At 31.6% G+C, this 57671-nt stretch carries 55 protein-coding genes and 2 tRNA genes (2 of these 57 running past the window's edge); 16 read left to right on the forward strand and 41 right to left on the reverse strand.

Annotation, left to right across the window (positions count from 1 at the left end; genetic code table 11):
- The 4 genes from C8N26_RS04715 to C8N26_RS04730 all read right to left on the reverse strand — a co-directional run.
- Positions 1 to 686, reverse strand: partial view of an NAD(P)/FAD-dependent oxidoreductase gene (locus tag C8N26_RS04715; RefSeq protein ID WP_120186272.1) — the 5' portion only. 562 nt of this gene lie to the left of the window's left edge; 686 of the gene's 1248 nt are visible here — the first part of the coding sequence; its start codon is at positions 684 to 686; its stop codon lies off the left edge, out of view.
- Between the two features lie 50 nt (positions 687 to 736).
- On the reverse strand, positions 737 to 1744 hold the full coding sequence (locus C8N26_RS04720) for a 4-hydroxyproline epimerase (protein WP_120186273.1): 1008 nt from the start codon (positions 1742 to 1744) through the stop codon (positions 737 to 739).
- Between the two features lie 156 nt (positions 1745 to 1900).
- Entirely contained in the window at positions 1901 to 3487 is a 1587-nt protein-coding gene (locus C8N26_RS04725; protein ID WP_120186274.1) for an aldehyde dehydrogenase (NADP(+)), read from the reverse strand.
- 23 nt (positions 3488 to 3510) lie between these two features.
- On the reverse strand, positions 3511 to 4434 hold the full coding sequence (locus tag C8N26_RS04730; RefSeq protein WP_120186275.1) for a dihydrodipicolinate synthase family protein: 924 nt from the start codon (positions 4432 to 4434) through the stop codon (positions 3511 to 3513).
- 156 nt (positions 4435 to 4590) lie between these two features.
- Between C8N26_RS04730 and C8N26_RS04735 the strand changes: the two genes are divergently transcribed.
- Both C8N26_RS04735 and C8N26_RS04740 read left to right on the forward strand, forming a co-directional pair.
- Entirely contained in the window at positions 4591 to 5442 is an 852-nt protein-coding gene (locus C8N26_RS04735) for an AraC family transcriptional regulator (RefSeq protein WP_120186276.1), read from the forward strand.
- Between the two features lie 94 nt (positions 5443 to 5536).
- The gene (locus tag C8N26_RS04740) at positions 5537 to 6517 is read left to right on the forward strand and encodes a PorP/SprF family type IX secretion system membrane protein (protein ID WP_120186277.1); all 981 of its coding nucleotides are present in this window, start codon (positions 5537 to 5539) and stop codon (positions 6515 to 6517) included.
- Here the strand turns inward: C8N26_RS04740 and murI are convergent.
- The 9 genes from murI to C8N26_RS04780 all read right to left on the reverse strand — a co-directional run bounded on the left by murI (position 6514) and on the right by C8N26_RS04780 (position 14441).
- Positions 6514 to 7305, reverse strand: coding sequence for a glutamate racemase (gene murI / locus C8N26_RS04745; protein WP_120186278.1), 792 nt, complete (start codon positions 7303 to 7305; stop codon positions 6514 to 6516). The genes C8N26_RS04740 and murI overlap by 4 nt on opposite strands.
- 67 nt (positions 7306 to 7372) lie before the next feature.
- Positions 7373 to 7882: an OmpH family outer membrane protein gene (locus tag C8N26_RS04750; protein ID WP_028892365.1), complete on the reverse strand. Its 510-nt coding sequence runs from the start codon at positions 7880 to 7882 to the stop codon at positions 7373 to 7375.
- A gap of 37 nt (positions 7883 to 7919) precedes the next feature.
- Complete coding sequence (locus C8N26_RS04755; protein WP_394342639.1) at positions 7920 to 8687, reverse strand: OmpH family outer membrane protein; 768 nt, start codon at positions 8685 to 8687, stop codon at positions 7920 to 7922.
- Positions 8638 to 8769 carry a hypothetical protein gene (locus C8N26_RS13710; protein WP_394342636.1) on the reverse strand — a complete coding sequence of 44 codons (132 nt, stop codon included), beginning with the start codon at positions 8767 to 8769 and terminating at the stop codon, positions 8638 to 8640. Before C8N26_RS13710 ends, C8N26_RS04755 begins: the two co-directional genes overlap by 50 nt.
- Positions 8770 to 8784: 15 nt before the next feature.
- Complete coding sequence (gene bamA, locus C8N26_RS04760; RefSeq protein WP_120186280.1) at positions 8785 to 11328, reverse strand: outer membrane protein assembly factor BamA; 2544 nt, start codon at positions 11326 to 11328, stop codon at positions 8785 to 8787.
- A complete protein-coding gene (locus tag C8N26_RS04765) occupies positions 11321 to 12073 on the reverse strand; it encodes an isoprenyl transferase (RefSeq protein WP_120186281.1) in 753 nt (250 codons plus the stop codon). Before C8N26_RS04765 ends, bamA begins: the two co-directional genes overlap by 8 nt.
- Positions 12074 to 12077: 4 nt before the next feature.
- A complete protein-coding gene (gene porG, locus C8N26_RS04770; protein WP_120186282.1) occupies positions 12078 to 12758 on the reverse strand; it encodes a type IX secretion system protein PorG in 681 nt (226 codons plus the stop codon).
- A gap of 104 nt (positions 12759 to 12862) precedes the next feature.
- Positions 12863 to 13759: an NAD kinase gene (locus C8N26_RS04775; protein WP_120186283.1), complete on the reverse strand. Its 897-nt coding sequence runs from the start codon at positions 13757 to 13759 to the stop codon at positions 12863 to 12865.
- Between the two features lie 22 nt (positions 13760 to 13781).
- Positions 13782 to 14441 carry a CBS domain-containing protein gene (locus tag C8N26_RS04780; RefSeq protein WP_120186284.1) on the reverse strand — a complete coding sequence of 220 codons (660 nt, stop codon included), beginning with the start codon at positions 14439 to 14441 and terminating at the stop codon, positions 13782 to 13784.
- A gap of 59 nt (positions 14442 to 14500) precedes the next feature.
- Between C8N26_RS04780 and C8N26_RS04785 the strand changes: the two genes are divergently transcribed.
- Together C8N26_RS04785 and C8N26_RS04790 are read left to right on the forward strand one after the other, a co-directional pair.
- Complete coding sequence (locus C8N26_RS04785) at positions 14501 to 15214, forward strand: pyridoxine 5'-phosphate synthase (RefSeq protein WP_028892372.1); 714 nt, start codon at positions 14501 to 14503, stop codon at positions 15212 to 15214.
- A 2-nt stretch (positions 15215 to 15216) separates the two neighbouring features.
- Complete coding sequence (locus tag C8N26_RS04790) at positions 15217 to 15987, forward strand: alpha/beta fold hydrolase (protein ID WP_120186285.1); 771 nt, start codon at positions 15217 to 15219, stop codon at positions 15985 to 15987.
- On the opposite strand, the gene C8N26_RS04795 is transcribed toward C8N26_RS04790, so the two are convergent.
- The 3 genes from C8N26_RS04795 to C8N26_RS04805 all read right to left on the reverse strand — a co-directional run bounded on the left by C8N26_RS04795 (position 15988) and on the right by C8N26_RS04805 (position 17721).
- Positions 15988 to 16431, reverse strand: a complete 444-nt coding sequence (locus C8N26_RS04795; protein WP_120186286.1) for a TlpA family protein disulfide reductase — start codon at positions 16429 to 16431, stop codon at positions 15988 to 15990.
- A gap of 82 nt (positions 16432 to 16513) precedes the next feature.
- Complete coding sequence (locus tag C8N26_RS04800; protein WP_120186287.1) at positions 16514 to 17092, reverse strand: NAD(P)H-dependent oxidoreductase; 579 nt, start codon at positions 17090 to 17092, stop codon at positions 16514 to 16516.
- Positions 17093 to 17154: 62 nt separating this feature from the next.
- The gene (locus tag C8N26_RS04805) at positions 17155 to 17721 is read right to left on the reverse strand and encodes a Crp/Fnr family transcriptional regulator (protein ID WP_120186288.1); all 567 of its coding nucleotides are present in this window, start codon (positions 17719 to 17721) and stop codon (positions 17155 to 17157) included.
- Between the two features lie 195 nt (positions 17722 to 17916).
- Between C8N26_RS04805 and C8N26_RS04810 the strand changes: the two genes are divergently transcribed.
- From C8N26_RS04810 to clpX, 4 genes are all read left to right on the forward strand, one after another.
- Entirely contained in the window at positions 17917 to 18264 is a 348-nt protein-coding gene (locus C8N26_RS04810) for a phage holin family protein (protein ID WP_028892378.1), read from the forward strand.
- A 131-nt stretch (positions 18265 to 18395) separates the two neighbouring features.
- Complete coding sequence (gene tig, locus C8N26_RS04815) at positions 18396 to 19718, forward strand: trigger factor (RefSeq protein WP_120186289.1); 1323 nt, start codon at positions 18396 to 18398, stop codon at positions 19716 to 19718.
- Between the two features lie 126 nt (positions 19719 to 19844).
- Entirely contained in the window at positions 19845 to 20504 is a 660-nt protein-coding gene (gene clpP, locus C8N26_RS04820) for an ATP-dependent Clp endopeptidase proteolytic subunit ClpP (protein ID WP_028892380.1), read from the forward strand.
- Positions 20505 to 20547: 43 nt separating this feature from the next.
- A complete protein-coding gene (gene clpX, locus C8N26_RS04825; protein WP_028892381.1) occupies positions 20548 to 21786 on the forward strand; it encodes an ATP-dependent Clp protease ATP-binding subunit ClpX in 1239 nt (412 codons plus the stop codon).
- 70 nt (positions 21787 to 21856) lie between these two features.
- Here the strand turns inward: clpX and C8N26_RS04830 are convergent, their stop codons facing one another.
- On the reverse strand, positions 21857 to 22759 hold the full coding sequence (locus tag C8N26_RS04830) for a leucine-rich repeat domain-containing protein (RefSeq protein ID WP_120186290.1): 903 nt from the start codon (positions 22757 to 22759) through the stop codon (positions 21857 to 21859).
- 108 nt (positions 22760 to 22867) lie between these two features.
- Between C8N26_RS04830 and dnaG the strand changes: the two genes are divergently transcribed.
- Positions 22868 to 24877: a DNA primase gene (gene dnaG, locus C8N26_RS04835; RefSeq protein ID WP_120186291.1), complete on the forward strand. Its 2010-nt coding sequence runs from the start codon at positions 22868 to 22870 to the stop codon at positions 24875 to 24877.
- A gap of 213 nt (positions 24878 to 25090) precedes the next feature.
- Here dnaG and nadE read toward each other — a convergent pair whose 3' ends face one another.
- Positions 25091 to 25879 carry an NAD(+) synthase gene (gene nadE / locus C8N26_RS04840; protein ID WP_120186292.1) on the reverse strand — a complete coding sequence of 263 codons (789 nt, stop codon included), beginning with the start codon at positions 25877 to 25879 and terminating at the stop codon, positions 25091 to 25093.
- A gap of 92 nt (positions 25880 to 25971) precedes the next feature.
- Between nadE and gldB the strand changes: the two genes are divergently transcribed.
- Both gldB and gldC read left to right on the forward strand, forming a co-directional pair.
- Positions 25972 to 26934, forward strand: a complete 963-nt coding sequence (gene gldB, locus C8N26_RS04845) for a gliding motility lipoprotein GldB (RefSeq protein ID WP_120186293.1) — start codon at positions 25972 to 25974, stop codon at positions 26932 to 26934.
- Positions 26934 to 27272: a gliding motility protein GldC gene (gene gldC / locus C8N26_RS04850; protein ID WP_120186294.1), complete on the forward strand. Its 339-nt coding sequence runs from the start codon at positions 26934 to 26936 to the stop codon at positions 27270 to 27272. Before gldB ends, gldC begins: the two co-directional genes overlap by 1 nt.
- Positions 27273 to 27299: 27 nt before the next feature.
- Here the strand turns inward: gldC and folK are convergent, their stop codons facing one another.
- The 6 genes from folK to tamL all read right to left on the reverse strand — a co-directional run bounded on the left by folK (position 27300) and on the right by tamL (position 36078).
- On the reverse strand, positions 27300 to 28430 hold the full coding sequence (gene folK, locus C8N26_RS04855; protein ID WP_120186295.1) for a 2-amino-4-hydroxy-6-hydroxymethyldihydropteridine diphosphokinase: 1131 nt from the start codon (positions 28428 to 28430) through the stop codon (positions 27300 to 27302).
- A gap of 292 nt (positions 28431 to 28722) precedes the next feature.
- The gene (locus C8N26_RS04860; protein WP_028892388.1) at positions 28723 to 30963 is read right to left on the reverse strand and encodes a polyribonucleotide nucleotidyltransferase; all 2241 of its coding nucleotides are present in this window, start codon (positions 30961 to 30963) and stop codon (positions 28723 to 28725) included.
- Between the two features lie 187 nt (positions 30964 to 31150).
- Positions 31151 to 31420 (reverse strand): 30S ribosomal protein S15, encoded by a 270-nt coding sequence (gene rpsO, locus C8N26_RS04865; RefSeq protein ID WP_028892389.1) that lies wholly within the window; start codon positions 31418 to 31420, stop codon positions 31151 to 31153.
- 142 nt (positions 31421 to 31562) lie between these two features.
- A complete protein-coding gene (gene accD, locus C8N26_RS04870) occupies positions 31563 to 32420 on the reverse strand; it encodes an acetyl-CoA carboxylase, carboxyltransferase subunit beta (protein WP_120186296.1) in 858 nt (285 codons plus the stop codon).
- Positions 32421 to 32471: 51 nt separating this feature from the next.
- The gene (fbaA, locus tag C8N26_RS04875; protein WP_120186297.1) at positions 32472 to 33530 is read right to left on the reverse strand and encodes a class II fructose-bisphosphate aldolase; all 1059 of its coding nucleotides are present in this window, start codon (positions 33528 to 33530) and stop codon (positions 32472 to 32474) included.
- Positions 33531 to 33624: 94 nt separating this feature from the next.
- Positions 33625 to 36078: a translocation and assembly module lipoprotein TamL gene (gene tamL / locus C8N26_RS04880; RefSeq protein ID WP_120186298.1), complete on the reverse strand. Its 2454-nt coding sequence runs from the start codon at positions 36076 to 36078 to the stop codon at positions 33625 to 33627.
- Positions 36079 to 36149: 71 nt separating this feature from the next.
- Here tamL and C8N26_RS04885 point away from each other — a divergent pair, with 71 nt between their 5' ends.
- Positions 36150 to 36884: a TrmH family RNA methyltransferase gene (locus tag C8N26_RS04885; protein WP_120186299.1), complete on the forward strand. Its 735-nt coding sequence runs from the start codon at positions 36150 to 36152 to the stop codon at positions 36882 to 36884.
- Here the strand turns inward: C8N26_RS04885 and C8N26_RS04890 are convergent.
- A complete protein-coding gene (locus tag C8N26_RS04890; protein WP_028892394.1) occupies positions 36876 to 37490 on the reverse strand; it encodes a deoxynucleoside kinase in 615 nt (204 codons plus the stop codon). The genes C8N26_RS04885 and C8N26_RS04890 overlap by 9 nt on opposite strands.
- A gap of 167 nt (positions 37491 to 37657) precedes the next feature.
- Positions 37658 to 40528: a reprolysin-like metallopeptidase gene (locus tag C8N26_RS04895; protein WP_170141626.1), complete on the reverse strand. Its 2871-nt coding sequence runs from the start codon at positions 40526 to 40528 to the stop codon at positions 37658 to 37660.
- A gap of 155 nt (positions 40529 to 40683) precedes the next feature.
- Here C8N26_RS04895 and lipB point away from each other — a divergent pair, with 155 nt between their 5' ends.
- Positions 40684 to 41388 carry a lipoyl(octanoyl) transferase LipB gene (gene lipB, locus C8N26_RS04900; protein ID WP_120186301.1) on the forward strand — a complete coding sequence of 235 codons (705 nt, stop codon included), beginning with the start codon at positions 40684 to 40686 and terminating at the stop codon, positions 41386 to 41388.
- 52 nt (positions 41389 to 41440) lie between these two features.
- Here lipB and C8N26_RS04905 read toward each other — a convergent pair whose 3' ends face one another.
- The 14 genes from C8N26_RS04905 to trxA form a co-directional block, all read right to left on the reverse strand.
- Positions 41441 to 42082, reverse strand: coding sequence for a YceI family protein (locus tag C8N26_RS04905; protein ID WP_028892403.1), 642 nt, complete (start codon positions 42080 to 42082; stop codon positions 41441 to 41443).
- A 66-nt stretch (positions 42083 to 42148) separates the two neighbouring features.
- Positions 42149 to 42865 carry a tRNA threonylcarbamoyladenosine dehydratase gene (locus C8N26_RS04910; protein ID WP_120186302.1) on the reverse strand — a complete coding sequence of 239 codons (717 nt, stop codon included), beginning with the start codon at positions 42863 to 42865 and terminating at the stop codon, positions 42149 to 42151.
- On the reverse strand, positions 42862 to 43506 hold the full coding sequence (locus C8N26_RS04915; protein ID WP_120186303.1) for a TatD family hydrolase: 645 nt from the start codon (positions 43504 to 43506) through the stop codon (positions 42862 to 42864). Before C8N26_RS04915 ends, C8N26_RS04910 begins: the two co-directional genes overlap by 4 nt.
- Positions 43507 to 43959 (reverse strand): D-aminoacyl-tRNA deacylase, encoded by a 453-nt coding sequence (gene dtd, locus C8N26_RS04920; protein WP_120186304.1) that lies wholly within the window; start codon positions 43957 to 43959, stop codon positions 43507 to 43509.
- Between the two features lie 41 nt (positions 43960 to 44000).
- Complete coding sequence (gene rsgA / locus C8N26_RS04925; protein WP_120186305.1) at positions 44001 to 44942, reverse strand: ribosome small subunit-dependent GTPase A; 942 nt, start codon at positions 44940 to 44942, stop codon at positions 44001 to 44003.
- Between the two features lie 41 nt (positions 44943 to 44983).
- Positions 44984 to 45736, reverse strand: a complete 753-nt coding sequence (locus tag C8N26_RS04930; protein ID WP_120186306.1) for a DUF5995 family protein — start codon at positions 45734 to 45736, stop codon at positions 44984 to 44986.
- Positions 45737 to 45814: 78 nt separating this feature from the next.
- Positions 45815 to 46897: a bifunctional 3-deoxy-7-phosphoheptulonate synthase/chorismate mutase type II gene (locus tag C8N26_RS04935; protein WP_120186307.1), complete on the reverse strand. Its 1083-nt coding sequence runs from the start codon at positions 46895 to 46897 to the stop codon at positions 45815 to 45817.
- Between the two features lie 8 nt (positions 46898 to 46905).
- The gene (locus C8N26_RS04940) at positions 46906 to 47772 is read right to left on the reverse strand and encodes a prephenate dehydrogenase (protein ID WP_211327786.1); all 867 of its coding nucleotides are present in this window, start codon (positions 47770 to 47772) and stop codon (positions 46906 to 46908) included.
- On the reverse strand, positions 47772 to 48914 hold the full coding sequence (locus tag C8N26_RS04945; RefSeq protein WP_120186309.1) for a pyridoxal phosphate-dependent aminotransferase: 1143 nt from the start codon (positions 48912 to 48914) through the stop codon (positions 47772 to 47774). The genes C8N26_RS04940 and C8N26_RS04945 overlap by 1 nt, the downstream gene beginning before the upstream one ends.
- Positions 48911 to 49735: a prephenate dehydratase gene (locus C8N26_RS04950; protein WP_120186310.1), complete on the reverse strand. Its 825-nt coding sequence runs from the start codon at positions 49733 to 49735 to the stop codon at positions 48911 to 48913. The genes C8N26_RS04945 and C8N26_RS04950 overlap by 4 nt, the downstream gene beginning before the upstream one ends.
- 261 nt (positions 49736 to 49996) lie before the next feature.
- Positions 49997 to 50070: transfer RNA gene (locus tag C8N26_RS04955), tRNA-Asp, on the reverse strand.
- A gap of 42 nt (positions 50071 to 50112) precedes the next feature.
- Positions 50113 to 50186, reverse strand: a tRNA-Asp gene (locus tag C8N26_RS04960).
- Between the two features lie 55 nt (positions 50187 to 50241).
- Entirely contained in the window at positions 50242 to 51162 is a 921-nt protein-coding gene (locus C8N26_RS04965; protein WP_120186311.1) for a DUF58 domain-containing protein, read from the reverse strand.
- Between the two features lie 78 nt (positions 51163 to 51240).
- The gene (trxA, locus tag C8N26_RS04970; RefSeq protein WP_028892415.1) at positions 51241 to 51558 is read right to left on the reverse strand and encodes a thioredoxin; all 318 of its coding nucleotides are present in this window, start codon (positions 51556 to 51558) and stop codon (positions 51241 to 51243) included.
- Positions 51559 to 51878: 320 nt separating this feature from the next.
- Here trxA and metK point away from each other — a divergent pair, with 320 nt between their 5' ends.
- Positions 51879 to 53132 (forward strand): methionine adenosyltransferase, encoded by a 1254-nt coding sequence (gene metK, locus C8N26_RS04975; protein WP_120186312.1) that lies wholly within the window; start codon positions 51879 to 51881, stop codon positions 53130 to 53132.
- An 86-nt stretch (positions 53133 to 53218) separates the two neighbouring features.
- Here the strand turns inward: metK and C8N26_RS04980 are convergent, their stop codons facing one another.
- Entirely contained in the window at positions 53219 to 55615 is a 2397-nt protein-coding gene (locus tag C8N26_RS04980; RefSeq protein WP_120186313.1) for a TonB-dependent receptor domain-containing protein, read from the reverse strand.
- Between the two features lie 222 nt (positions 55616 to 55837).
- Between C8N26_RS04980 and C8N26_RS04985 the strand changes: the two genes are divergently transcribed.
- Together C8N26_RS04985 and C8N26_RS04990 are read left to right on the forward strand one after the other, a co-directional pair.
- A complete protein-coding gene (locus tag C8N26_RS04985; RefSeq protein ID WP_147418482.1) occupies positions 55838 to 57217 on the forward strand; it encodes a sensor histidine kinase in 1380 nt (459 codons plus the stop codon).
- A 2-nt stretch (positions 57218 to 57219) separates the two neighbouring features.
- Positions 57220 to 57671, forward strand: the 5' portion of a protein-coding gene (locus C8N26_RS04990) for a response regulator transcription factor (RefSeq protein WP_120186315.1). The gene runs 235 nt beyond the window's last position; 452 of the gene's 687 nt are visible here — the first part of the coding sequence; it begins with the start codon at positions 57220 to 57222; the stop codon falls past the right edge of the window.

Consider the following 57671-nt stretch of genomic DNA (forward strand, 5'->3'; position numbering starts at 1 on the left):
TTAGAAACATGAAAATCTAGAACTTCTTCATTAGACAAAAAGGTAACATTATTTTGTTCTAAGTACAACTTAAGTTGTTTCATATATTCATTTGGAGTCATGTGAGCATCAGAATGATAATATACAGCTCCTTTAATATTCAATTGAATATTAGGTTCGAGTTTTTGAGTTTCTTCTTTAGTTAAATGTTCAACTTTCAACCCTTCTTTTATACCAAGCTTTCCAACATTCCATTCTTCTTCTCCCATTTTATCAGTTTTATAATACATCATCAATCCTTTATGCTGATAATGAAAGTCAAAATCTTTAGAAGCCTTTATTTCTTCGTATAACTCTCTACTGAATAAATTAATGTCTTTAATAACAGGAATAGAAGCAGCTACTTTTGTATGTGTTGCAGATTTTTTAAAAAACCAAGCCCATTGTAAGAAGTCATAATCTAAACGAGGTTTAATAGATAATGGACTAGTAGAACTAAGCATCCATTTTAACCCTTTGGAAATCATTCCTGGAGCTGCCAAAGAAACTATATGACTAGGAGTAATAATCCCAGCATTAGCAAATGAAGCTCCTGATGAAAAATCTGATTTTTCAATAACAGTTACTTTGTGTCCTTCTTTTTGAAGGTAATATGCGGAACTTAAACCTATAATTCCACCACCAATGATTATAATTTCTTTACTCATAAAAGATCTCTCGACTACGCTCGAGATGATAATTCGTTGCTTATAAAATATTAAATAACTTGAAAACCATGAGCATAAGGATCATCTTCATCATCGATAATGATGGTGTTGTACCCATATACTTTTGCCCATCCTTGAATACTAGGAACAATGGCTAACTTACCATCTAAAGTAGTTTCTTTTTCAACTCGACCAATAAATTTACTTCCTATAAAACTTTCGTGAATAAATTCCTCGCGAACTTCTAACTTTCCTTTAGCATATAACTGTGCTAAACGTGCTGAGGTTCCTGTACCACATGGACTTCTGTCAATTGCTTTATCACCATAAAAAACAGCATTTCTTCCTGATGAATTTGGGTCAATAGGGCTACCTGTCCACAACATATGAGTTACATCTCTAATAGTATCATTTTCTGGATGAATAAATTGATCAGGATATTTTTCATTGATTCGTTCTCTAACAACTTGTGAGTATTGAATAATTTTAGAAGCAGTAAAATTGTGAACTCCTGAAAAGTTTTTTTGAGGGTCTACAATTGCGTAATAGTTTCCGCCATAAGCAACATCAAAATTAATTTCTCCTAATTCAGGACAATCTATAGTGAGTCCTTGAGCTGCTAAATAGCTTTTTACATTGGTTAGTCGAACTCGATCGACTTTTTTGCCTGTTTGTTGGTATTCAATTTCAACTAAACCAGCGGGAGCTTCCATTTTAATTTTTCCAGAAACTTTAGGAGTAACTAATCCTTCCTCAATAGCAATAGTTATTGTACCAATAGTCCCATGTCCACACATTGGTAAACATCCAGAAGTTTCAATAAATAAAATAGCAAAATCGTTTTCTGGATTATGAGGAGGAAACAAAATTGAACCACTCATCATATCATGACCACGAGGCTCAAACATTAAACCTTTTCGAATCCAATCATATTCTTTTAGGAAGTGTTGACGTTTTTCGCTCATGTTGTTTCCTATTAAATTAGGACCTCCACCAGCAACTACCCTAACAGGGTTTCCACAAGTATGTGCGTCAATGCAAAAAAAAGTTTTTTTCATCTTAAAATTGAATCGCCAGCTTGTATTCTGTAGTAGAAAAAACCCTTCAAATTTTTCTATTTGGAAAGACGAAGCTGGCTTTATTTCAATTTCTTTAGATGCTCCAAAAGTAAGGTTTTACACTCAGAGATTTTCTAAAGAAAATATTAAATTTTGTTATATTATTTCTCCTTTTGTTAGTGTACCGTCAACAGAACGTAAAATATGTAAAGGGTTTTCATTTTTTAGTTCTTGAGGTAATATATGGTTGGGCCAATCTTGATAACTAAAAGGACGTACCCAACGTTTAATTGAATTAACTCCAACAGCTGTAAACCTACTATCTGTAGATGCAGGGTAAGGGCCTCCATGTACCATTGATGGACAAACTTCTACTCCTGTAGGAACACCATTAAAAATAATTCTTCCAACCCTGTTTTGTAAGGCAGCAATTACAGTAGGGTAGTTTACTACTTCATTATCATCTGAAATTACAGTTCCAGTAAGTTGTCCTTCTAAATTTGAAATAATTTCTTCTAATTGTTCTTCATTCTCACATTGCACAACCATAGAGTATGGTCCAAATACCTCCTGATGTAAGTTTGGATTATTTAAAAATGTTTTTCCTTCAACAGTTGTAACTACTTGTGCAGCATAGTTAGGTTGAGTACTTTCTTCATATGTAGTTACTAATGTTAAACCTTCCTGATTAAGAGCTTTAGTTTTATTATTCTCATATGCTCCAATAATATTAGGATGTAACATACAACTAGGGTTGATTTCTACAATCTTTTGAGCTAATGAGTTAATAAAGTTTGTTAAATTTTCTCCTTTTAACCCTAGAATTAAACCTGGGTTGGTACAAAATTGTCCAGTACCTAAAGTGATAGAATTAGCATAGGTATTAGCTAAACTATCAGTTCTATTTTGTAATGCTTTTGGAAGCATAATTACTGGGTTAATACTACCCATTTCTGCAAATACAGGAATTGGTTCTTCACGTTTTGCAGCTAAATCTAACAAAGCTCTACCACCTTTAATACTTCCTGTAAAACCAACAGCTTTTACTTTTGGGTGAGTAACTAATTGTTGTCCCACTTCTATACCACTCGAATTTAAGTTAGAAAATACACCGTTTGGCATTTCTGTTTTTTCTGCTGCTTTAATTATGGCAGAAGCTATAAGTTCACCAGTACCAGCATGCATAGGATGTGATTTCACTATAACAGGACAGCCAGCTGCTAAAGCAGCTGCTGTATCTCCACCTGCTGTAGAATAAGCAAGAGGGAAATTACTAGCACCAAAAACTACTACAGGACCTAACGGAATATTCATTTTACGTAAATCTGATTTAGGGTTTGGTTCTCTATTAGGTATAGCAGTATCAATAGTAGCTTCTACCCATGAACCATCTTTAACCAAATCAGCAAATGAACGTAATTGAAATACAGTTCTTCCTCGCTCTCCTTTTGCGCGTCCTTCTGGTAAACCAGATTCAGAACAATAAGTTTGTATTAATTCATTGTCTAAGGCTAAAATTTCATCAGCAATAGCATTCAAAAACTCAGCTTTTCTTTTACCAGAAATAGTTCTATACTTTTTAAACGCTTTTGAGGCTAAATTGACAGCTTCATTAATTTCTTCTTGAGTTGCTTCAGAAAAGACGTGTTTATTTTCCTGATTTAATTCAGGGTTGAAAGTTTTATAAGTTTTGTTTCCTAAGGCTGATAATTGATTTCCTATATAGTTTTTTCCTGTAATCATATTTTAATGAGGTAGAGAGTTAATTAGTAAGTAGCTAAAGCTTTATAATCAGGTAGTGTTGGTCTGTTTTTTAATCCAGCTTCTATTACATTTAAAACATGTTCACGTTCCTCACCTATTAAAGGTAATCGTGGAGCTCGTACATTTTCAGTTCCAATACCTGTAGCTACTTCTGCTAACTTAATATTTTGTACTAATTTAGGATTTATATCTAATTCTAACAATGGTAAAAACCAACGATATATTTCTAATGCTTCTTGTATGCGGCCTGCTTTTTGCAATTCATAAATAGCCACAGTTTCTTTTGGGAAAGCACAAACCAAACCAGCAATCCAACCATCAGCACCCATCAATAAGCTTTCTAAAGCCAAAGTATCAACACCCGTCATTATTTTTAAACGATCTCCAAAACGGTTTTTAATTCTTGTAACGTTTGATATATCTCTGGTTGATTCTTTAACAGCTTCTATATTATCGCATTTCAAAAGCTCATCGAACATATCTAATGTAACTTCAATCTTATAATCTACAGGATTATTGTATACCATAATTGGTAGTGATGAATTGTTAGCTACTGCTTTAAAATATTCAACAGTTTCTCTATCTCCTGCTTTATAGCGCATAGGAGGAAGCATCATCAAACCTTTAGCACCATCTTCTTCCGCTTTTTGAGCAGCTTCAATAGCTCCTTTGGTAGTTTGTTCAGCAATATTTATTAAAACAGGAACTTGATTGTTAACTAAGTTAACGGTTGTTCTAGTTAGCGTTCTTTTTTCATCATCAGATAATGTACTGGCTTCCCCTAGAGTGCCTCCTAAAACAATTCCATGCACGCCTGCTTCCAATTGTGCTTTAATGTTTACTTCAAACATATTTAAGTCTAAAGTATCATCATTTGTAAACTTTGTAGTAACCGCTGGCATTACACCTTTCCAATTTATACTCATTGTAATATTGTTTTTTCATTACAAAGTTATGTGTAAGATAAAGAGAGTTTTGACTTGAAATTACCATATAGTAATACTATATTAGCTTATATAATGTATTTGTTTTATTATATTAATAGTATTTGCATATTTTTGAATAAGAATAGCAATTTATCAATGAAAGTTTTACCCTTTAAAATACCAAAAACTCAAAACATTGGACTAATTTATCAAGAAGATAGAGAGAAGTATTTTTATGATAAGTTCCATCAACATGAAGAAATTCAGTTATGTGTTATTGTAAAAGGAGAAGGAACGTTAATTGTAGGTGATACAATTAACAAATATTCATCGGGAGATGTTCTAGTTATAGGAAGTAACTTGCCACATGTTTTTAAAAGTGATGCTTCTGTTATAAAAGAATCTTTCATGATTTCATTATTCTTTACAAAGAGTTCTTTTGGGAAAGACTTTTTTTTATTGGATGACTTTAAAGAGTTAATCACTTTTTTTGAAAAATCAATATCAGGATTTAAACTTGTTGAAAATAGAAGTGAAGTGATGAAGATATTTTTAGGTTTACAAAAATCTACGAATCTTAATCGATTTATAGGGCTGCTTGAAGTTTTAAAAATAGTAGTAAACTCAAAAACAACTGAGCTGGCAAGTTTTGTATATCCAAGGAGATACACAGATAATGAAGGAAAGAGAATGCGTAATGTTATGGACTTTACAATGAATAATTTTGATAAAAATATTGATTTGTACGAGATTGCAGAAAAGGCTAATATGACCCCCAATGCTTTTTGTAGATATTTTAAACAACGAACAAATAAGACGTATTTTACTTTTTTGAATGAGTTACGTATAGAGAATGCTTGTAAGTTTTTAAATTCAGAAAACTCATTATCAATAAGTGAAATTGCCTATCAATGTGGTTTTAATAATTTATCTAATTTCAACAGAAAATTTAAAGAGATAAAAAAGATTAGTCCATCCAAGTATAGAAAAGATTCGGGTTTTAAGTAGTTAGATTGTTGTATTATAGCAAGAAAGCAAAATATTATCGAACTTTAAGTAACTGTTGATTATATTTGAGGGCTATTTATCTACTTTAAACTTAATGGGGAAAAGAATTACTTATTTATTATTTTTAGTATTGTCAATTACAGCTGAATTGTCTGCACAAGAAACATTACCTATTTATGCTGATTACTTATCTGATAATGTGTATTTATTACATCCAGCAGCTGCTGGTATAGGTGATTGTGGGAAAATACGATTAACAGCACGACAACAATGGTTAGGGGTAGATGATGCTCCTGCTTTGCAAACAGCGAGTTTTCACACAAAATTAGGTGAGTACTCAAATACTGGATTAGGAGTGATTCTCTTTAACGATAAAAATGGGTATCATTCACAAAAAGGAATTCAAGGTACTTATGCATATCACATTGATATGGGGAATGAAAACCTTTTTAATCAGTTATCTTTTGGATTGTCTTTCTCTGTAGTTCAGAATGAGAGAGACCAAAGAACCTTTGTAAATGATCCAGCTGTAAGTCAGGTTATAGAAAGTGATTTTTATTTTAATGCTGACTTTGGTATGGCATATCATAAAAATGGAATATCATCTTATTTTACAGTAAAAAACCTTTTTTTATCAGCAAAAAACAACTTAAATCCTGATTTTGAATCGTATAATCTTAGAAATTATATTCTAGGAGGAGGTTATTTCTTTGGAGATAAAGAAAAGCTACAATTCGAACCATCATTAATGTTTCAATATAAAGAACAAACTGAAGAAAAAATAGCTGACATAAACTTTAAAGTATATAAGACTTTAAATGAAACTCAGTTATGGGCTGCCTTATCTTATAGAAGAAGTTTTGATGGAAATGTTTTTGGAGACTCTCAATATATAACACCTATAGTAGGAGTTAATTACAAGAAATGGATGTTTGCGTACACTTATACACAACAAACAGGTGATGTGGTATTTTCAAATGGAGGCTTTCATCAATTATCTTTAGGAGTAAATTTATTCTGCATAAAGAGAAGAGCTGCAGCTTGTCCAAATATTAACGGAAGTTTTACCTACTAAAAATCTAAAAAATCAATTTTACAATTTTTATAATCTTTAAGAATGTTTTCTAAAACAGACTTATCCTTGTTTATATAGAATACATTTGATGATTTATTAGCGCTATCATTAACAAGGTTTCGTTGTGATAGTACATTTTTAACCTGTTTAGCAACAGCTTCACCTGAATCTATAATTTGAACATTATCAACAGTTATTTTTCGTATTTGAGGAAGTAAATATGGATAATGTGTGCAACCTAAAACAATATAGTCACATTTTTTTTCTAACATAGGATGTATGTATTTCTTAAGTAAATAAGTCATTTCTTCCGAATACATCTTGCCATTTTCAATTAATTCTACTAAACCTTCACCAACTTGTTCAACAATAGTAATTTCATCACTCAAATTAGACGTAGTTTTTTCAAATAAAGCACTGTTTAGTGTTCCTTTTGTGGCCAATATGCCAACAGTACCAGTTTTAGTTTTTAAAGAAGCAGGTTTTATAGCGGGTTCTATACCTATGAATGGAATATCATAATTAGCTCTCAATTGCTGAATAGCATTGGTTGTAGCAGTATTACAAGCAACTACAATAATTTTGGCACCTTTATCTATTAAGAATTCAGTGTTCTTTATAGATAAATCAACTATCTCTTGTGTTGATTTTTGGCCATAAGGAGCATTTTTACTATCAGATAGGTAAATAGTATCTTCATTGGGTAAAAGTTGGTGAATCTCTTTCCAAATAGAAGTTCCTCCTATACCAGAGTCAAAAATACCTATAGGGTGTTGTTTGCTTTTCATAAGTATAACAAAAATAAAAATCCTGCTGTTTTCAGCAGGATTTTTATATAAAATATTTTGTTATTTATTAGAAACCTAATTTAGCTTTTACTGCATCATAGATATCTTCTCCTTTTTCGTAAACGATTAACCCTTTACCAGGAGCAGCATCAAAAACATAGATAATTCCTTTTTCAGCAGCTACAGCCTTAATAGCATCTTCAGCTTTTTGTAAGATAGGAATAGTTTTCTCTTGATATTTCTTTTGCATTTCTTGACCTGCAGTTTGCTCAGCTTGACTAATTTTTAATCTGTCTTGTTGAACTTCAACAGCTCTTTTTTGGTTTACTTCTTGAGTTTGACTCTTACCTTCAGCTTCGTATTTTTTCATCTTAGCCTCTAGTTTTTTGTACATAGATTCAATGTCGTCACGGTAAGTTTTATTTAGCTTCTCTAACTCTGCTTTCATAGCTTTTGTTGCAGGCATTTCAGCTAATAATTTATCTGTGTTAATATGTGCAGTTTTTTGCGCATTTGCCACACCACCTAATCCAACAGTAAAAATTGCAACTAATAATAACGTTTTTAAATGTTTCATCTTTGTTTTAATTTAATTAATGTTCTTTATTCTTGATTTATTTGTTTTCTTCAGCTTCTTGTTCTTTTTTCTTTTTTGCTTCTTCTTGAGCTTTTAATAAGGCAGCCCTTTTTTCTTGTAATAATTTTCTTTTGTCTGCTCTTTCTTTTAAACGTTGTTGTCTTTTTTCTTCAATTAGTTTAATCTTAGCAAGTCTATCCTCTTCTTTCTTTTTACGAAGATCCTCTCTTTGTTGTATTTTTTCTTTTTGTTCATCACTTAAATTGTCATTTTTAAGTAATTCTTTTTTAGCTTCAATTTTATCTTTTTTAGCTTGTCTTTTCTGATCAATACTAATCATTTGTACAACAAGGTCGCTAATATCGTGTTTTTTGTTGGAATACAGCATAACCAATTCACTTGATTTGTCGAAAACAAAATCATATTGTTTTCGTGAAGCTATTGTTTGTACTGCATTGTATACTTGATCTTGTACAGGTTTAACTAATTGTTTTCTTAAGTTGTACATATCTCCATTAGGACCAAAGTATAAAGACTCTAGCCTTCTTAGAGATTCCTGTTTAATAGTTATATCTTCTTCACGTTCTTCAATTAATTCTTTTGTTAGAATTGCTTTTTCGTTAGAAAGATCTGTTTTTAAAACCTCAATAGCACGAGCTTCTTTGTCTAACTTTGTTTTCCATTTTTCAACTTTAGCATCTAATGCGTTTTGTGCATCTAAATATTCTGGAATATTTTGAAGAATATATTCCATGTCAATGTATGCAATACGTTGATTTTTTTGGGCAACAGTTATACTTGTAATAAGTAAAAGAACGAGTGATAAAATATTTTTTTTCATCTTGTATAATGTGTTTAGAAAAAACCGTGCCAAAACCCAGACACATTATAAATCTGTGGTTTTAGAACTGTCTTCCAATTATAAAATGCGTTTGCCAACCTGATTTTTCAGTTAAACCTGGTAACGGATCGAACCCATGTGCGAAATCGATACCTAATAAACCAAATGCAGGCATAAATATACGAACACCAACTCCTGCTGAACGTTTTAACTTAAACGGATTAAAAGTGCTAAAATTGTCATAAGAGTTACCTGCTTCTAAAAATCCTAAAGTATAAATAGATGCTGAAGGTTTATCTGTAATAGAATAACGTAACTCTAATTGAAATTTATTGTAAATTGAACCTCCGTCTAAAGAAGATATTCGGTTATTTTCATATCCTCTTAAACCAATTGTTTCACGACCATCTAATTGACCTTGAGCAATACCATCTCCACCAACAAAATACCTTTCAACAGGAGTTAATCCTAATTCGTTGTTATACTTTCCTAAGTATCCCATTTCAAAATTAGACATTAAAACTAATTTATTAGCTAGGGATGTATACCATTTTCCTTTAGCAGAAATCTTGTAGTATTCTAACCATTTATATTTATCTGCTAAATATGCTTGTCTTTGGTCTAATGTAGGGTTTTCTGGTTCTGTATAGTCTTTTCCATTAACTAAAGAGTAAGGAAAAGTAGCTTTAGCACGTAAAGTGAATTCTGAACCATAGGTAGGGAAAATTAAACTTGGACCAGCGGAGTTACGACTTAAGGCAACACTATAGGCTAAGTTGTTTAAATCTCCTTGACTAAGTATATCATTTGACGATCCTACACGATAACCGTACTTGTTAAGTCCGATTCTTTGATAACTAATGTTTTGAGAAAGGGTAAAGTAGTCATCAGGCCACTTTAGGCGCTTACCTAAACCTATAGAGGCTCCAATAATACTTAAACTTTCATCTTTAATTACATCATAAGTACTGTAATCGAAACGGTATTGGTTTGATAAGTATACAGAGAATGATAACGATTGAGGTGTTTTACCTCCTAACCAAGGCTCAGTAAAAGAGAAACTATAAGTGTTGTATGTTCTACTTGCTTGTAAACGTAAAGATAAACTTTGTCCATCTCCCATAGGTAATGGTTTGTAAGCTTCTTTATTAAATATGTTTCTAAAAGAGAAGTTGTTAAAAGAAAGACCTAAAGTACCAATGAAAGATCCTCCACCATATCCTCCTTGAAGCTCAATTTGACTTCCTCCTTTTTCAACTACTGAAAATTCGATATCAGCAGTTTTATTTTGATAATCAGGTTTTACATCAGGACTTACGTTAGTATCGAAGAACCCTAACTGTCCTATTTCTCGAATAGAACGAATAATGTTTTCACGACTAAATAAATCTCCTGGTTTTACACGTAGTTCTCTAAAGATTACATGATCATTTGTTTTTTCGTTACCTGCAATAGTTACTCTTTTAATTGTTGCAGGATCATCCTCTCTAATACGAACCTCAACAGTAATTGAGTCATTTTTTACTTTAGTTTCAATGGCGTTAATTTGAGAAAATAAATACCCATTATTGTGATATAAAGTTTGAATATCTTGAGAGTTAGGAGTTCCATCACCAGAAATACGTTCTTTTAATACTTTCCCGTTGTAAATATCTCCTTTTTCAATTCGTAATAAATTACTTAATTGCTCGTCAGTGTATTTTTTATTCCCAATAAAAAGAATTTCATCAAATCGGTATTGACGACCTTCTTCTAAATCAATTTCAATATTAATTGTATTATCATCATTCCACACAACTTTATCTGATAAGATACGAGCGTCTCTATATCCATTTTCACTATATTTTTCAAGAATGCTTTCTAAGTCAGTTTTATAGTCGTCTAGTATATATTTTGAAGCTTTCCAGAAACGTCCTAAAAGTTTACGTTTCGTGTTTTTCATCGCTTTGCGTAAAGTAGCATCGGACATGGCCTTATTTCCAGTAAAGTTGATGTTTTTAATTTTTACTCGGTCACCCTTGTCAATAAAAACAGCCATACTTACAGTATTTACATCAGAAGTATCTCTTTTAGTATCTAAAGAAACTTTTGTTTTAAGGAAACCTTTATCAGTGTATTTTTTCTTTATAAAATTTCGTGTGGTAACGATAAGGTTGTCAGTAACCATAGTTCCTTTTTTAAGATCTGTTTCCTTTTTTAGTTCTTTAGCTTTGGAATTGCTAATCCCAGAAAAGGTAACATCAGTTAATTGAGGTAATTCAGTTACGTCGAATTGTAGGTAAACAGTTTCGCCATCACGTTTAGATAGATATACATCTACTTCACTAAATTGTTTACTTTCATATAGCTTTTTAATGGCACTAGTAAGTTTATCTCCAGGTAGTTTAATAGCTTGCCCTTCTGTAAGTCCAGTATAAACTTTTACGGTTTGCTCACTAAATTTTTGTAAACCTGTTACAGTTATCCCTCCTAAAAAATACTCTTTTCCTTTTTCGTAGGAAACAATATTTGTAGCAGTGCTATCTTTAGGAGTTATGTCTTGTGCTTGAGTACTCACCGCAAAAAGGGTGATAAAAAATACTAGTAAATACGAATATTTATTCATTGGTTTCAATCTGTTCACTGGTTTTTCCAAATCTTCTTTCTCTATTTTGATAATCAATTATTGCATCATAAAGATGTTCTTTTCTGTAGTCAGGCCATAATACATCTGTAAAATACAATTCAGCATAAGCCATTTGCCAAAGTAAATAATTGCTTATTCTTTGTTCCCCACTCGTACGTATCATTAAATCAACGTCGGGCAAATTAAACGTATATAAATGATTATTTATAATTTTATCGTTAATTTTTTCAATTTCTATCTCGTTATTAACAACTTTTTTGGTTATGTTTTTGATAGCGTTAACAATTTCTTCCCTTGAACCATAGCTTAAAGCAAAGGTTAATGTAATTTTGGTGTTGTCTTTTGTAGCGTCGATAACATTAGCTAATACTTTTTGAGCATTTTTAGGCAAGCTAGTTAAATTACCAATGGCATTTATCTTTACGTTTTTGCGTTGAAATTCAGGAAGTTCTTTTTTTAAGGTAGTAACCAAGAGGCTCATTAAAGCATCTACTTCTAGTTTTGGTCGATTCCAGTTTTCAGTTGAAAAAGCATAAAGAGTTAAGTATCCTACTCCTAATTCTGAGGCAGTATCTGCAGTTTCTCTAATAGCTGTTAATGCATTTCGATGACCAAAAACACGTTGCATTCCTTTACTTTTTGCCCATCTACCATTGCCATCCATAATAATAGCAATGTGATTAGGTACATTTTGTAAATCAATGCGATGTAGTTTTTCTTTCATATAATTAGTCTGCTATTCCGCCAAAACAAGGTGGTCTTCCGAAGGTGTAAACAATAGAAATTCCTGAAAAAGTATACCAGTCATTTCCATTTCCACCAAAGTCTAGTGAGTTTATTTTATCTGTTGTGTAATCTAAATCATCTTCAAATGTAAAACGTATACCAGTTTCAAAAGCAATAGCAAAATTGTCTGCTAATCTTCCTTTTAAACCAATACCCACAGGTAAAGTATATGAGAATTTATTTTTTAATGAAATAGTATTGTTTGAGATTTGAGAGTCTGGGCTTTTATAGTTAAAAGCTGCGATTTCAGCTAAAATATAAGGGGTGAAAGTGGTTCTGTAATCACTAATGTTATAATCGAAAAAGTTAAATTCTACACCAGCAGCAAATTCATGTACGTTATTTGAAAAGCTGTATCCTCTGTTTTGACGAGAAGGATTACTAGCGTCTGCATCATCACCAGAAACAGGAATATATGTATATGTACCTCTTAAAGCAATTCTAGGATTTAAATTGTACTTATAAATAATACCCCCCGCGAATTTATTTGGGTATATATAGTTTGTGCTTCCTATATCTCCCACATAATTAGAGCCACCGGCAAATATTCCGATTTCATGAATTTGTGATTGTAAAGGTGCAACTAAACAAACAAATAATATTGATAAAATAAGTCCTCTCATTGTAAAATAGCGTGCAAATATAGGGAATTGAATTTGCTTTAAAAAGTTAATAATCCGTCTTTTTGATTAACTTTTTTTTTGTGAATTTATTGTAATTGTATAAGTTATAAAGCTTCATTTCTTGTGTCTTCTCCCCATAAAAGTTTACCGCGTAAGGTTTTTAAATGGGATTGGTTTTTAGGTAAAATGCTTTTTATGGTAAATGAGGCTTTTTTAATTTTGATCTTGGTTTCTTGTGAAACCGTTGCAATACGTGAGTCTAAAGAGATTAAAAAATCTTTTTCACGGGCGCTTACTTCAAGGTGTATTTCAGTGTCATCAGGGATAACCATCGGACGAGCATTCAAGTTATGTGGTGCAATAGGAGTAATAACAAAGCTTTTTGAGTTTGGTAAAATTACAGGGCCATCGCAACTTAATGAATATCCTGTTGAACCCGTTGGTGTTGCTATGATTAATCCATCTGCCCAATAATTGGTTAAATATTCTTGATTTAAAAAAGTTTTAATTCCTATCATCGAAGTAGTGTTTCTTCTTGCAATAGTTACTTCATTTAAAGCAAAGTTGAGTTCAGAAAAATCTTCGGTATTAGGAAATGTTTCTATTTGTAATAAAGAACGTTCTTGAAGAGTGTATTCTTTTTTAAGTACTAAGTTAATAGCTTCTTCAATTTGATCTTTTTGAATGGTTGCTAAGAAACCTAAACGCCCAGTATTAATCCCCATTATAGGAATATTTAAGTCACGTATATAGGTAACGGCTCTTAAAATAGTACCATCTCCTCCAATAGTGAACATTACATCAAAAGTATTTGATAAATCATTAAAATGTGTATAGGTAGGGTACTTTTTGTTTAGTGAATCATTTTCAACAAATAAATCGTAAAACTGTTGCTCAAAAAAGGCAACGATGTTGTGTTTCTCTAAAACATCTAAAAGAATTTTAACTTCTTTTTCTGCTAGTGTAGTATAAGCTTGTCCGTAAATAGCTACTTTTTTCACTTGTAAAATATTTTTTTAGAAATTACATATCTAGATATTTTCTTAAATAGGCAGCTCTATCTTTAAGCTCTTCTAGATAAAAATCGTCTTCATGTTGTGTGATAACGTTGTAGTCGTATCGGCGAAACGTTTGAATAATTTCATTAATTTCTTCAGAAACAATTCTAAGGGTAACTTCTATATTGTCTATGTTTTCAGATGAAATATAAGCCCCTAAGAGTTTTCCGTTATTGGTTTCTACAATTTGAGTTATTTGACTCATAGAATAGTCACTCTTAGGTTTGTCTATTATTAAAGTTTGACTTTCATTATGTATAAAAGGGCTGTTGGCAAAAGCATCTAAAATATCACTTAGTTCATAATACCCAACATAGTTCAAGTTTTTATCTAAAACAGGGATTAAATTAGAGTCGTTATCCGCAAACAAAGCGATTAAATCAAGTAACGTAGCTTTTTCATTCGTGTAAAAGTGATCAAACATGTAAGTGTACTCGTTAAGTGTACGGTTTTTATTTTCAATAGTTTGAATATCACTTTCAGGTAAACAACCAATTAACTTACCATCTTCCACAACTGGAATATGTGTTATAGGTAAGTCTTTACATACTTGTTGAGCACTTTTTACAGAGCTGTTTAATGTAAGTGCTTTAATCTCTTTTAGTATAAAATCATTGATTTTCATTACTACGAATATAGTTTAAAATGTTGGAATGCGTTACCTTTGTGGTCTAATTTTACAACATGACAAAATTAAGTGTTAATATTAATAAAATAGCTACACTTCGTAATTCTAGAGGAGGAAATGTGCCAGATTTATTGAAAGTAGCAACCGATATTCAGGAGTTCGGAGCTGAAGGAATTACCATACACCCAAGACCCGATGAGCGTCATATTCGTTATCAAGATGCATACGATTTAAAACCGTTGGTTACTACTGAATATAATATCGAAGGAAACCCTATTGATAAGTTTATGCAAATGGTGTTAGAGATAAAGCCAACGCAAGTAACTTTGGTTCCTGATGGTGTAGATCAGCTTACATCAAATGCTGGCTGGGATACGATAGTGCATCAATCTTATTTACAAGAAGTAATTGCTGAGTTTAAAAATGCTGGAATTCGCACATCTATTTTTATTGATACAGATTTAAAATTGATTGAAGCTGCAGCGAAAACAGGAGCCGATAGAGTTGAGTTATACACTGAGGAATTTGCTGTTCAATATGAAAAAGGCAATACAAATGGTGTAAAACCATATACAGAAGCAGCTATTTTAGCACACGAATTAGGTTTAGGGGTTAATGCAGGACATGATTTAAGTTTAGATAATATCCAATTTTTTAAACAAAACATTCCTCATTTGGCAGAAGTATCAATTGGGCATGCGTTAATTTCTGAAAGTTTGTATTTAGGTTTACAAAATGTTGTAAATATGTATTTACATCGTTTACAATAAGTATGGAGGTATTACATTCTAAAATAATTGGAGAAGGAAAACCGTTGTTGATTTTACACGGATACTTTGGTATGGGAGATAATTGGAAATCACATGCCAATAAATTTGCAGAAGACGGTTATGAAGTACATTTGATAGATCAACGAAATCACGGACGTAGTTTTCAAACCGAAGCTTTTGATTATGAGTTGATGGTAGGTGATTTATACAATTACATTCAGTATCATAATCTAGAAAAAGTAGATTTGTTAGGGCATTCCATGGGAGGAAAAACAGTAATGTTATTTGCTACAGAATATCCAGAATTGGTTAACAAGTTAATTGTTGCCGATATTTCTCCGAGAATGTATCCACCACATCATCATGATATTTTAGCTGCATTAAATTCAATAGATTTCAATATTCAAAACTCTCGAACATTAGTCGATGAAAAATTAGCTGAATTGATTTCAGAAGTAGGAATTCGTCAATTTTTGTTGAAAAATGTTTATAGAAAAACAAAAGACAAACTAGCTTTTCGTTTCAATTTAAAATCATTAACAGAAAACAATAATGAGGTTGGTGTTGCGTTACCTTCATTCACAATTTTTGAAGGTGAAACACTGTTTTTAAGAGGAGCAAACTCAGGATATATTTCGAAAGAAGATGAACCTTTAATACATGCACACTTTCCAAATTCAGAAATTAAAACGATAGCAAATGCAGGGCATTGGTTGCATGCAGAAAACCCAACAGATTTTTATAAAGAAGCAATTCAGTTTCTTGTTAAATAATTATTGTTCAGTTAAGTTTTCTAAAGCATAATACAATCTGTTTTGCGCATTGTCTTGTGAACCAAAAATAGAACGATAAACTTCACCTTTTGAGGTTAGTAATATCCATTGTGGAGTTCCTTCCGAATTAAAAAAATCGTACATTTTATGATCTTTATCAATGTAAATAGGGAAAGGAAGCTCCTTGATGGTGAAAATACTTAGGATATCTTCTTTAGAAACATCGTTACTCGTAAAGTTACTATGAATACCTATGATTTCAATGTTTTTGTAGTCTTGCTTAAACTGATAAGCAAGTGGTATGGCTCTACCAGTGCACCCTAAGCAAGCATTGTTATAAAACAAAAGAAGAATGGGTTTGTTAGGGTATTTCTCTAATAAATCTACTTCGTTGTTTTCAAAATCAGTAACTTTTATAGAAGTGATAATGTTGCTAGTATCCATGAGGTAAAGTTTTAGCAAAAATATTTAAAAAAGAGATAAGTTTAGAGAAGACTACAAGCTAAAAAAATAGCTTGTAGTTTAGTTATTGTAAGTTTTTACCTAAAGTATATGTTTTTTCTAGCCATTTATTTCGCTGCTCAGGAGTTGAGCTCTTAATTACTGATAAAAAAGTGGTTTTTACAGGTGTAATGCCGCAAAACTCCAAGGTTCCTTTTTTAAATTGTCTAATAGCAGGTCTTTTCATAAAAAGATAATCATACCAACCAGGGGTGTCTGAAGTTATAATGAGTCGAGAGGTTTTGCCTTTTAAAAGTTTTTCAGGAAAAGGTTTTCCTTTAACGGGTTGAAAAGTAATTCCAGGTAAAAAAGTTCTGTCAATAAAACCTTTCATCATTGCAGGATAGCCTGCCCACCAAACAGGAAAGACCCAAACAATATGATCTGCTTTTTTAATTTTAGATAAAGCTTCTTGCAAATCAGGTTCAAGTTCAGTTCTTTTTCGGTAACCGAATTTAAGATTCGGATTAAAGTTTAAGTCAGTAATAGTAATTTCTTCAATAGTAGCATCGGTTTCCAAAGCACCTTTTTTGTAGGAAGCTGCTAGTGCGTGGTTAAAACTTTCTTTGTCTGGGTGTCCGTTTATTAATAAAATATGCTTCATAATATGTTTGTGATTATAAAGCAAAGTACGGTTGGTTTTACAAGCTTAAAAAGGACAATTGTCTAATAAAAAACCGATTTTCTAATTCGGCTCAAATGTCGTTGAGTGATTCCTAAGTAAGAAGCAAGGTATTGTAGTGGTATGGTTTGTAAATAGCTAGGGTGTGTTTCTAATAGTTTTTTATAACGATTTTCAGCACTTTCATTTTGTAACACAAAAATTCTGTTTTCAAGATTTATATATTCTTGCTCAGCAAATGTTTTAAAAAGACGTAACCAATTAGTGCTTGAATTTTCTAAGGCTGCAAATTGTTCTTTGGTAATGCTGTATAGTTCTGCATCGGTTAATGCTTGAATATTCTCGTTAGTTTTTGTTTGAGAGATAAAAGATGAATATGCAGTAACAAATGAGTTTTCTGATAACAAACAATAGGTAGCTTCTTTTTCGTCAGACGAATGATAAAACGACCTGAAAATACCTGAAGCTATAAAAGCTACTTCTTTGCAAGTGTTTCCTTCTTGTATAAAAAAATCACCTTTGTTAAGTTTTTTATACCTGACTAACTTTACAAAATTGTCTATTTCTTCTTCAGTAAGAATGTTATATGAGGCTAAGTGTTTTTTGAGCATTTAAAAGATTGGTTATGAATAAAGCGAAATTAAATAAATCTCTCAAAAACTAAAATAAAGTTTTTAAACCTGCCAAAACTGCAGGTTTTTGCTTTTGGTATGGTTGTGGTAAAGTGTAGGAAGTGTTACGAATTAATAGTTTCAGTTAAAAATGAGTAAATTTATAATTCATAACCAATTAAATTAAAAAGAAAAATGAAAACATTTTTAAAAGTATTGTTAACAGCATTGGTGGTAATTGTATTGGCAAATATTTTACCAGGAGTAACCGTAGCAAGCTATACAACTGCAGTAATTGTAGCGGTAGTAATTGCGTTGTTAAATTTATTTGTGCGTCCGTTGCTAGTGTTTTTCACACTGCCAGCAACCATCGTTACACTAGGATTATTCTTGTTTGTAATTAATGCAGTAATTATATTATTGGCAGATAAACTAGTGTCAGGATTTGCAGTTAGCGGATTTTTTACAGCGCTTTTGTTCAGTGTATTACTGTCAATTTTTAGATCGTTAATGTTTTCGCTATTAAAAGAAGGAGACGAATAAGTAACCTAACACAGTAAAAACTAGAAAATAAGGGTGGTGAAAAAGTAGATATTTTTATATTTAAAAGTATTGGTTATCAATAAATAAAGTAGTAATTTTGCACCCGATTTTTTAAGAAACAGATTTTTAAGATGAATATAACAAAAGAAAACGTAGATGCATTAAATGCAGTTGTAAAAGTTGATATTGTTGCAGAAGATTATCAAGATAAAGTAACAAAAGTATTAAACGATTACCGTAAAACAGCTAACATTCCTGGATTCAGAAAAGGTAATGTACCAATGGGAATGGTAAAGAAGCAATACGGAAAATCAGTAATGATTGATGAGGTAAACAAGCTTTTACAAGAGTCGTTAAACAAATTCTTAGTTGAAGAGAAGTTAGATATCTTAGGTAACCCATTACCAAGAGTTCAAGAAGATTTCAATTGGGATGCTGATAAATTCTCTTTTGAATTCGAATTAGGATTAGCTCCTGAGTTCGACGTAAACTTACAACCAAAAGACAAAGTAACTCAATATAACATCATTGCTACAGACGAGTTAATCGAGAAAGAAGTTGAAAACATTCAAACTCGTTACGGTAAAATGTCTGCTAAAGACGAAGCTACAGAAGAAACTAACGTTACTGGTACTTTCGTAAACGAAGAGAAAGAAATCAACAAAAAATCTACAATTTCTGTAAAAGATATTAAAGGAAAAACAAACTTAAAAAAGTTTGTAGGTGCTAAAGTTGGAGACGTTTTAGAATTAAAAACTAAAAACTTATTTGAAGACGAGCACAAGTTACAAGGAGCTTTAGGTGTATCTCATGATGAGGTTCACGATTTAGACATTCCTGTAACATTTACTATTGAAGAAATTACTGAAATAGAGCCAGCAGAATTAGATCAAGAGTTATTTGACAAGTTATTTGCTGACGGAAGTGTAAAAACTGTAACTGAATTAAAAGACAAAATTAAAGAAGACGCAGAAAAGCAATTCCAACAACAAGCAGATCAACAATTGTTAAATGCAATTACAGAGAACTTAGTAGAGAATACTAAATTTGATTTACCAGTTGAATTCTTACAAAAGTGGTTACAAACTGCTGGAGAAAAAGAATTAACTGCTGAAGAAGCTGTTGAAGAATACAACAAGTCAGAAAAAGGATTACGTTACCAATTAATCGAAGGAAAGATTATGAAAGATAACGATATCAAATTAGACTATGCTGAATTAGTAGACTACGCTAAAGGGTTTATTAGAGCTCAAATGGCGCAGTTTGGTAACATGAATCCAGAAGAAAAGGAATTAGAGGATATCGCAGGAAGAATCTTACAAAATCAAGACGAAGCTCGTCGTTTACAAGAGCAATTAATTTCTCAGAAATTATTAGCTTTTTATAAAGAAAACATGAGTTTTGATACTAAAGAAGTTTCTTTTGAAGATTTCATTAAAGAAGTATACAAATAACAGTTTATAACTGATGTAATAAGAAAAACCTGAATCTACATTCAGGTTTTTTTAGCCATAAACTGTAACAAAATACTAACGAAATTGTTCTTATATTTACATCATTATAACCTAAAAACATTTTAAATGGATTACGGAAAAGAGTTCGAAAAATACGCAACTAAGCACCACGGAATAAATAGTAACTACTACGGGAAAATAACAAGTAGCTTAACTCCATACATTATGGAAGAGCGTCAGATGAACATCACGCAAATGGATGTTTTCTCTCGTTTAATGATGGATAGAATTATCTTCTTAGGTACAGGAATTAACGATCAAGTAGCTAATGTAATTCAAGCACAATTGTTATTCTTAGAAAGTGTAGATGCTAATAAAGATATTTCAATTTATATTAATTCACCAGGTGGTGGAGTGTATGCAGGTTTAGGTATTTACGATACAATGCAATTTATTAAGCCAGATGTAGCAACTATTTGTACAGGTATGGCCGCTTCTATGGGAGCAGTATTAATGTGTGCAGGAGAAAAAGGAAAGCGTTCAGCATTACCGCATTCTCGTATCATGATTCACCAACCATTAGGAGGTGCGCAAGGACAAGCATCTGATATTGAAATTACAGCTCGTGAAATTTTAAAATTAAAAGATGAGTTGTATGAAATTATCGCAAAACACTCAGGTCAAACTGTAGAAAAAGTAAACCAAGATTCTGATAGAGATTATTGGATGAAAGCTGATGAAGCGAAAGCTTACGGTATGGTTGACGAAATTTTAACTAGAAAATAAATTAACAACTAATAGCTTTGGCTATTAGCAATAAGCTGATAAGATGTCGAAAGAAGAAAATTTACAATGTTCCTTTTGTGGTCGTAAAAAACCTGAAACCGATTTATTAATTGCAGGTTTAGATGCTCATATATGTGATAAATGTATAGAGCAGGCTCACGGAATTGTAGAGGAGGAAATAGCAGAACTTAAAACAAGTGATTTATCAAAAGACTTAACTTTAAAAAAGCCTAAAGAAATTAAAGCTTTTTTAGATGAGTATATTATTGGTCAAGATGAAACCAAAAAAGCAATGTCTGTAGCAGTATACAATCACTACAAAAGATTATTGCAAACTAGAGGAGATGAAGACGAAGTAGAAATTGAAAAGTCTAATATTGTTTTAGTTGGTGAAACGGGTACAGGTAAAACATTAGTAGCACGTACTATTGCAAAAATGTTAAACGTGCCATTTTCTATTGTAGATGCTACTGTTTTAACACAAGCAGGTTATGTAGGGGAAGATGTTGAGAGTATTTTGAGTCGTTTGTTACAAGCAGCTGATTATGATGTTGAAAAAGCAGAAAGAGGTATTGTGTTTATTGATGAAATAGACAAGATTGCTCGTAAGGGCGATAATCCGTCTATTACACGTGATGTTTCTGGTGAAGGAGTGCAACAAGCATTATTGAAGTTGTTAGAAGGAGCGGTGGTAAATGTAGCTCCTAAAGGAGGAAGAAAACATCCAGAACAAAAGTTTATTGAAGTAAATACCAAAGATATTTTATTTATTGCAGGAGGAGCTTTTTCTGGAATTGATAGAATTATAAGCAAGCGTTTAAACATGCAAGCTGTAGGATATAGTGCTTCAGTTGAAGAAGATAAAATAGATCAAGATAACTTATTGCAATACATTACTCCTTTAGATTTAAAATCTTTTGGTTTAATACCTGAAATCATTGGTCGTTTACCTGTATTAAGTTACATGAATCCGTTAGATGCTCAAACATTAAGAGCTATTTTAACTGAGCCTAAAAATTCAATAGTAAAGCAATACACTAAATTGTTTGCTATGGATGAGGTTGAGTTTGCAATGACCGAAGAAGCATTACAGTTTATTGTTAATAAGGCAGTAGAGTATAAGTTAGGGGCACGTGGTTTACGTTCTTTATGTGAAGCAATTTTAACTGATGCAATGTTCGAGATACCAAGTTCTGATGAAAAAGAATTTAGTGTAACTAAAGAATATGCTGAAGCAAAATTAACTAAATCAGCATTAAAAAAATTAAAAGCAGCTTCATAAGCAAAAAACATACTAATAAAAAAAGCCATCAAATTCTTGATGGCTTTTTTTATGCTTTTTAATAAAGTAACTATTCTGTTTTGTGAAGTTTACTATGTTGTTCTATCCACTCGGTAATTTCTTCACCTTTAATGTCGTATTTATACATTAAATCTTCTTTAACCTTTTTAAGGTGAGCTTTGTCTAATACATTTTTTTCATATTCAGAAACAACCAACTGTATAAAGCTTTCTGCATATTTTTTTACAGGTTTTTCAGCTGTTTTAGGTTTTTCTATAACTTTTTTAGTAGTTTTTTTCTGTTCTATAACCATAGTGTTTGTATCTGCTACCTCACCACTGCTAGTAGCATAGGTTGTTTTGTCGTCTTTATACCAACCTGCAGGAATATTAGATAATTGAGCTTCACTAACAACAATAGTTTTAATATTGTTACCAGTAACGTCCATATTTATAAGATTAGGACAGTTAGATACATCTAACGTAGTTAATTTGTTATAGCTAGCATATAAGCTTTCAAGATTAGAGTTTTTACCAAGAATTAACGAACTCATATTGTTGCTATCACAACTTATGTAAGTTAAATTAGGATTGTTACTAACATCTAAACGCTCAATTTTATTTTGAGTACAGTTTAAAAAACTTATAGAAGAACTTTGAGATAAATCTATTTTAGTAATTTCGTTATCGTAACAATCTAAACGTTTTAAGTTAGGAAAGCTCTCCAAACCAGTTAAGTTTTTAATTTTTGAATATACATTAGGTAAATCCTTATTTGTAACAGGATTGTCAATGTTTAAGTTAGTAACATACTCAGCATCACTAATGGTAATACTTCCGTTTAAACCGTTAGAGTCAATTTTTAAATCAACCAAACATTCTTCTAAACCGATGTCAGGAATTCGAATAGTTTCTTGTGAAAATGTATTGTAAGATAAAAGTAATGCTAAACTAAAGGGGATAATTGTTTTCATTAATAAGGGGGAATTTTTTGTCAAAATTATATATTTATATGTTTTTAGCAAATTTAATTTAAGAAGAGTTGTCTTATCTATATATTTGTTTGCTCTATTTTATAGTGTATGATAACCCAACAAACCATTGATAAAGTTTTTGAAACCGCCCGAGTAGAAGAGGTGATAGGAGAGTTTGTGCAGTTAAAAAAAGCAGGAAGTAACTTTAAAGGGTTAAGTCCGTTTACTGATGAACGCACCCCATCTTTTATGGTGTCGCCTGTAAAACAAATTTGGAAAGACTTTAGTACAGGTAAAGGAGGGAATGCCATTTCTTTTTTAATGGAACATGAGCATTATACCTATCCTGAAGCTATACGTTGGTTGGCAAATAAATACAATATTGAAATTGAAGAAACCGAGCAATCTGATGAACAAAAAGAGCAGATGAACGAACGAGAAAGTATGTTTTTGGTATCAAAATTTGCCAAAGATTACTTTCACGATGTGTTAATGAATACACAAAATGGTAGAGCTATAGGGCTGTCGTATTTTAAAGAACGTGGTTTTAGAGAAGATACCATAGAAAAATTCGACTTAGGATATTGTAAAGATGAGTGGGATAACTTTACCAAAGCTGCTTTAGATAAAGGTTTCGATTTAAAATATTTAAAATCTACTGGATTAACTATTGTTAAAGAAGGTGGAGCAGAAGATAGAAAATTTGACCGATTTAAAGGACGTGTGATGTTCCCAATCCATAGTATGTCGGGACGAATTTTAGGTTTTGGAGGAAGGATTCTTACGAACGATAAAAAAGCAGCAAAATACCTGAATTCACCAGAGAGTGAAATTTATCATAAGAGTAAAATTCTTTACGGATTATATCAAGCTAAAAAAGAAATTGCTAAAGAAGATAATTGTTTTTTAGTGGAAGGATATACCGATGTAATTTCATTCCACCAATCAGGAATAGAAAATGTAGTAGCTTCATCAGGTACAGCATTAACTCCCGATCAAATTCGATTGGTAAACCGATTAACTAAAAATATTACAGTACTTTTTGATGGAGATGCAGCGGGAATCAGAGCATCACTTCGTGGAATTGATTTAATTCTAGAGCAAGGAATGAATGTGAAAGTGGTTACTTTTCCGGAAGGAGAAGATCCTGATAGCTTTGCAAAAGCACATTCTAATGCTGAATTAAAAGAGTATTTAACACAAAAGTCTCAAGATTTTATAGAGTTCAAAGTTTCTTTATTAATGAAAGAAGCGGCGAATGATCCTGTAAAAAAAGCAGGTTTAATTCGCGATATTGTAACGAGTATTTCTAAGATTCCTGACGGAATTCAAAGAGAGGTTTATGTACAAGAGTGTGCTCGTATTATGGATATTTCTGAGCAAGTTTTATTTAGTGAATTGGCTCAATTATTAAAAAAAGGAGCTGTAGCGGTAAAGAAAACTAATTTAGGACAGGATCCTAGTCAACCACCTCCTGAGTATATGTATGAACAAGATCAACCTGTAATGGGACTTGTAAAAGGAGGTAAAGGAAAGTTACAGCAAAGTATCGATCAGCTAAATATTCTAGAAAAAGAAATTATAAGAATTTTGCTGTTATATGGGAATGAAATTGTTGATTTTGTCAACTGGGTAGATGCAGTAGATGAAAGAGGGCGACCTGTACTGGAAAAAGAAGAATATCAAAATACTGTTTCTAACGAGTTGTATTTGAATTTGCAAGAAGACGAAATAGAATTTACCAATGAAATTTTTAGATTAACTTATTTTGAATTAATTCATCAATTAAATCAAGATGAAAAAATAAGTGTAGATTATTTGGTTATGCATGAAAATCCTCAAATATCAAGTTTGGTAACCAATATTTTGATGGATGAGGAAAAATATAACTTAAGTGATTGGGAGCGTAAAGAGGTTTTTGTAACTGAAACGATAAAAATCCTTCCTAAACTAGTTACAGATGCAGTTTTAAATTTACGTAGGGTTTTAATTGAAGAAAAAATAAAGGAGATAATGCATGAAAGTAAAGAACAAAGTGTAACTCCTGATCTGGAAGAAATAGCTAATTATACAGGGTTAAAAAAACGACTTTTTGAAAAATTAAACCGCGTTATTTAAGATTAAGAAATTGCTAAAAGATTAGAATTTTAAGGTTCTTAACATTTTTTTTGTAAATTTACTTGCGAAAAGAACAAGAAATAAAAAAAAATGAGAAAGTTACTGCAAATTCTAGAGTTGCTAAGGTTGCTTATTATACTGCCTTTCAATATATCAAATGGACAAAAAAAACACGCTTATCAAAAGATTAAGCGGCAAATGATGTCTGTTAATCTACTTTAATTCTTCAGGGATTTCACAAATAGGAATTGGAACCATTTTATGTTGATTAATTCGGTTAAGACGCGTGTATATTTTATATACATCTAACTCTCTACCTGAAAAATCATCAACTGTTTTTCCTGCATTTTGCATTTTCATAGCCCATTCCAATTCATCATAAGAAGCTCCAATCTGGTCTTCATCAGTTCTGCTGTCGCCAAATAAACCATCAGTTGGTTGTGCTTTTTGAATAGAAGCAGGTACACCTAAATAAGCTGCCAATTCATATACTTCTGATTTTACCAAATCAGCAATTGGACTTAAATCAACCCCACCGTCACCGTATTTAGTAAAAAATCCTACACCAAAATCTTCTACTTTATTTCCTGTTCCAGCTACTAAAAAACCGTGTAAACCAGCGAAATAATATAGAGTGGTCATTCGTAAACGAGCACGAGTATTGGCTAAAGCTAAATCAACTTTAGGGGAAGATTCAATTTGAGGAACTACAGTCTTAAAATCTTCAAATGTAGAGGTTAGGTTTACCTCCATTTCACTCACGTTTGTGTAACGTTCACGTAATTGCTTAATGTGTTCATTTCCTCTGCTTACTTGACTTTCAGCTTGGTGAATTGGTAGTTCTACACATAAAGTAGGTAAGCCAGTTTTAGCACATAAAGTTGAGGTAACAGCACTATCAATTCCACCAGAAATGCCAACAACAAAGCCATTTACTTTAGCATTTGTAGCATATTCTTTCAACCAGTTTATGATGTGTTCTGCAACTTTAGGAGTGTTCATTTTTGAGATATTTTAAGAGTTTATCAGTTACGGATAAAAACTAATTTAGTAATTTCGACGTTATAATTTAGAATGTAAATATACTAAAGTTCATGAGAAAAATTTTAGCGTTGGTTACCTTAATTCTGATAGGGTTTTCATGTAAAAATGAAGAAAGTAATAAATTAAGTGTTGATGTGTCGAATATTGAAGCTAATGTAGAAATAGAGCGTTTCGATATCGATTTTTACAATACAAAACCTAGTGAACTTTCTAAGACAAAAGAAAAATATCCGATGTTTTTTCCTTCGCAACCAGATAGTGTTTGGGTTAATAAAATAAATAATAAAGATGAACAAGAACTGTTTGCTGAAACACAAAAAGTTTTTTCTGAAATCAATAAAGAAAAAGAAGAATTAACATCATTGTTCAAACATGTAAAATATTACAATCCGAAGTTTGTGAGCCCAAAAGTAATTACCATGTTAACAAATATTGATTACAACAATCGAATAGTATATACTGACAGTTTATTGTTGATTTCTTTAGATTCTTACTTAGGAAAAGAACATGAGTTTTATAATGATTATCCAGCTTATGTAAAACAAAATAATACCAAAGAACACATCGTAGTAGATGTAGCTAAAGCTATTGTAGGTAAGCAAATGTTACCTAGTATGGCTAGGAGTTTTATTGATAAAATGATTTTTAGAGGAAAGAAAATGTATTTACTTGATGCTTATTTACCAAATACATTAGATGCCTTAAAAATTGGTTACTCACAAATAAAATTAGATTGGGCAGAGAGGAATGAAGAACAAATATGGATGTATTTTGTAGAAAAAGATTTGTTGTACAGTACAAGTAAAGATGTTGATAAACGCTTTTTAGATTTAGCTCCTTTTTCTAAGTTTTATATGGAAGAAGATAGTCAATCACCAGGAAGAATAGGAGAGTGGATTGGTTGGCAAATCGTACGTTCGTATATGCAAAAGAATGATGTATCTTTGCATCAATTATTACAAACAAGTGAAGATGAAATCTTCAAAAAATCAGGATACAAACCAAAGAGATAATGGCGGTTAAACATACATCAAAAATCACATTTAAAGTAGGATTAGACGATAATAGAATTCCAGAAGAAATTACTTGGAACGCAGAAGATGGAGGTATAAAAGACGAAGCTTCAAAAGCAATTATGCTATCTGTTTGGGATCATAAACAAAAAGATACGTTACGTATGGATTTATGGACTAAAGATATGCCTGTAGATGAAATGAAGCAGTTTTTTCATCAAACCTTAGTGTCTATGGCAAACTCTTTTGAAAGAGCTACAAACGATGAAAAAATGAGTGCAACCATGCGTGATTTTTGTGACTACTTTGCTGAAAAATTAGAATTAATTCAGAAATAAAAAAAGCAGCTTTTAAAGCTGCTTTTTTTATGCATTGTAGTTTTTTATCCTATTAATGATGGTTTCGTAATCTTCAAGGTTATTAACAAAATCTAAATCAGAAACGTCAACAATTAGAATGTTTAAATCAGGTTGTGTTTTGATAAAGTTGCTATACCCATCATGGATTTTTTGTAAATAACTCGCTTCTATATTTTGCTCGTAATCACGCCCACGCTTTTTAATATTTTCTAGTAAGCGTTCTGTGTTTTGATATAAGTATACGTACAAATCAGGCTTTGTGATTTCTTTATACATTAAATCAAACATTTTTCTATACAACTTATATTCATCACTATGCAAAGTAACCTGTGCAAAAATGAGCGATTTAAAAATATAATAATCAGAAACAATAAAGTTTTTAAACAAATCAAATTGCGCTAAATCATCAGAAAGTTGTTGGTATCTATCTGCTAAGAAACTCATTTCTAAAGGAAAAGCAAAACGTTCATTGTCGTTATAAAACTTTGGTAAAAACGGATTATCAGCAAAACGTTCTAACACAATTTTAGCGTTAAATTCATCAGACATCATATTGGCTAATGATGTTTTACCAGCACCAATATTTCCTTCTATAGCAATGTAGTTATACTTTTCAGTAATAGGAATTGGTCGCTCAAGCTTCATGTCTAGCTTTGTGATTTCCGAAGTGTCAGAACAATTTTCTAAACAGATATATAAATGTTTTTTCTCTATTGGGTGAATGACATTACGAGCAATTTCAACCAAAGGAACTAAGGCAAATTTACGCTCTAACATTCTAGGATGCGGAACTATTAAAGTTTTTGAAAAGATAATTTCATCATCAAATAATAAAATATCTAAATCAATCAATCTATCAGAATATCCATCAGTGTCTTTTCTTGTTCTCCCTAATTCTTTTTCAATAGAAAGAAGTCTTAAAATTAATTGTTCAGGTGGTAAATACGTTGAAACCTTTATACAAGTATTATAAAAATTGTTACTGTTAAAACCCCAAGAAGCTGTTTCGTATACAGAAGCTACTTTTAAAACCGCACCAATTTTATCCGCAATTAAATTAATTGCTTGTTGAATGTTTGTAAGCTTGTCCCCTTGATTGGTTCCTATAGAAATGTATGTGATTCGTTGTATTTTCATGAGTAGAATGCAAAGAAAAATAAAACTTAAATAAGAAGTGCTAAAAAAATGGCTTTTTATTTAAATATTTTTTTCAAAAAAAGGTAGGGTGTTTTTGTGTTTAACTGTTTTATTATTGGATTTCTTTATAGAGTAAGATTTTTATATGATTATTGGGGAATGATCTAGAACAACTCTAAGTTAAAAGGCTGCCGTTATGGTAGCCTTTTTTTATTGGAAACTTTAATAGAGGTGTATTAAAACAAAAAGGTAACCAATTTGGTTACCTTTTTGTTTTATATAGAAAAGAATATTATGATTCTTTTTTCTCTTCTCTAGGTCTTCTATCATCACGACGGTTATCGCGGTTGCGATTGTCACGACCTCCTCTGTTATCTTTGTTATTGTCTCTAGGTGGTCTAGCAACGTAACCTTCTGGTTTAGGTAATATCGCTTTACGAGATACTTTCTCCTTGCGAGTTTTAGGATCAATTCCAAAGTATTTTACATCAATAATATCACCAATGTTTACTACATCAGTTACATTGTTTGTACGTTCCCAAGCTAACTCACTAACGTGTAATAATACTTCGTTTCCTGGAGCTTCAGTATATTCAACTACCGCACCAAAATCTAAGATTTTAATCACTTTTACTTCGTAAATAGAACCTTTTTCAGGTTTAAACATCATAGACTCAATACGAGCTATAACTTTATCTATACCTTCTTGGTTTGTTCCTAAAATTTCAACGATTCCTTCTTCAGTAACAGGATCTTCATTAATTACAATTGTAGTTTCTGTTTCTTTTTGTAACTCTTGAATGTGTTTTCCTTGTGGTCCGATAAACGCACCAATTAAATCGTTAGGAATAACTCTGTTCACCATTTTAGGAGCATGCGGCTTCACATCTGCATTTGGAGTGGCAATAGTATCAGTTAATTTCTCTAAAATATGTAAACGACCATCACGAGCTTGTTTTAATGCTTTTACTAAGATTTCATAAGATAATCCTTTAATCTTAATATCCATTTGACAAGCAGTAATACCATCAGCAGTACCAGTTACTTTAAAGTCCATATCACCTAAGTGATCTTCATCACCTAAAATATCAGATAATACAGCATAACGATCACCATCAGAAATTAATCCCATTGCAATACCTGAAACTGGTTTTTTCATTTGAACACCAGCATCCATTAATGCCATAGTACCAGAACAAACAGTAGCCATTGAAGAAGAACCGTTAGATTCTAATACTTCAGAAACCACACGTACTGTGTAAGGACAATCTGCAGGAATCATTCCTTTTAAAGCTCTTTGAGCTAAGTTTCCGTGACCAATTTCACGACGAGAAGTTCCTCTTAAAGGACGTGCTTCACCAGTTGAAAAAGGAGGGAAGTTATAGTGTAAGTAGAATTTTTCTTCACCTTGTAATGTTGGAGAATCTACCATATTAGCATCTCTAGAGGTACCTAAAGTAACAGTAGCTAATGCCTGAGTTTCTCCACGTGTAAAGATTGATGAACCGTGAGTTCTTGGTAAATAATCAACCTCACACCAAATTGGTCTAATATCAGTAGTTGTACGTCCGTCTAAACGTAAACCTTCATTTAAAGTTAAGTCTCTAACAGCTGCTTTATGTGCTTTACCAAAGTATTTTCCTACTAAATCTCCATACTCCTCTAATTCTTCTTCGGTAAACATTGCGATAACTTCATCTTTTACTTCAGAAAAAGCTAAACCTCTTTCTTGTTTAGAAGTTCCTTTTTTAGCAATATCGTAACATTTTTGGTAAGTAGCTTCGTGAATTTTAGCAGCTAACTCTTCATTTTCAGCTTCTCCTTCATACTCACGAGTTTCTTTTTTACCAAATGCTTCAGCTAAAGCTACCTGAGCATCACACTGCACTTTAATAGCTTCGTGTGCTACACGGATTGCTTCTGCCATTTCTTCTTCAGAAACTTCATCCATTTCACCTTCAACCATGGCAACAAAGTCGTTAGAAGCTCCAACCATTAGGTCGATGTCAGCTTCTGCTAATTGAGTAGCGCTTGGGTTGATGATAAACTCACCGTTAATACGTGCAACACGTACTTCAGAAATAGGTGCTTCAAAAGGAATGTCTGATAACTGAATAGCTGCTGATGCTGCTAAACCAGCTAAGGCATCTGGCATAACTTCTTCGTCATGAGACATTAATTGAATCATCACTTGGGTTTCTGCGTGATAATCTTTTGGGAATAGTGGACGTAATACACGGTCTACTAAACGCATTGTTAAAATTTCTTCGTTTGAAGGGCGTGCCTCACGCTTCATAAATCCACCAGGGTAACGACCCGCAGCGGCAAATTTTTCACGGTAATCTACCGTTAATGGTAAAAAGTCAATACCTGGGTTTGCAGTTCTTGCTGATACAACTGTTGCTAATAACATTGTATCTCCCATTCTTACAACAACAGAACCATCTGCTTGTTTTGCTAATTTTCCTGTTTCTAATGTGATGGTCCTTCCATCTCCAAGCTCTATTACTTGGTTAAATACTTTTGGAATCATAAATTAATTCTTCTAAATTTTAATTCGTTTTTGTTTGTTGTTGTGTTGTTGTTGTTCCAATGGAAAATCAAAATTGTTGTTAATAATTTTGAACTTTTTATATATAAATTTCTGTTTGTTAGTCAGAAATACTTTTTGATGTAAAATAAAAAAGAGGCACGTTTATAGAGCCTCTTTTTTTGTAGAATTATTTTCTAATTCCTAATTCTTTAATAATCGCACGATATCTGTTGATCTCTTTTTTCTTTAGATAATCTAACAAACTTCTACGCTTACCTACCATTTTAACTAATGAACGCTCAGTGTTAAAATCTTTACGATTTCTTTTTAAGTGCTCAGTTAAGTGGTTAATTCTGTGCGTAAATAACGCGATTTGTCCTTCTGCAGTACCAGTATCATTTGCTCCTTTACCGTGTTTTGCGAAGATTTGTTCTTTAACTTCTTTTGTTAAATACATGCCAATATTATTTAAATGATTATTATGTACTCAATGCTATTACATTGAAGTTGCAAATGTACAATTATTTTTTGAATGAAAACTATTCATGTATATTGAAAATGACAGAAAACAAAAAAGCTAGCATTTGCTAGCTTTTTTGTTATGCTCTTACAGGTTGGTTTTGTATTAAATCTAAATATAAATTCACCTGTTTTTTTAAGTCTTTTCTTTCGTAAATCGCATCTAAGAAACCGTGTTCTAATAAGAATTCTGAACGTTGGAAACCTTCAGGTAAATCTTTACCCGTAGTATCTTTTACTACACGAGGTCCTGCAAATCCAATTAAGGCATTTGGTTCAGCAATATTAATGTCTCCCAACATTGCAAAAGAAGCTGTTGTTCCTCCTGTAGTAGGATCTGTACATAATGAAATGTACGGGATTTTAGCTTCTGCTAATTGAGCTAGCTTTACAGAAGTTTTTGCTAATTGCATTAAAGAAATTAATGCTTCTTGCATACGTGCTCCTCCTGATTTTGAAATCATCAAGAAAGGAATTTTGTGTTCAAGTGAATAATCAATAGCGCGTGCTATTTTTTCACCTACAACACTACCCATTGAACCACCAATAAAAGAGAAGTCCATTGCAGCAATTACTAAGTCTTTCCCGTTTGATTTACCAACAGCAGCACGTGCAGCATCTTTTAAACCTGTTTTCTTCTGAGCTGCTTTTAATTTTTCAGGATACTTTTTAGTGTCCTCAAATTTTAAAGGGTCTCTAGCAGATAATTTTGGTGCTATTTCTGTGAACTTATTATCATCAAAAAATATTTCAAAATATTCTTTACTTCCTACACGTACATGGTATCCATCTTCTGGACTTACATATAGGTTCTTTTTAAGTTCATCTGTGTCAATTATCTTTCCACTTGGGGTTTTATACCACAAACCCTTTGGTGTGTCTTTCTTTTCTTCTGTTGGGGTTTGAATCCCTTTGTCTGTACGTTTAAACCAAGCCATAATTTAGTTTTTTAATCTTTAGTTGTTTGGTTTTTCTTTTTCCAAAGAATTTTATAATGTATTTACATTATTTAAATCTTCAAAAGCCTGCTTTAATCTAGCTTTAAAAGTTTGTTCTCCTTCACGTAACCATTTACGAGGGTCGTAATGTTTTTTGTTAGGAACATCATCTCCTTCAGGGTTACCGATTTGAGACTGCAAATATGCAGATTTTTCTTTCATATAATCACGAACACCTTCGGTGAACGCATATTGTAAATCAGTATCGATATTCATTTTTATAACTCCATATCCGATTGCTTCACGAATTTCTTCTAAAGTAGAACCTGATCCTCCGTGGAATACAAAGTCGATTGTATTGTGAGGAACGTTATACTTTTCTGAAATATACTCTTGAGAGTTCTTTAAGATTTTTGGAGTTAGTTTTACGTTTCCTGGTTTGTAAACTCCGTGCACATTTCCAAAAGCAGCAGCAATAGTAAATTGTGGGCTTACTTTCATTAATTCTTCATAAGCGTAAGCTACTTCTTCAGGTTGTGTGTATAATTTAGATACATCTACATCAGAATTATCAACACCATCTTCTTCACCACCAGTAATTCCTAATTCAATTTCTAAAGTCATTCCCATTTTACTCATTCGTGCAAGGTACTCTTTACAAATTTCGATGTTTTCTTCTAAAGGTTCTTCACTTAAATCAATCATGTGAGAACTGTATAAAGGTTTTCCTGTTTCTTTATAAAATAGCTCACTAGCATCTAATAAACCATCAATCCAAGGTAATAATTTTTTAGCAGCGTGATCGGTATGTAAAATAACAGGAATTCCGTAAGCTTCTGCTAATAAATGTATATGTTTGGCACCTGCTACAGCACCTGCAATAGCAGCTTTTTCGTTTTCGTTTGATAAGCCTTTACCTGCATTGAATTGAGCACCTCCGTTAGAGAATTGAATGATTACAGGTGAGTTAAGTTCTTTAGCTGTTTCTAAAACAGTATTAATTGTGTTAGATCCTACAACATTAACAGCTGGTAGCGCAAAGTTTTTTTTCTTTGCTAATTCAAAAATTTCTTGAACTTCTTTTCCGGTGGCAACCCCAGGTTTAATCATCTTTTGTTTTTTATTAGTTGTGTGTTACAAAATTAGGGAACAAATCTACACTTTTTTTATAAGTTGCGATAAATTTTTGATAGAAAGTAGTTTATTAAAAAGGGTAATTGATACCGATATTTAGTACTGAGTTAGTGAAATTAAAGTTTCTAAACCATCTATTACCAGTTAGGTAAGGTTCGTGTGCTTTGAAGCCTAAATCTAATCTAGCAATTAGAAATTTAAAGTCATAACGAAGCCCAAAACCAGCACCTACTGCAATATCTTCTATCGATTTAATTCCTTTAAATTTAGAAGGATCATCAACAAAACTAGAATTAGTAATGTCCCAAATATTTCCAGCATCAACAAACAAAGCTGATTTAAGAGAACCAAAGACATTAAAGCGGTATTCGAAACTAGTTAAAAACTTTAAACTTCCAATGTTATATTCTAACACAGGGCTTCTTGTACCAGGACCTAAATCATAGGTTCTCCAAGCTCTGATGTCATTAGAACCTCCAGCAAAGTAACTACGAGAGAAAGGAATGTCTGAATTGTCGTAAGTAAAAATAGCTCCAAGAAAAGTTCTGTGAGCAAGTACATTATTGTCTCCTAAATCCCAGTATTTTTTATATTCAATATCCGTTTTAAAATATTGTGCTATGGGAATTTTAAATACTGTTTTTTGACCTAAAATATTTTTGTTCTTAGATAACAGTCCCATGAAGTTACCAGAGTTAGCAACCCTAATTTTCAAGAATGAAAAGCTAGCATCTTTAACACTTTCTTGATTGTTATATGTATATCCATAAGCAATTTCAGGAATCAAAAAGTCAGAGGTTACAATATTATATCTGTTTGCAAGATTTAAAACGTTTTGAAATTCAATAGGATTTGAAGCAGCAAAATTAGCATCTGTAATAACATCTGATACAAAACTTATTATTTCGTTAGAGTTACTAGGTGTATTGTCAGGAAAAGTATATGAAGGGTTATAAATTTGAGCAACTTCAGCTAGTTTTTGATATTCTGAAACATAGATAGAAAAATAATTATCTACATTTAAATTTCTAATGTATTGCGTGTTTAGTATTTCTAGTTGAATAGATTTTTTAGCATCATAATCCCACTTGTAATCTATTCCAACAGAGATGTTTTGTTTGTCTAAACCAATGTTTTTTTGAATCGCTATACCTGAATAGAATTTAGTTCTAGGAAACATTTTTTTAGGAACTAGTTTATGTAGTCCGAAAGGAGCCATAAAACGAGGGACTTCTAAAGAAATGTCAGAACCTATTTCCCAACCAGGACCATTGTTTGAGTTAAAATAAGAACCAAAAGTTGAAAATTTAAAGATTTCTGCACCTTTAAAAGTATTCCTATTAGTTAAAGAGAATTTTAAAGAAACATCAAAATTACGAATATTTGAACGAGATAATTCAGATTCAAACCCTAAGGTATATTTTTCAATAGGAGTTAAAAAAATGTTAGCTTCTAGTTCATTTTCACTCAATTCATCATATCTAATAGAAGTAGCTTTAAAGTTTTTTAAACCTCTTAAATGTAATCGGGTTAAATTTCTGAGAGAATCACTATAAACAGTATTCGGTTTTATAAAGATAGATTGAGATAAATATTTAGGATTGTATTTTAATTTGCGAAGAGCATAAAAGTCAATTCCGTGATAGTTTGTAGTATCTCTGTGTTTAGAATTACGTTTATTATAAGAGAAATCTGTATAAACATTAACTTTTTTAATTTTTTGAATTTGAAAAGGAATGGCTCTATCAGAGATGTTAATATCTACGTCTGCTTTTTCATAGTTTTTGAGCGTATCAACATCAAAGGAAATGTAATTTTCATTAAAATGGTAAATACCTTTGTTTCTAAATAGTTTAACTAATCGATTAGCTTCTTTTATAAAGTTGTTATCTTTATAATGATCTCCTGATTTTAAGTAGCTTTTATCTTTAGTCGATAGATATAGAGAGTCTAAAACAGGGGAAGTGATAAAAGTTTTAAGAGTATCTATAAGCGAAGGGTTTCCTTTGGTAATATGATAGCTAATTTCTCCTTTCTTTTTACCAATACTATCTTTTTTAGATGTAACTTTTGCTCTGAAATACCCCTCAGTTTGATAGTATGTTTTTAAGTTGTCTACTGTTCTTCGCGTTTTTTTATCGTCTATAATAACAGGAGCTTGCCCGCTAGTTAAAAACCAATTGTTGAAACCTATAAAAGTTTTAGCAACAGAAATACTTTGCTTTTCAGAAAAAACATCACTAATAAAATTATAGGTTTTTTGATGTTTTTTTCCCCATTCACTTGGTGTTTTTGGTGCTTCAGGATTTCCAAGATTGTAAAAATGTAACGATAAAGGCATTCCTAAAGCCTTAGCATTAGGACGTTGTATAAGTAATTCAGAAATGTTTTCACTCGAAGTTTTTACACTGTCAATATACACTGTGTTTTTTGCTAGTAATAATTCATTTTCTTTAACATATTTAATCGTGCTACACGAACTGAATAAGACTACTAATAAAAAGAAGAAAGAAAGTTTTTTCATTAACTTTACGCCTCGTATTAAGAATCAAAAATACTATTTTTTAGTGGTTTTAGAGTGTTAAAAATAATTTAATGAGCTTATCTAAAAACAACATAAAGTTAATAACTAGTTTACAACAAAAAAAGTATAGACAAAAGCACCAATTATTTGTGGCAGAAGGAGTGAAAGTGGTAAATGAGTTGTTAGCATCTTCATTAGAAGTTGAACACTTATTTTCTGTAGATGCATCTTTTGAACCATTAAAAAAATGTGGTGTAACGTTAATTTCTGAAAACGAATTAAAAAAAATAAGTACACTTAAAAGCCCTAATAAAGTTTTAGGATTGTTTAAAATTCCAAAGAAAAAAGAAATCAATCAAGATAAATTTATGGTTGCTCTTGATGGAATTAATGATCCTGGAAATTTAGGAACCATTATTCGTTTATGTGATTGGTTTGGAATTACTGAATTAGTTTGTTCAAAAAATACAGTTGATTGTTACAATCAAAAAGTGGTGCAATCTACTATGGGATCTTTAACACGGGTAAATATTTTGTATGTAGATTTAGAAGATTTTCTAACAAACAGTAAACTTCCAGTTTTTACTGCTGATATGGATGGTAAAAATGTGTACATATCATCATTACCAGAAAAAGCTGTGTTGGTTATGGGGAACGAAGCTAACGGAATTTCACCTGAAATTGCTCAAATAGTAAAACACGCGTTAACCATTCCAAGATTTGGTGATTTGCAACAAACAGAGAGCCTAAATGTAGCTACAGCTACAGCAATTTTACTGAGTGAGTTTAAAAGAGGATTAAAATAATCCGTTTATCTGAGCATCAATTCTGTCGATTACATATCCTAAATCTTCTTGATTATCAACAAAATCTAAATTATCAACATCTATAATTAATAGTTTTCCTTTGTTGTATTGGCTAATCCAAGCTTCGTAACGTTCATTTAATCTACTTAAATAGTCAATGCTAATAGAGTTTTCATATTCTCTACCTCGTTTATGTATTTGACCGACTAAGGTAGAAATATCTGCACGTAAATAAATTAACAAATCAGGAGGAGTTACCAAGTTCTCCATTAATTCAAATAACGAAGAATAGTTACTAAAATCTCTATTGGTCATAAGCCCCATTGCATGTAAGTTTGGAGCAAAAATATGAGCATCTTCGTAAATAGTTCTATCCTGAATTATTTTCTTACCTGACTTGCGTAGCTCTAAAACTTGACGAAAACGGCTATTTAAAAAGTATACTTGCAGGTTAAAAGACCAACGCTCCATTTCACCGTAGAAATCATCTAAGTAAGGGTTTTCATCAACTGATTCAAAATGAGGTTCCCAATTGTAGTGTTTTGCTAATAATTTGGTTAATGTGGTTTTTCCTGCGCCTATGTTTCCGGCAATTGCTACGTGCATAATTATTTGTGTAATAATGATTTTAATATTACTGGCAATGCCAGTTCAGGGGAGGTAAAAGTACATAAAAAAAGGAATTAAGAAACAAGATTAACAAATCAATATAGTAGATAAACAAAAAAGCGAGCTAATTAGCTCGCTTTTTTTGTTTAGTGTGGTAAAAGAGATTACCTAATAGCAATCTTTTTTGTTATATGTTTTCCTGCGTTTTCAATTTGCATAAGATAAAATCCGCTTGCTGCTTTATTAAAGTTAACCACTCTATTAAAAGAACTTGAGATTGTTGAGAATTTTTGAGTTTCAATCAAACGCCCTCTAAAATCAAATAAACGAATGATTGTAGCATTTTTATCTTTTACTCTAAAACTTACCGTTAAACTACCATTAGAAGGAATAGGATAAGTTTGAAGATCTTTAAATAAGCTATTGTCTGTGGCAAATCGTTCTTCAACAGTAATGGTGTAATCTTCTACTTCACCATTTAAGCTTAATTCACAAGCGTCAGGTGCAGAATTTAACTTTGTGGTAATTCTCATGGTTGTAGAACCGATAGCAGCATTTTCAGGAACAGTAATTGTAACAGTATTGTTAGAAATTTCATAAGCTTCATTAATGTCAAATACACAGTTTTGGTTCCAGTCTATCCAAGCAAATGTTTTAATATTACTATATCCATCATTGTTTATAGAGGTTGTTAGCGTGTAATTTTCTCCTTTTCCTACTATTGTATTTTGATTTTTGAAGTCAGAGTACCCTGTTGTTTTAGTAGAACTATTATCAATATCATTAAATGTTACGTTTGTAATACTGATTTGAGATTCGGTAGTACCTGTAGATTTACAAATGTTATCGTTTTTGTTTAGGTTAAGGTTTATTGACTTTGTGAGAGAACCATCAGAAGCTACAATATTGATAATATAATCTGCCGTAGCGGCATTATTAATATTATCAATAGTTACTGTGATCTTAGAGTTATTACTAACAGTGTTTTTATCAAATGAAACAGAAGAGTCAGTCGGAGCTCCAGAAGCTGAAAAAGTAACTGTATTGTTAAATCCGTTAGATACAACATAATCCAATTCAAATGTTACATTGTTAGAAGCGCTACCACATAGAGCTATGTCTCCACTTAAGTTAGAGATTGCAAAGTCAGGAGTAGTATCTATTTTAAATTCAGGAGTAACGTTGTAAAAAATATTATCAGCAGCCTCAATCATTAAAACTGCATTGTTTGTTGTAGCTAGATTAGGAAGTGTAATAGATTCTATACCGTCATTAGGCGTGTTTTCTATAAGAATTACATCAAAAGAAATACCTCCGTTTGTAGATAGTTTTATGTTTACAGTTTGACAGTTAATAGGAGAAGTATTGGTTTGACCAACCAGCCACTTAATTTCTCTTGTAGTGTTTGGTGCCCAAGTAGGTTGGTTGTTGATTATGAATGGTTGTACATCTACAACTGTAACTTTTATATCATCTCTTGCTGAACTACCTCCTCCTACATGGTTATCTCTAACTGTAAAAGCAAAATCCAATTCTCTTGCTACTGAAGGCAAAACTTCCCATTCAGTAGAAGTGTTTCCACTTACCACAGTTGAAAGAGCAGGGAAATATCTATTTGGAGATTTTGAAGGAGATAAAGATCTGAACATTGGTCCGGCAGTATTGGTAGGTAAAGGAGCCATAGTTGCCACTTCATTATCAATTTGTTCCCAAGTATAGGATAAGGATTCTATTCCATCAACATCTGTAGCTGATCCTTTTACAACAAAAGGTGTTGACTTAGGGATGCTTACATTGTTGCCCGCGTTAGCAGTAGGCGCATTATTTCCTGTACTTGAAACACTAGCACAACCACCTGCCCCTTGAATGTGCTCCCACATTTGAGCGATACTAACAGCATGAAAATAATCATCACTAGCTCCTTGTATGTTTGGTGAGCAAATACCAGCATAAGCCATAATGGTTGATCCACTTCCTGGTTCAACAGCTGTTTCAAGACTTCTATTACCGCTACAAGAATTGTTAAATGTATGAGTAGCACCAAATTGATGTCCTATTTCATGAGCTACATAATCAATCGAGTATCCATCGCCTATTGGTTGACCTCTACCTGTTATTCCTTGAGCTTTATATCCAGTAACACAAACTGAATTCAATTGGGCTAATCCTCCACCTCCTGTACTAAAGGTATGTCCGATGTCATAATTTGTGTCTCCAATAATAGCATCACATTTCTCTTGGCTTTCATCAATTAAAAAATTTGCATCATCGTTTGATAATTCATCAGTTTCAGCATCTAAGAAAATTAAATCATCATTATTACTAACAAGAACCATTCTTACGGCTAAGTCTCTTTCAAAAATACCGTTAACACGAGTCATCGTAGTATTCATAGCAGACAATACAGCAGCTTTTTTTTCTGCTTCACTAGCAGTTGGTAATACACCTTGATTGTTTATGTGGAATTGAGCATACTCACCAGTACAGGCAATAGCAGTTCTAAAAGTTCTTAATGTTGCATCGTTAGCATTTCTACTTTGTATAGAAGCAGAAATGTTTTTTTGAGCAGTATTTTCAAGTTTACAAGAGAAGTCATCATCTAATGAGGCAAGCTCTCCTTTTTTGTAGATTATATACTCTTTATTATCTTTTGTATAAGGATCAATATAAACTGTATTTTCATTTGAAGTAAATAATATAACATGTACACCATCTTTTCCTATACTTATTTTAGCTGTAGAGGAAGTGTCATCAATTCCTTTAGCAGAATAAGATTTCACTTGTGGGAATTTTGCTGCTAACTCAGGAGCTAAATAAGAGGTTTCTTTTACAAAAAATCTTTTAACTTCTCCATTAGAATTAGGTAATGTTATTATCTTTTCAGAGGTAGTGTTCTTAGCTTTTGAACTTAATAAGATATTTTTGAATTTTTCTAAATCTAACCTCATTAGTAAGTGTTGATTCGGAGAAATTTTAGTTGTAAGTACTTCTTTTTTTTGAAGCTTAATTGTTTCGTTAGATGTTTTCGTCCACATCTGCTGAGAGAACAAACTTGTGGTTGAAAGAAGTAAAATACAAAATATGAGAAGGGAGTTTCTTTTTGACATGATTTAGTTATTGATAAGTCTTACATATAACAGTAAAAGTTTAATTTTCCCTACCTTTGTAGAGCTATTTAGACGCCTAATTTATGAATAAAAAAGTAAGAGTTAGTGATCTAGGAAAAAAAGATTACAAAGAAACATGGGACTATCAAACAAGTTTGTTAGATGAGATCGTTTCATTAAAGAGAGAAAAGAGAAATGGAGGAGGAGAAATAGAAACTCCAAATTATTTTTTATTTGTAGAACATCCACATGTATATACCCTAGGGAAATCGGGAGATATAAATAATTTATTACTAAATGAAGAGAAGCTTAAAGAAAAGGAAGCTACTTTTTATAAAATAAATAGAGGAGGGGATATTACCTATCATGGTCCTGGTCAAATAGTTGGATATCCAATTTTAGATTTAGAGAACTTTTTTACTGATATTCATAAGTATTTACGTTTGTTAGAAGAGTCAATTATTTTAACAATTGCTGAATATGGTATCAAAGCTGAAAGAAGTGAAGGAGAAACAGGTGTTTGGTTAGATGTTGGAACACCGTTTGCTCGAAAAATTTGTGCTATGGGAATTCGTGCAAGTAGATGGGTAACCATGCATGGGTTTGCACTAAATGTGAATGCAAATTTAGGGTACTTTGATAATATAATTCCTTGTGGAATTCGTGGTAAAGCAGTAACCTCTATGGAAGCTGAGCTTGGGAGAAAAATACCAGAAGAGGAAGTGAAAGAAAAAATTCTAAAACACTTTAAAGACTTGTTTGAAGTAGAAGAATTTATTAAAGTATAAAAAAAGGGTTGACATTGTCAACCCTTTTTTTAGTTTCTATAGAAAACTAAAATTATTTTTTAGCTTTAACTTCGAAAGAAATTTCCATTAAATCATTAATGAATTTATCTTTTAAAGCAGCATCAATTTTCTTAGAGCTATAAGTAATACCAAAGTCAGTTCTGTCAATGTTAAAAACATCACTTTTAAAAGTAACAGCATCTTCAGTTTCAGTAATAGTAGCAGGAATAGTAATACTCTTAGTAACGTCTTTTAAAGTTAAGTTACCAGTAACGTGAACTTTTCCGTCTTTTACTTCAGAACTAGATACTTCAAACTTAGCAGTTGGGAATTTCTCAACGTCAAAGAAGTCAGCATTTTTTAAGTGACCTTCTAATTTTTCTTTACCGTTTCCAGCTTCTAAATCTTGACAAACGATAGTGTTCATGTCGATAACGAATTCACCAGACTTTACAGCTCCGTTTTCAATTTCTAAAGTTCCTTTTTCTAAACTTACAACACCGTTGTGAGAACCAGTTGGTTTAGTTCCTTTCCAAGTAACTACAGATTCAGCAACGTTTGCTTTGTATGCATTAATAATATTTTCTGTTTTTGCTACTTCTTTTTCTTCGCTAACAGCAGTTTTGTTTTTCTCTGTTTTACAAGCAACAGCTCCCATTGCCATAAAAGCAATAGCTAAAATTGTTTTTTTCATCTTTGAGTTTTTAATAATGATTATTAATTGAGCACAAATGTAACAAAAAAATAATTTCCATGGGATTTAATTTTTTGTTAAGATGTGATTAATTACGTAAGAAGCAGCTTGTAAGCCAAAAGCAGCAGGCATATAACTAATGGTTCCGTAGTATGATTTTTTATAGTTAGTTCCATCGGTGAGTTTTAAACTTTCAGAAATTTGAATTTCTTCGGAATAAACAGCTCTAACTCCTTTGTCTACTTTTAATTCTTTTAAGCGTTTACGTAAGGCTCTAGCCATTTTACAATGTTTAGTTTTACTAATGTCTTTCACCTTTACTTTAGAAGCATCTATCTTACCACCAGCGCCCATAGAACTAATAATTTTAACTTTTTTTCTACGCGCTGCAACAATTAAATTGATTTTAGGAGTAATACTATCAATACAATCTAGTACATAGTTAAAGTTTGGAGTTACAATTTCAAAGGCTCTTTCAGGTGATAAAAACTCTTCTAAAACGGTCAATTCAATCTCTGGGTTGATGTCTTTAAGTCTCTCAGCTAATATTTGTGCTTTTGATTTTCCTATGGTGCTATGTAGTGCTGGTAATTGACGATTTATGTTTGTTTTGTCAAAAACATCGCCATCCACAATGGTCATTTTGTTTACCCCTGCGCGTGCAATAAATTCCGCTGCAAACGATCCAACTCCACCTAATCCAACTACTAAAACATTGGCTTTTTTAATCTTCTCTAATCCTTCTTTTTGAACCAATAATTCGGTACGTTCTAACCAACTCATCTCTTAAAAATTCTACTAAAATTTTGTTTTACAGTATTTATAATATTTTGTTTTTCGGTTTTTCTTAGTTCGCTAGCAATGTTGTATATATTTTCAATATGCTCTTCGGAAGTATCTGTTTCTAGAAAAAGAAAGTCTAACGGAAGTTTTGAAAATGTTTCTTGTAGCCTCTCATTTTTTAGTAAACTTTCTCCGAAAGATATACATATTTGGTGCTGTATTAAATCGAGCGCAATTTGGTGATTTTTATTGAATCCGTGAACAATCCATGGTTGTTTTGGATTCATTTCTTTTTTTAATTGAATAATTTCTTGAAAAGCCCTTACACAATGAATGATTAAAGGCTTGTTGTATTTTTCAGAGAGTTGAATTTGCTGCTTAAAAACTTTTATTTGAAGAGAGAAATCAACATCTGTTATTCTGTCTAAACCACATTCTCCAAGAGCATAGCAGTTTTCTGAGCTTAGCTGCTCTTCAATAATTTTTATGTCGTTTTGTAAGGTGTTTTCTGAAATATACCACGGGTGAATGCCAATAGAAAAAGGAGTGCTAAAGTCTGTCGAATTAGGGTATTTATTTTCTATTGAAAAAACATCTTTTTGGATAGATGAAGTGTGGGTATGAATATCAATAAACTGCAATTATACTTTGTCTTTGGTGTCAATAACAATAGTTACAGGTCCGTCATTCAATAATTCTACTTTCATGTCTGCTCCAAACTCACCTGTTTGCACTTTTTTGCCTAAATCTGTTTCAAATTGCTGAACAAAATTCTCGTATAACGGAATGGCAACGTCAGGTTTAGCAGCTTTAATATAACTAGGTCTGTTTCCTTTTTTGGTAGAAGCGTGTAAAGTAAACTGGCTTACTACAATAGCATCTCCGTTTATATCAAGTAATGATTTATTCATTATGCCTTCTTCATCATTAAAAATACGAAGGTTTACAATTTTTTTAGTTAACCAATTGATATCCTCTTGTGTGTCTTCATCAATAATACCAAGTAAGACTAATAATCCGTTTTGGATATCAGCAACTTTAACACCTTCAATAGTAACACTTGCTTTTGAAACACGTTGAATTATGGCTTTCATTTTCTTAAAACTTAAATTATTGGATAAATTGAAAGTTTATATTACTCCCAAATATCGGTTCGGTAATGTTCTTCTTCGCCTTCTAGAATTTGTAGGTAGCTCTTGTAACGAGACCATGCAATTTCTTCATTTTCTAAGGCTTCTTTAACAGCGCACTGTGGTTCGTTCACGTGAATACAATTGTTGAATTTACAATCTTGTTTTAAAGCAAAAAACTCAGGGAAATAATCACCTAATTCATCTTTATCTATATCTACCACTCCAAAACCTTTAATTCCTGGAGTATCAATAATACGAGCATCAAAACTTAAATCGAACATTTCAGCGAAAGTAGTAGTATGTTGACCCTGTTTATGTTGTTCAGAAATTTCTTTGGTTTTTAAGTCCAATGAAGGTTCAATAGCATTGACTAAGGTAGTTTTTCCAACTCCTGAATGACCCGCAAACATGCTTACTTTACCTGTCATCAACTCTTTTATTTTGTCAATATTGATGTTTTCGGTAGCAGAAACTTCTATACAGTCATACCCGATAGCTTCATAAATGTCTTTTAGATACATAATTTCTGCACGTTGTTCAATTTCGTACGAATCAATTTTATTAAAAACTAAAATTGTTTTGATTGAATAGGCTTCAGCAGTGACCAAAAAACGATCGATAAACGTGGTAAAAGTAGGAGGGTTGTCAATGGTAATTAATAAAAATACCTGATCGATATTAGAAGCAATTACATGGGTTTGTTTTGATAAATTAACCGATTTACGAACAATGAAGTTTTTACGTTCATGAATATTGGTAATCAATCCTGTTTCTTCATCATTTTTGGTTTCTAATGAAAAATCAACTATGTCACCTACTGATATCGGGTTGGTACTCTTAATTCCTTTAAGGCGAAATTTTCCTTTGATGCGGCATTTGTATAACTCGCCTTCAGACTTTACCCAATACCAACTTCCTGTAGATTTATAAACCGTTCCTGTCATAGAACAAAGATGAGAATAAAAATTGAATGTTTTAGTATCGTTTAATCGGTTAAATCGTTAATTTTCTGAGCTACTGTTCCTCTTTCTGAAATTCTAATAATCATGAAAATTATTTGAGGAATGAAACCTGGAGAAATAACTAAATCGGCTTTTTCGGTTATTTTTATGTCTCTCTTTTGTATAGTTTTTTCAAAACCACTAATAGGTGTGTTGGCTAATTCAACAGCAAAATTCCAAGCACCATTTCTTGCTAATTCCATACTGAAGTCAACAAAAAAATCGTCAACATTTTTAGTCCATGTAAGGATTTTCTTTAAAAAAGGAAATATTTCAGATAAATCGTTTTGAACTTCATTAACTAAAGAGGATAAAATTTCATTTATTTTATTAAAATCACCATGTAAATTTTGAATGTCTTGTCCTTTGGAAACTTCTGCCGCCGCTATTCCCAAATCTAAATTAATATGTGCGTTCATACCAACTAATAAGTGTTGTAAAACTATATACCAATACTTATTAGCTATACTAAAAGCTCTTTCCCAAGAAGAAGTAATAGGTGTATTATTTTTGTAATTATAATAGGCATCTATGTATCTTTTAGCAAAAATTATATCGAGCTTTTCCATTCGTTGGTTATCATCAAAATAGTCGCTTTGTATGCCTTCATTTACTTTTATTGTTACTTTTTGGTATAAAGCAGCAAAATAGCCTAATGGACTTTGGTTTTCTATAGATTCGTTAATAATATCTTGTAAGATGTTTATAACATCATCAATTGTATGAAGAGGTTTCATGTATTTTAAGTTTGGTTGGATGAAAATACAATAAATTGAATAAAAAAAGACCGCCAATTTCTGACGGTCTTTATAGATTTAACTGTTGATGATTTTTTCTTGATGATTAATACTTTCTTGGTGAATAGCTTTAAACATTTTAAGTACAAACTCTTCACTCAATCCTCTTTCTTGACCTTCTAAAATCATTTTACCTAAGATTTCGTTCCATCGTTTGGTTTGTAAAATAGCTACATTCTTGTCTTTTTTCAATTCACCAATAGAGTCGGCTATTTTCATACGCTTTCCTAGCATTTCAATGAGTTGATGATCAACTACATCAATTTGAGTACGTAGTGTATTTAATGCGTTTCTGTAGTCAGCTTCTGTGTCAGTAGCTTTTCTAACTTTTAAATCTACCATCATTTGAACTAATGTTTTAGGGGTGATTTGTTGTGCAGCGTCACTCCAAGCATTGTCTGGGTCGTAATGTGTTTCTACCATTAAACCATCAAAATTTAAGTCTAATGCAGTTTGACAAATATCAAAAATGATATCACGACGACCTGCAATATGTGAAGGATCACAAATCAATGGTAAATCAGGGAAACGATTTTGTAATTCAATAGGAATTTGCCATTCAGGATTGTTACGGTATCTTGTTTTTTCATAGGTAGAGAACCCTCTGTGAATTACTCCTAATTTTTTAATGTTTTTAGAGTACAAACGCTCAATGGCTCCTAACCATAAAGGTAAATCTGGGTTTACAGGGTTTTTTACTAAAACAATTTTGTCAGTTCCTTCTAAAGCATCTGCAATTTCTTGAACGATAAATGGGCTTACAGTGGTACGGGCACCAATCCATAAAATATCTACATCGTGTTCTAAAGCTAATTTTACATGATCTTTGTTCGCAACTTCGGTAGCAATCAACATTCCTGTTTCTTGTTTGGCTTTTTGTAACCATTTTAATCCTAAAGCACCTACACCTTCAAAATTTCCAGGTCTGGTACGAGGTTTCCAAATACCAGCTCTTAATACAGTGGCATCTGTGTCTTTTAATTCGTGTGCAATTTGTAATACTTGTTCTTCAGTTTCCGCACTACAAGGTCCTGCAATTACTAGTGGATGTCCTAATCCGAAGGCATCTAACCACGTTCTTAATTCTTTTGTATTCTCCATTTGAGTTTCTATTGTTGAGGTACTCCCTCTAAAATTCCGTTTAAAATCTGTTTTATATAGTTTGTATTTTCCATTTCTGTATAGATTTCTGGAAAATCGTTTTCTTCTAATAAGGTTTTGAATTGTTGTAAGTTATGGATATACTCATTTAAAGACTCAATAACATTTTCTTTGTTTTGCTCAAAAATAGGGGTCCACATTGCGGGTGAGCTTTTAGCTAATCGTACTGTAGAAGCAAAACCACTACCAGCCATATCAAAAATATCACGTTCGTTTTTCTCTTTTTCAATAACCGTTTTACCTAACATAAAAGAACTAATGTGTGATAAATGTGATACATAAGCAATATGTTTATCGTGTGATTTTGGGTCCATATAACGAATGCGCATTCCTAATTTTGAAAAAATAGCTAATGCTTTTTCTTGTAACTTAAAAGCTGTTTTTTCTACCTCACAAATAATATTAGTTTTATTTCTAAATAAATTTATCAATGCTGCATTTGGTCCTGAAAACTCTGTTCCAGCAATCGGATGCGTAGCTAAAAAATTTCTTCTCTTCGGGTGACTTTTAATAACATTACAAATTTGTTCTTTAGTCGAACCTACATCAAATACCAAACAATCATCAGAAATAATATCCAATGTTTTCAAAATTACTTCTAGTGAAACATCTACAGGAATAGCAATAATAACTATATCTGCATTTGATAATTCTGAAAATACCGCTTTTTGATGGATAATCCCTTTTTCTAAAGCAAGATCACCATGTTCTTCATTGTAGTCGATTCCGTAGATAGTTGCGTTTTTAAATGCTTGCTGAATATCTAGGGCAAAACTTCCGCCGATTAATCCTAAACCTATGATAAATACGTTCATTATATTCTATTGATTGCTTCTTTTATTTTTTCTTCTGGTACACATAATGAAAAACGAATGTATCCTTCACCTTGGCTACCAAAGATAGTTCCTGGAGCCGCAAAAATGTGTTTGTTGTATAATAACTCATCAATCATTTCTTCAGATGTTTTTCCTTTAGGAAGTTTACACCAAACAAACATTCCTGAGGTGTTTTTATCGTAGGTGCATCCTAGTTTTTCTGCTAGTTCAAATACTAGTTTTTGTCTCTTTTTATAGGTGTTGTTTAATTGTACAAACCAATTCTTGTCTAACTCTAAAGCTTTTGTTGCTCCTTTTTGGATTCCGTAAAACATCCCTGAATCCATTTGAGTTTTTACTTTTAAAATTTCAGTTAAGAATTCAGGTTTTCCAAGTAACATTCCAACACGCCATCCCGCCATATTGAATGATTTACTAACCGAATTTAATTCAATAGCAATGTCTTTAGCTCCTTCAATGTGTAAAATACTTTGAGGGTGTTCATTCAGTATAAAGCTATATGGATTGTCATTTACAATAACAATGTTGTGATTCTTTCCAAAGTCAATCAACTTTTGAAAAGTTTCTTTGGTTGCCTCAGCACCTGTTGGCATATGTGGATAATTTACCCACATTAACTTTATTTTTGAAGTATCTAGTTTTTCTAAGGCATCAAAATTAGGTTGCCAGTTAGTAGCTTCTTCCAAATCGTAAAAAATAGGTTCTCCTCCCAATAAATTGGTTACAGAACTGTAGGTTGGATATCCTGGGTTAGGAATCAATACCTGATCTCCTTCGTTTAAAAAGGCTAATGAAATATGCATAATTCCTTCTTTGCTTCCCATTAAAGGGAGTACTTCGTTGGTAGGATTTATGGAAACTTTATAGTTATTATGATAAAAGTTAGCAACTGCTTGTCTAAACTCTGGTAAACCTTGATAACTCTGATAGCTATGTGCTCCAGTATCTTGTAAACTATCTTGAATAGCTTTTAATACCGATGTTGGAGGTTGTAAATCAGGGCTACCAATACCAATGTTTATAATTGGTTTACCTTCTGAAATTAATTGACGCACTTCTTGTAGTTTTTTAGAGAAGTAGTACTCTTGTACGGTTTGTAATCGATTAGCAAACTGTATCATAATCTTCCATTTTTATATTCGCCTAATATTTTAAATTCTTCTGCCATAATTTGTATGATGGCTTTTGCTTTTTCGTAATCTTCATATGTTTCAAAAGTTACATCAACAAAAAAAGCATACTTCCAAGGGGTTTCAATTTTTGGTAACGATTGTATTTTAGTAAGGTTTAATTTACAATCACTCATTACATTTAACACGGCTGCTAAACTTCCTCTTTTATGATCTAATTCAAATTTTAATGAAGCTTTGTTAATTTCATTTTTACCGTTTTTAGGAAGGCTTGTTTGAAGAAATACGAAGCGAGTTGCGTTATTTTTAATAGTTTGAATTTCATCTTCAATAATTGATAAACCAAAAATATTAGCTGCCATTTTTGGTGCAATTGCAGCAACACCTTTTAATTGATTTTCTGCAATTCTTTTTGCGACTGCAGAGGTGTCAACATCTTCAACAAGTTTTATATGTTTATGCTGTTTGAAAAACTCTTTACACTGTAATAAAGCCATTGGGTGTGAGCAAACCTCAGTAATATCTTCAATTTTTTGATTAGGTAGTGCCATTAAATGATGATGTATAGGTAGGTAATATTCACCTGAAATATGCAAATTATACTTGTCTATTAATGCATAATTAGGGATAATAGAACCTGCAATAGTATTTTCTAAAGCCATAACAGCTTGGTCACTTTTTAAGCTCAAAAGGCTATCTACTAATTTGTCAAAAGACAAACATTTGTCTAATATAATGTTATGACCGTAGTAGTTGTTCGCAACAATATGATGGTTGCTTCCTTGTATTCCTTGAATGGCTATTTTTTTCATTTTAAATAAAAAAAAAGCCTCGATAAATTCGAGACTTTGATTAGGTATATTATTTTGTTAGTTTAACAATATGGTGCAAAGTCTCAGCTCTTACTAAAAAAGTAAAAGTAAAAATAGAAACCTTGCCATACGTTTTGTAACATCATTGTATTTGTGTTCTTTGTATGCGACAAATCTTAGAAATAAATTTTACTAAACCAAACTTTTTTTTGAAAAAATATAAAAAAGAAAAAAGCTCCTCAAAAATTGAGAAGCTTTTCGCGGTCTGGACGGGACTCGAACCCGCGACCCCATGCGTGACAGGCATGTATTCTAACCAGCTGAACTACCAGACCGTTGCTTGAAGCATTATGTTATTTGTTTTAGAGAAACTTTAGCGGTCTGGACGGGACTCGAACCCGCGACCCCATGCGTGACAGGCATGTATTCTAACCAGCTGAACTACCAGACCGTTGCTCTAAGCGGATGCAAATATATAACCTTTTTTTAAATAAAAAAGAGATATTTTATAAAAAATTCTGTCGGCTGATAAGATAGGAGGTAAGTATTTTATCATAACCCTCGTTTATGTCTACCGGAACATAATCTATCTTGTGTTGTAAGCATTTGTTTTTTAGGTTTTTGAAAAAAAAGCTGCTCAATTCTTGATATTTTTGTTGCACATTTTCGGCGTATAAATTTATTTCTTCACCAGTTTCAATATCTACAAATTTTTTTGGTGTATTGTCAAAATCAAACAAAAACTCTGTTTTTTTATCATAGGTATGAAACAAGACAACCTCGTGTTTATTAAATTTTAGATGTCGTAACGCGTCAAAAAGCTCTTCTTCATTTTTATTAGTCTGAAACATATCTGTAAATAAGAAAATCAAAGATCTCCTATGAATCTTTTCAGCTATTTCATGTAAGTATTGATAGGTTTCCGTTGTGGCGTCAGATTTAGAGGATAATAACTGCTCTAATTGATTCAAAAGCATTTTACGGTGACGTTCACTTCCTTTTTCAGGAGCGTAATATTCATAAGTGTCTGAGTAAATACTTAACCCAACAGCATCGCGTTGTCTTTTTAAAATATCCATTAAAGAAGCTGCAGCAACTGTAGAGAAGCCAATTTTATTCAAATTATCAACTGATTGATTTTTGCTGATAGGGTAATGCATAGAAGCTGAGTTGTCGATAATTAAATGACACCTAAGATTTGTTTCTTCTTCATATTTTTTGGTGTATAGCTTTTCAGTTTTAGCAAACAACTTCCAATCAATGTGTCGAGTGCTTTCTCCTTTATTATAAAGTTTGTGTTCAGAAAATTCAACCGAAAATCCATGAAACGGACTTTTGTGCATACCTGTTATAAAACCTTCTACTACTTGTTTAGCCAGTAATTCGAGGTTTTTTAGTTCAGAAGTCGTGTTTTTAAGATCAATCATATAGTTTCGAAGATAAAAAAAAGGTTTAGCAATTGCTAAACCTTTTCTATAATATCAAATTAAAATACTATTTATATATTATAAAGCAGCATCAATTTTATCAGTATATGCTTTTTTAGGAGCGGCACCTACTTGTTTGTCAACAACTTCACCATTTTTAAAAATTAATACAGTAGGGATGTTTCTTACACCATATTTAGCAGCAAACTCTTGATTTGCGTCTACATCTACTTTACCAACAACAGCTTTACCGTCGTATTCATTACTAATTTCATCAACGATAGGAGATACCATTCTACAAGGTCCACACCAAGCTGCCCAAAAGTCTACTAATACCGGTTTGTCAGATTTTAATACTACTTCTTCGAAAGAAGCATCTGTAATTTCTAATGCCATTTTATATATGTTTTATCTAAGTTATTATCTTACTTTGTACAGCACAAAAGTAAGCAAATATTTTTCCAATGCAATTTTACAAAAATTACTTTTTATTATCATAGTATCAATACTTTCTATTTTTTAAAGCTTAGTTTGTTTTTATGTGTGTAAAATAATCTATAACTTTGCACCAATATTTATTTGAGGAAAAATTTGACTGATTGCAACCTCAATGAACAATAGTTCAGAATAAAAATGCTAAAGCAGTAATTTTCTACTCCTTTTAGCGACTCAGCAATCCAAGTTTTTTCTTTTAGTTAATTTAAAAAGAAGTTTTTATGTCATATTTTTTTACTTCGGAAAGTGTTTCTGAAGGACATCCAGATAAAGTAGCAGATCAAATTTCTGACGCTTTAATAGATAATTTTTTAGCATTTGACCCAGAATCTAAGGTTGCTTGTGAAACTTTAGTAACAACAGGTCAGGTTGTATTGGCTGGAGAGGTAAAGTCATCAACCTATTTAGATGTTCAAAAAATAGCTCGTGAAGTAATCAATAAAATTGGTTATACCAAAGGAGAATATATGTTTGATGGAAATTCTTGTGGGGTTTTATCAGCAATTCACGAACAATCAGATGATATCAACCGTGGGGTGGATAGAGCTTCTAAAGAAGAGCAAGGAGCAGGAGACCAAGGTATGATGTTTGGATATGCAACTAACGAAACAGAGCATTGTATGCCGTTAGCGTTAGATTTATCACATATCATCTTAAAGGAATTAGCAGTAATTCGTAGAGAGAATAAAGAAATTACTTATTTACGTCCAGATGCTAAAAGTCAGGTAACAATTGAATATTCTGATGATAATGTACCACAACGTATCGAGGCTATCGTAGTATCTACTCAACATGATGATTTTGCTGATGATGAAACAATGTTAGCAAAAATTAGAAAAGATATTGTTGAAATTTTAATTCCTAGAGTTAAAGCACAATTAACTCCAAAAATTCAAGCGTTGTTTAATGATGATATCAAGTATCATATAAACCCAACAGGAAAGTTTGTAATAGGTGGACCTCATGGAGATACTGGATTAACTGGTCGTAAGATTATTGTTGATACTTATGGAGGAAAAGGAGCACATGGAGGTGGAGCATTTTCAGGAAAAGATCCAAGTAAAGTAGATCGTTCTGCAGCGTATGCAACCCGTCATATTGCAAAGAATTTAGTGGCGGCTGGAGTTGCTGATGAAGTATTAGTACAAGTATCGTATGCAATTGGAGTAGTGGAGCCAATGGGAATTTTTGTAGATACTTACGGAACATCAAAAGTTGGTTTAACTGATGGAGAGATTGCTCAAAAAGTTTCTGAAATTTTTGATATGCGTCCACACGCAATTGAAGATCGTTTAAAATTAAGAAACCCAATGTATAGTGAAACTGCTGCTTACGGACATATGGGGCGTACAAATGAAGTAGTTTCTAAAACCTTTACACAACCTAACGGTGAAAGCATTACATTAGATGTAGAGTTGTTTACTTGGGAGAAATTAGATTATGTATCTAAAGTAAAAGAAAGTTTCGGTTTGTAAAAGAATATAGATATAGTAAGAAACTTATGAATAAAAAAACTCCATTTTTAAGTTAAAAATGGAGTTTTTTTATTGATTTAAGAGCACTATAGTCTGTTTTTTTCATCGATTTTCTTTTCTTCCTTTTTCTTTTTTAAAGATTGGTTTCCGAAATTATAAGTAAACTCTACCCGAACATATTGCGTTTCCATATTATCTATAAAATAATTGTTTTGATTTAAATAATTAGTAGAAACTTTTACTATTTGAGATTTTAAAATATCTGATAGTTGTACAGATAATTTTGCTTTTTTATTAAATAATTCTTTAGTAAGTCCAAAAGATAAATCTTCACTTCCTTCTATTGTTAAAGAGCCTTGAATTCCATCAGTAACTTTATAAAAACTTAATTCAGCAGTTAAACTTTTATCTTTTAAAAACTGGTAGTTTGTGGTTACATATCCATAATAGCCCCAAATACTATTTTTTACTAATTGGTTGTTGTTTTCAATAGCTGTAAATTGATCTTCATTGTAATACAAACTATGTTGTGTATAGAAACTCCATCGGTCAGAAATATTAAAATTAGTATTAAAATTTATTCCATAACTTATGTTTTTAGGAATGTTAACAAATGAATAACGTAAAGTGTTTGTGTTGTTATTTTGAAAGTTAATTTCAGTGATATAGTCAGATACATGACTATAATAGACGTCGAAATTATATTTTTTATGAAAGCTGTATTGTAATTCTAAATTATGCGTAATTGCAGGTTGTAATTTGGGGTTTCCTTGATAAAAAGAATAATCACTATAATAAAATTTAAAAGGATTTAAAGAAGAATAATTAGGTCTTGTAATTCGTTTACCATAAGTAGTACTTAATTGATGTGCCTCATTAGGGGTATATTGTAAATAAAGAGTTGGAAATAGTTTAAAATAATGATTATTGGTTATTTGATTTAAGGTAACAGAATTTCCTGTTAGAGAGGTGTATTCTCCACGTAAACCAGCTTTAAAATTAATTTTATTAAAAGAAGTTTCATAACTTACATAGCCAGACATGTTGTTTTCGGTATATGAAAACATATTAGATTTACTATTATCTATTATAAATTGATTGTTTGAAAGGATGTAGTGTTTTAAATCACTTTCAGAGTTAATTGTTGCGTATTTTATTCCAGTTTCTAATTTGGTTTTGTCGTTTTTATACTCATAATCTAATTGAGAATTGTAAATTTTGGTGGTTTGTCCAGTAAGTGTTTCAAAAGTCGTATTGTTTGTAAGGTTTTTGTCAATATCAAAAAAATCAGTTTTTACTTCTTGGTTCCCAGTCCTTTTATAATCTGTAAAATGCCCACTTATATTTAATTTTTCTTTTTCAGAAAGTAACCATTCATATGTAATATCTAGTCCTAAATTCTTAGTGAAATTTTCTGACAGATTGAATGTTGAAAATGAAGATTGAATACTGTTGTTGGTATTGCTTAAAACATTAGATTCTGTAAGGTTACGTCCTTTCCATTTCGGACTATAATATAGCTGACCACCTAAGGTTAGACTACTTTTTTTATTGATGTAAAATTCTGAATTCAATCGAATATTATGTGTGCTGTACCACGAATTTCTATCTAAAAAAGAATGATATTTTTCACCCGTATCTTTTTGGTCAAAATTAATAACTTCTTCTTCCAAGCGATTTCCTCTACCTTTGCTATATGAGTAACTTGCATATAGGTTTACATTGTTATTTTTAAAATAATGAGAGGTATTTATATTTCCTGAAGAAAAACGAGCTTTTCTGTACGAAGTGCCTATTTTTCCTTTGTAACCACTTATAGCATTTTTTTTCATTTTAATATTTAATACAGCATTTCCTTCAGCTTCATATTTAGCTGGTGGATTCGTAATTACTTCAATAGCAGTAATATCTTGAGCCGAAGTACCCTCTAGTAAATCTTTTAAATCATTATTAGATAAATACACTCGTTTATCGTTAATTAAAATAATAATATTGCTTGAATTTCGTATAGTTAAATTACCGTTTCTTTCTAATACTCCTGGAGTTTTTCTTAAAATATCCCAAGCATTTCCTGTTGATAAAATAGTATTTTCTACATTAAAAACTAAACGATCTACTTTGCGTTTTATAGTAGGTTTTTTGGTGTTTATTTGAATTTCGTTTAATGTTTCTAAATCCTCTACAAGGGTAATAGGTGTTAGTTTTTTGTTGTCTTCTATTTTTATAACCTTAGAAACCTCTTTATAACCAATAAAGTTCACGCGTAGCTCATAAGTGTTAGCTTCAATATTATTAAAAAAGAATTTTCCATTTTCATCGGTAATATTCCCTTTGTAAATAGTTTTTGTTGTAGTATGTAACAGTATTACATTAGCAAATGAGATAGGATTTTTAGCGCTATCTATTACCTCTCCAGAAAATGAATATTGAGCAGTTATTTGAGCTGACCAAAATATAATAAAGAGTGATTGTATTATTTTCATGATTATGTGTTTTGATGTAGCAAAATTGAATAATCTTAGTAAGAAGATTGGTTAACCATAAGTTAATGCTAGGTTAATGCAGAAATTAATAAGTACTTGGTTTATTAACAGAATTTAAGCCCCGTACTGTTTTTGAGAAATAGAAGATCTTTAATAGTTAATGCAAGGTTAACACAGGTAAAAAAACCTTTTTTATTTTCTTTTTCATGTATTTTTGAGGTAATGAAAACAACAATAAAGATATTAATTATAGCCTCGGTAATAGCAATTGTAATACTTTCTATTATACAGTATTACTTAATATCTAATACATTTCAATTACAAAAAGACGCTTATGTTAAAAAAGTGAAAAAGGAATTGAGGTTTATTGAAATAAATGAACGGAAAGATGATTGGGATGAAGCGTACTTGGCAAAAACTCAAAAATTAATTAAACAGTATAAAAAAGGAATATTTTCAAAAGAACAATTAATTACTCAATTTTCTCAGTTTAACGATAGTATCAACAAAGATTTTATGGATTATTTTAATCAAAAAACACAAAAATCTGAACTAAAATCTCCCGTAAAATATCAAGAAAAAATAACAAGCGTTGTATTGTTAGGAAATATAATGAACGATACTATCGTATCTCCAAAAAGTGATGGCTTTTTATTGTTTGGAGAAGTATTGAACCCTAAAACGAAATTTGGTTTTAATAGTGGAAAATGGAATAGTGAAAGTATATCTAGAAAAGACGGAGATAGTTTGTTGGTTACAGAAGAAAAAATTCATCTAGAAATAAAGTCAATGAGTTATATTGATATTCCTGAATGGAGAACTGCTGTGTTACAAGAAATGATAGGAATATTATCACTATCAATCTTATCTATTTTAACCGTAATAGGATTGTTTATTTATGCACTATCATCTTTTATAAAACAAAAGAAAATTACCGATGTAAAAACCGACTTTATTAATAATATAACACACGAGTTAAAAACACCTTTAGCTACATTAAGTATCGCAACAAAAACAATACAAGAAGAAAAAAGTGTTAAAGATAATGCTATTGTACTGAGTACTGTGAATACTATCGATAGGCAGAGGGTTCGCTTGCAAGATATTGTAGATCAGGTAATTAATAATTCTTTAGGGATAAAAGAGATTGTGTTGGATAAAACCAATGTGTCTAGTAAGTTATTTCTTCAAAACTTAATAAATGATTATAAGCTCTCTAAAAGTTCTATTTTGGTAACAGCCTGTTTTAATAAGTTAGATACTCAATTGTACATTGATAAATTTCATATTGCGACAGCTATTTTAAATGTGTTAGACAATGCTGTGAAATATGGAAGTAATAAATTAAAAGTGAGTACCAAAACATTAGGTAATTATTTTAAAATAACTATTGAAGATGATGGAATAGGTGTTGCTAAAGAACATAGGCAAAAGGTTTTTGAGAAGTTTTATAGAGTGGAAAACACCAATGTGCATGATGTAAAAGGCTTGGGTTTAGGATTGTTTTACGTGCATCAAATTATAAAAGCTCATGGTGGAACTGTAGATTTACACAGTGCTAAAGGAAAAGGAACAACAATAATCATTAATATTCCAATATAAAAATGACACAGATTTTATTAGCAGAGGATGATTTAGACTTCGGAAGCATATTACAGCAATATTTACAACTGCATAGTTTTCAGGTTACTTGGGCAAAAAATGGAGTAGAAGCATTTGAAATATTTCAAAAAAATAATTTTGAAATTTGTGTTTTAGATGTGATGATGCCCAAATTAGATGGATTTTCTCTTGCTGAAAAAATTATAGTATTACAGCCAGAAACACCATTTGTTTTTTTAACAGCCAGAAACCAAAAAGAAGATAAAATAAAAGGATTAAGACTAGGGGCAGACGACTATATTGTAAAACCTTTTGAGGTCGATGAGTTAATTCTTAGACTACAAAACATACTAAAGCGAAGCCAAAAAACAACGATAAAGCAACAACAAATTATAATAGAGATAGGAAGTTATAATTTTGATACCCAAACTTTGTTGTTAATGCATAAAAAAAA

Source organism: Tenacibaculum lutimaris, assembly GCF_003610735.1.
Lineage (GTDB): Bacteria > Bacteroidota > Bacteroidia > Flavobacteriales > Flavobacteriaceae > Polaribacter > Polaribacter lutimaris.

Excerpts from the sequence above, each read along its gene's own strand:
- C8N26_RS04720 (WP_120186273.1), bottom strand. The coding sequence starts at position 1,744 with ATGAAAAAAACTTTTTTTTGCATTGACGCACATACTTGTGGAAACCCT.
- C8N26_RS04725 (WP_120186274.1), bottom strand. The coding sequence starts at position 3,487 with ATGATTACAGGAAAAAACTATATAGGAAATCAATTATCAGCCTTAGGA.
- C8N26_RS04730 (WP_120186275.1), bottom strand. The coding sequence starts at position 4,434 with ATGAGTATAAATTGGAAAGGTGTAATGCCAGCGGTTACTACAAAGTTT.
- C8N26_RS04735 (WP_120186276.1), top strand. The coding sequence starts at position 4,591 with ATGAAAGTTTTACCCTTTAAAATACCAAAAACTCAAAACATTGGACTA.
- C8N26_RS04740 (WP_120186277.1), top strand. The coding sequence starts at position 5,537 with ATGGGGAAAAGAATTACTTATTTATTATTTTTAGTATTGTCAATTACA.
- murI (WP_120186278.1), bottom strand. The coding sequence starts at position 7,305 with ATGAAAAGCAAACAACACCCTATAGGTATTTTTGACTCTGGTATAGGA.
- C8N26_RS04750 (WP_028892365.1), bottom strand. The coding sequence starts at position 7,882 with ATGAAACATTTAAAAACGTTATTATTAGTTGCAATTTTTACTGTTGGA.
- C8N26_RS13710 (WP_394342636.1), bottom strand. The coding sequence starts at position 8,769 with ATGTGTCTGGGTTTTGGCACGGTTTTTTCTAAACACATTATACAAGAT.
- bamA (WP_120186280.1), bottom strand. The coding sequence starts at position 11,328 with ATGAATAAATATTCGTATTTACTAGTATTTTTTATCACCCTTTTTGCG.
- C8N26_RS04765 (WP_120186281.1), bottom strand. The coding sequence starts at position 12,073 with ATGAAAGAAAAACTACATCGCATTGATTTACAAAATGTACCTAATCAC.
- porG (WP_120186282.1), bottom strand. The coding sequence starts at position 12,758 with ATGAGAGGACTTATTTTATCAATATTATTTGTTTGTTTAGTTGCACCT.
- C8N26_RS04780 (WP_120186284.1), bottom strand. The coding sequence starts at position 14,441 with ATGAAAATCAATGATTTTATACTAAAAGAGATTAAAGCACTTACATTA.
- C8N26_RS04785 (WP_028892372.1), top strand. The coding sequence starts at position 14,501 with ATGACAAAATTAAGTGTTAATATTAATAAAATAGCTACACTTCGTAAT.
- C8N26_RS04790 (WP_120186285.1), top strand. The coding sequence starts at position 15,217 with ATGGAGGTATTACATTCTAAAATAATTGGAGAAGGAAAACCGTTGTTG.
- C8N26_RS04795 (WP_120186286.1), bottom strand. The coding sequence starts at position 16,431 with ATGGATACTAGCAACATTATCACTTCTATAAAAGTTACTGATTTTGAA.
- C8N26_RS04800 (WP_120186287.1), bottom strand. The coding sequence starts at position 17,092 with ATGAAGCATATTTTATTAATAAACGGACACCCAGACAAAGAAAGTTTT.
- C8N26_RS04805 (WP_120186288.1), bottom strand. The coding sequence starts at position 17,721 with ATGCTCAAAAAACACTTAGCCTCATATAACATTCTTACTGAAGAAGAA.
- C8N26_RS04810 (WP_028892378.1), top strand. The coding sequence starts at position 17,917 with ATGAAAACATTTTTAAAAGTATTGTTAACAGCATTGGTGGTAATTGTA.
- tig (WP_120186289.1), top strand. The coding sequence starts at position 18,396 with ATGAATATAACAAAAGAAAACGTAGATGCATTAAATGCAGTTGTAAAA.
- clpP (WP_028892380.1), top strand. The coding sequence starts at position 19,845 with ATGGATTACGGAAAAGAGTTCGAAAAATACGCAACTAAGCACCACGGA.
- clpX (WP_028892381.1), top strand. The coding sequence starts at position 20,548 with ATGTCGAAAGAAGAAAATTTACAATGTTCCTTTTGTGGTCGTAAAAAA.
- C8N26_RS04830 (WP_120186290.1), bottom strand. The coding sequence starts at position 22,759 with ATGAAAACAATTATCCCCTTTAGTTTAGCATTACTTTTATCTTACAAT.
- dnaG (WP_120186291.1), top strand. The coding sequence starts at position 22,868 with ATGATAACCCAACAAACCATTGATAAAGTTTTTGAAACCGCCCGAGTA.
- nadE (WP_120186292.1), bottom strand. The coding sequence starts at position 25,879 with ATGAACACTCCTAAAGTTGCAGAACACATCATAAACTGGTTGAAAGAA.
- gldB (WP_120186293.1), top strand. The coding sequence starts at position 25,972 with ATGAGAAAAATTTTAGCGTTGGTTACCTTAATTCTGATAGGGTTTTCA.
- gldC (WP_120186294.1), top strand. The coding sequence starts at position 26,934 with ATGGCGGTTAAACATACATCAAAAATCACATTTAAAGTAGGATTAGAC.
- folK (WP_120186295.1), bottom strand. The coding sequence starts at position 28,430 with ATGAAAATACAACGAATCACATACATTTCTATAGGAACCAATCAAGGG.
- C8N26_RS04860 (WP_028892388.1), bottom strand. The coding sequence starts at position 30,963 with ATGATTCCAAAAGTATTTAACCAAGTAATAGAGCTTGGAGATGGAAGG.
- rpsO (WP_028892389.1), bottom strand. The coding sequence starts at position 31,420 with ATGTATTTAACAAAAGAAGTTAAAGAACAAATCTTCGCAAAACACGGT.
- accD (WP_120186296.1), bottom strand. The coding sequence starts at position 32,420 with ATGGCTTGGTTTAAACGTACAGACAAAGGGATTCAAACCCCAACAGAA.
- fbaA (WP_120186297.1), bottom strand. The coding sequence starts at position 33,530 with ATGATTAAACCTGGGGTTGCCACCGGAAAAGAAGTTCAAGAAATTTTT.
- tamL (WP_120186298.1), bottom strand. The coding sequence starts at position 36,078 with ATGAAAAAACTTTCTTTCTTCTTTTTATTAGTAGTCTTATTCAGTTCG.
- C8N26_RS04885 (WP_120186299.1), top strand. The coding sequence starts at position 36,150 with ATGAGCTTATCTAAAAACAACATAAAGTTAATAACTAGTTTACAACAA.
- C8N26_RS04890 (WP_028892394.1), bottom strand. The coding sequence starts at position 37,490 with ATGCACGTAGCAATTGCCGGAAACATAGGCGCAGGAAAAACCACATTA.
- C8N26_RS04895 (WP_170141626.1), bottom strand. The coding sequence starts at position 40,528 with ATGTGGACGAAAACATCTAACGAAACAATTAAGCTTCAAAAAAAAGAA.
- lipB (WP_120186301.1), top strand. The coding sequence starts at position 40,684 with ATGAATAAAAAAGTAAGAGTTAGTGATCTAGGAAAAAAAGATTACAAA.
- C8N26_RS04905 (WP_028892403.1), bottom strand. The coding sequence starts at position 42,082 with ATGAAAAAAACAATTTTAGCTATTGCTTTTATGGCAATGGGAGCTGTT.
- C8N26_RS04910 (WP_120186302.1), bottom strand. The coding sequence starts at position 42,865 with ATGAGTTGGTTAGAACGTACCGAATTATTGGTTCAAAAAGAAGGATTA.
- dtd (WP_120186304.1), bottom strand. The coding sequence starts at position 43,959 with ATGAAAGCCATAATTCAACGTGTTTCAAAAGCAAGTGTTACTATTGAA.
- rsgA (WP_120186305.1), bottom strand. The coding sequence starts at position 44,942 with ATGACAGGAACGGTTTATAAATCTACAGGAAGTTGGTATTGGGTAAAG.
- C8N26_RS04930 (WP_120186306.1), bottom strand. The coding sequence starts at position 45,736 with ATGAAACCTCTTCATACAATTGATGATGTTATAAACATCTTACAAGAT.
- C8N26_RS04935 (WP_120186307.1), bottom strand. The coding sequence starts at position 46,897 with ATGGAGAATACAAAAGAATTAAGAACGTGGTTAGATGCCTTCGGATTA.
- C8N26_RS04940 (WP_211327786.1), bottom strand. The coding sequence starts at position 47,772 with ATGAACGTATTTATCATAGGTTTAGGATTAATCGGCGGAAGTTTTGCC.
- C8N26_RS04945 (WP_120186309.1), bottom strand. The coding sequence starts at position 48,914 with ATGATACAGTTTGCTAATCGATTACAAACCGTACAAGAGTACTACTTC.
- C8N26_RS04950 (WP_120186310.1), bottom strand. The coding sequence starts at position 49,735 with ATGAAAAAAATAGCCATTCAAGGAATACAAGGAAGCAACCATCATATT.
- C8N26_RS04965 (WP_120186311.1), bottom strand. The coding sequence starts at position 51,162 with ATGATTGATCTTAAAAACACGACTTCTGAACTAAAAAACCTCGAATTA.
- trxA (WP_028892415.1), bottom strand. The coding sequence starts at position 51,558 with ATGGCATTAGAAATTACAGATGCTTCTTTCGAAGAAGTAGTATTAAAA.
- metK (WP_120186312.1), top strand. The coding sequence starts at position 51,879 with ATGTCATATTTTTTTACTTCGGAAAGTGTTTCTGAAGGACATCCAGAT.
- C8N26_RS04980 (WP_120186313.1), bottom strand. The coding sequence starts at position 55,615 with ATGAAAATAATACAATCACTCTTTATTATATTTTGGTCAGCTCAAATA.
- C8N26_RS04985 (WP_147418482.1), top strand. The coding sequence starts at position 55,838 with ATGAAAACAACAATAAAGATATTAATTATAGCCTCGGTAATAGCAATT.